Origin of the sequence: Lysinibacillus sp. RC79, from assembly GCF_041262405.1 — a bacterium.
Classification (GTDB): Bacteria; Bacillota; Bacilli; order Bacillales_A; family Planococcaceae; genus Lysinibacillus.
The window spans coordinates 1-57,671 of the sequence record NZ_JBGCCD010000012.1; the positions used below are offsets into that span (position 1 = coordinate 1).

38 protein-coding genes (1 of these 38 running past the window's edge) are annotated in these 57,671 nt (G+C 37.4%); 11 read left to right on the top strand and 27 right to left on the bottom strand.

The window, feature by feature from the left end; all coding sequences use genetic code 11:
- Positions 1–1,150: 1,150 nt before the first annotated feature.
- Positions 1,151–2,434, bottom strand: coding sequence for an oligosaccharide repeat unit polymerase (locus tag ABH968_RS13165; protein WP_370044547.1), 1,284 nt, complete (start codon positions 2,432–2,434; stop codon positions 1,151–1,153).
- 470 nt (positions 2,435–2,904) lie between these two features.
- On the opposite strand from ABH968_RS13165, the gene ABH968_RS13170 reads away from it, so the two are divergent.
- Entirely contained in the window at positions 2,905–4,830 is a 1,926-nt protein-coding gene (locus tag ABH968_RS13170; RefSeq protein ID WP_370044549.1) for an S-layer homology domain-containing protein, read from the top strand.
- Between the two features lie 276 nt (positions 4,831–5,106).
- Here the strand turns inward: ABH968_RS13170 and ABH968_RS13175 are convergent, their stop codons facing one another.
- The 7 genes from ABH968_RS13175 to ABH968_RS13205 all read right to left on the bottom strand — a co-directional run bounded on the left by ABH968_RS13175 (position 5,107) and on the right by ABH968_RS13205 (position 18,585).
- The gene (locus ABH968_RS13175; RefSeq protein ID WP_370044550.1) at positions 5,107–7,011 is read right to left on the bottom strand and encodes an N-acetylmuramoyl-L-alanine amidase; all 1,905 of its coding nucleotides are present in this window, start codon (positions 7,009–7,011) and stop codon (positions 5,107–5,109) included.
- Between the two features lie 201 nt (positions 7,012–7,212).
- A complete protein-coding gene (locus ABH968_RS13180; RefSeq protein ID WP_370044552.1) occupies positions 7,213–9,192 on the bottom strand; it encodes an N-acetylmuramoyl-L-alanine amidase in 1,980 nt (659 codons plus the stop codon).
- 200 nt (positions 9,193–9,392) lie between these two features.
- Positions 9,393–11,288, bottom strand: a complete 1,896-nt coding sequence (locus ABH968_RS13185; protein WP_370044554.1) for an N-acetylmuramoyl-L-alanine amidase — start codon at positions 11,286–11,288, stop codon at positions 9,393–9,395.
- Between the two features lie 244 nt (positions 11,289–11,532).
- Positions 11,533–12,462 (bottom strand): C40 family peptidase, encoded by a 930-nt coding sequence (locus ABH968_RS13190; protein ID WP_370044556.1) that lies wholly within the window; start codon positions 12,460–12,462, stop codon positions 11,533–11,535.
- Positions 12,463–12,960: 498 nt separating this feature from the next.
- Positions 12,961–14,043 (bottom strand): CAP and S-layer homology domain-containing protein, encoded by a 1,083-nt coding sequence (locus tag ABH968_RS13195; protein ID WP_370044557.1) that lies wholly within the window; start codon positions 14,041–14,043, stop codon positions 12,961–12,963.
- A gap of 343 nt (positions 14,044–14,386) precedes the next feature.
- Entirely contained in the window at positions 14,387–15,046 is a 660-nt protein-coding gene (locus ABH968_RS13200; protein ID WP_370044559.1) for an S-layer homology domain-containing protein, read from the bottom strand.
- 59 nt (positions 15,047–15,105) lie between these two features.
- Positions 15,106–18,585 (bottom strand): hypothetical protein, encoded by a 3,480-nt coding sequence (locus tag ABH968_RS13205; RefSeq protein ID WP_370044561.1) that lies wholly within the window; start codon positions 18,583–18,585, stop codon positions 15,106–15,108.
- Between the two features lie 927 nt (positions 18,586–19,512).
- On the opposite strand from ABH968_RS13205, the gene ABH968_RS13210 reads away from it, so the two are divergent.
- On the top strand, positions 19,513–20,190 hold the full coding sequence (locus ABH968_RS13210) for a hypothetical protein (RefSeq protein ID WP_370044563.1): 678 nt from the start codon (positions 19,513–19,515) through the stop codon (positions 20,188–20,190).
- Positions 20,190–21,446 carry an efflux RND transporter periplasmic adaptor subunit gene (locus ABH968_RS13215; RefSeq protein ID WP_370044565.1) on the top strand — a complete coding sequence of 419 codons (1,257 nt, stop codon included), beginning with the start codon at positions 20,190–20,192 and terminating at the stop codon, positions 21,444–21,446. The genes ABH968_RS13210 and ABH968_RS13215 overlap by 1 nt, the downstream gene beginning before the upstream one ends.
- Positions 21,447–21,667: 221 nt before the next feature.
- Here ABH968_RS13215 and ABH968_RS13220 read toward each other — a convergent pair whose 3' ends face one another.
- Both ABH968_RS13220 and ABH968_RS13225 read right to left on the bottom strand, forming a co-directional pair.
- Positions 21,668–23,167 carry an S-layer homology domain-containing protein gene (locus tag ABH968_RS13220; RefSeq protein WP_370044733.1) on the bottom strand — a complete coding sequence of 500 codons (1,500 nt, stop codon included), beginning with the start codon at positions 23,165–23,167 and terminating at the stop codon, positions 21,668–21,670.
- A gap of 309 nt (positions 23,168–23,476) precedes the next feature.
- The gene (locus tag ABH968_RS13225; protein ID WP_370044566.1) at positions 23,477–26,536 is read right to left on the bottom strand and encodes an S-layer homology domain-containing protein; all 3,060 of its coding nucleotides are present in this window, start codon (positions 26,534–26,536) and stop codon (positions 23,477–23,479) included.
- A 506-nt stretch (positions 26,537–27,042) separates the two neighbouring features.
- On the opposite strand from ABH968_RS13225, the gene ABH968_RS13230 reads away from it, so the two are divergent.
- Genes ABH968_RS13230 through ABH968_RS13240 form a run of 3 tightly spaced genes read left to right on the top strand, consistent with a single transcriptional unit; the run spans position 27,043 to position 29,960 of the window.
- Positions 27,043–27,306, top strand: coding sequence for a hypothetical protein (locus tag ABH968_RS13230; RefSeq protein ID WP_370044568.1), 264 nt, complete (start codon positions 27,043–27,045; stop codon positions 27,304–27,306).
- Positions 27,307–27,343: 37 nt separating this feature from the next.
- On the top strand, positions 27,344–28,768 hold the full coding sequence (locus ABH968_RS13235) for an MBOAT family O-acyltransferase (protein ID WP_370044570.1): 1,425 nt from the start codon (positions 27,344–27,346) through the stop codon (positions 28,766–28,768).
- Between the two features lie 10 nt (positions 28,769–28,778).
- Entirely contained in the window at positions 28,779–29,960 is a 1,182-nt protein-coding gene (locus ABH968_RS13240; RefSeq protein WP_370044572.1) for an alginate O-acetyltransferase AlgX-related protein, read from the top strand.
- A 204-nt stretch (positions 29,961–30,164) separates the two neighbouring features.
- Here ABH968_RS13240 and ABH968_RS13245 read toward each other — a convergent pair whose 3' ends face one another.
- On the bottom strand, positions 30,165–31,169 hold the full coding sequence (locus ABH968_RS13245; RefSeq protein ID WP_370044574.1) for an acyltransferase family protein: 1,005 nt from the start codon (positions 31,167–31,169) through the stop codon (positions 30,165–30,167).
- Between the two features lie 168 nt (positions 31,170–31,337).
- Between ABH968_RS13245 and ABH968_RS13250 the strand changes: the two genes are divergently transcribed.
- On the top strand, positions 31,338–31,625 hold the full coding sequence (locus tag ABH968_RS13250) for a hypothetical protein (protein ID WP_370044576.1): 288 nt from the start codon (positions 31,338–31,340) through the stop codon (positions 31,623–31,625).
- Positions 31,626–31,764: 139 nt separating this feature from the next.
- On the opposite strand, the gene ABH968_RS13255 is transcribed toward ABH968_RS13250, so the two are convergent.
- From ABH968_RS13255 to ABH968_RS13290, 8 genes are all read right to left on the bottom strand, one after another.
- Entirely contained in the window at positions 31,765–36,240 is a 4,476-nt protein-coding gene (locus ABH968_RS13255) for an endonuclease (RefSeq protein ID WP_370044578.1), read from the bottom strand.
- Positions 36,241–36,615: 375 nt separating this feature from the next.
- The gene (locus ABH968_RS13260; protein WP_370044580.1) at positions 36,616–37,062 is read right to left on the bottom strand and encodes a JAB domain-containing protein; all 447 of its coding nucleotides are present in this window, start codon (positions 37,060–37,062) and stop codon (positions 36,616–36,618) included.
- 304 nt (positions 37,063–37,366) lie between these two features.
- Positions 37,367–41,155: an S-layer homology domain-containing protein gene (locus ABH968_RS13265; RefSeq protein WP_370044582.1), complete on the bottom strand. Its 3,789-nt coding sequence runs from the start codon at positions 41,153–41,155 to the stop codon at positions 37,367–37,369.
- Between the two features lie 603 nt (positions 41,156–41,758).
- Positions 41,759–42,475 carry a WecB/TagA/CpsF family glycosyltransferase gene (locus ABH968_RS13270; RefSeq protein WP_370044584.1) on the bottom strand — a complete coding sequence of 239 codons (717 nt, stop codon included), beginning with the start codon at positions 42,473–42,475 and terminating at the stop codon, positions 41,759–41,761.
- The gene (locus ABH968_RS13275) at positions 42,472–43,743 is read right to left on the bottom strand and encodes a nucleotide sugar dehydrogenase (protein ID WP_370044586.1); all 1,272 of its coding nucleotides are present in this window, start codon (positions 43,741–43,743) and stop codon (positions 42,472–42,474) included. Before ABH968_RS13275 ends, ABH968_RS13270 begins: the two co-directional genes overlap by 4 nt.
- Positions 43,744–44,052: 309 nt before the next feature.
- On the bottom strand, positions 44,053–44,997 hold the full coding sequence (locus ABH968_RS13280; RefSeq protein ID WP_370044588.1) for a nuclease-related domain-containing protein: 945 nt from the start codon (positions 44,995–44,997) through the stop codon (positions 44,053–44,055).
- Between the two features lie 279 nt (positions 44,998–45,276).
- Complete coding sequence (locus tag ABH968_RS13285; RefSeq protein ID WP_370044734.1) at positions 45,277–46,125, bottom strand: flagellin N-terminal helical domain-containing protein; 849 nt, start codon at positions 46,123–46,125, stop codon at positions 45,277–45,279.
- Positions 46,126–46,327: 202 nt separating this feature from the next.
- Entirely contained in the window at positions 46,328–46,801 is a 474-nt protein-coding gene (locus tag ABH968_RS13290) for a transcriptional regulator (RefSeq protein WP_370044590.1), read from the bottom strand.
- A gap of 198 nt (positions 46,802–46,999) precedes the next feature.
- Between ABH968_RS13290 and ABH968_RS13295 the strand changes: the two genes are divergently transcribed.
- Together ABH968_RS13295 and ABH968_RS13300 are read left to right on the top strand one after the other, a co-directional pair.
- Complete coding sequence (locus tag ABH968_RS13295; RefSeq protein ID WP_370044592.1) at positions 47,000–48,574, top strand: hypothetical protein; 1,575 nt, start codon at positions 47,000–47,002, stop codon at positions 48,572–48,574.
- Positions 48,571–51,333 carry a DEAD/DEAH box helicase gene (locus ABH968_RS13300; protein ID WP_370044594.1) on the top strand — a complete coding sequence of 921 codons (2,763 nt, stop codon included), beginning with the start codon at positions 48,571–48,573 and terminating at the stop codon, positions 51,331–51,333. The genes ABH968_RS13295 and ABH968_RS13300 overlap by 4 nt, the downstream gene beginning before the upstream one ends.
- On the opposite strand, the gene ABH968_RS13305 is transcribed toward ABH968_RS13300, so the two are convergent.
- Positions 51,330–51,452, bottom strand: a complete 123-nt coding sequence (locus ABH968_RS13305; RefSeq protein WP_370044595.1) for a hypothetical protein — start codon at positions 51,450–51,452, stop codon at positions 51,330–51,332. The two genes, ABH968_RS13300 and ABH968_RS13305, sit on opposite strands and share 4 nt — an antisense overlap.
- A gap of 148 nt (positions 51,453–51,600) precedes the next feature.
- Positions 51,601–52,023 (bottom strand): single-stranded DNA-binding protein, encoded by a 423-nt coding sequence (locus ABH968_RS13310; protein ID WP_370044596.1) that lies wholly within the window; start codon positions 52,021–52,023, stop codon positions 51,601–51,603.
- A gap of 310 nt (positions 52,024–52,333) precedes the next feature.
- Between ABH968_RS13310 and ABH968_RS13315 the strand changes: the two genes are divergently transcribed.
- A complete protein-coding gene (locus ABH968_RS13315) occupies positions 52,334–52,759 on the top strand; it encodes a YwpF family protein (RefSeq protein ID WP_370044597.1) in 426 nt (141 codons plus the stop codon).
- Positions 52,760–52,859: 100 nt separating this feature from the next.
- Positions 52,860–53,840 (top strand): nuclease-related domain-containing protein, encoded by a 981-nt coding sequence (locus ABH968_RS13320; RefSeq protein WP_370044599.1) that lies wholly within the window; start codon positions 52,860–52,862, stop codon positions 53,838–53,840.
- Positions 53,841–54,040: 200 nt separating this feature from the next.
- Here the strand turns inward: ABH968_RS13320 and ABH968_RS13325 are convergent, their stop codons facing one another.
- The 6 genes from ABH968_RS13325 to ABH968_RS13350 form a co-directional block, all read right to left on the bottom strand.
- Positions 54,041–54,430 (bottom strand): hypothetical protein, encoded by a 390-nt coding sequence (locus tag ABH968_RS13325; RefSeq protein WP_370044601.1) that lies wholly within the window; start codon positions 54,428–54,430, stop codon positions 54,041–54,043.
- Positions 54,431–54,539: 109 nt separating this feature from the next.
- The gene (locus ABH968_RS13330; RefSeq protein WP_370044603.1) at positions 54,540–54,923 is read right to left on the bottom strand and encodes a hypothetical protein; all 384 of its coding nucleotides are present in this window, start codon (positions 54,921–54,923) and stop codon (positions 54,540–54,542) included.
- 217 nt (positions 54,924–55,140) lie between these two features.
- Positions 55,141–55,584: a 3-hydroxyacyl-ACP dehydratase FabZ gene (gene fabZ / locus ABH968_RS13335; RefSeq protein ID WP_132360390.1), complete on the bottom strand. Its 444-nt coding sequence runs from the start codon at positions 55,582–55,584 to the stop codon at positions 55,141–55,143.
- Between the two features lie 221 nt (positions 55,585–55,805).
- On the bottom strand, positions 55,806–56,090 hold the full coding sequence (locus ABH968_RS13340; protein ID WP_370044605.1) for a DNA-directed RNA polymerase subunit beta: 285 nt from the start codon (positions 56,088–56,090) through the stop codon (positions 55,806–55,808).
- Between the two features lie 47 nt (positions 56,091–56,137).
- The gene (locus ABH968_RS13345; protein ID WP_370044607.1) at positions 56,138–56,977 is read right to left on the bottom strand and encodes a flagellar hook-basal body protein; all 840 of its coding nucleotides are present in this window, start codon (positions 56,975–56,977) and stop codon (positions 56,138–56,140) included.
- Positions 56,978–57,001: 24 nt separating this feature from the next.
- Positions 57,002–57,671, bottom strand: partial view of a flagellar hook-basal body protein gene (locus ABH968_RS13350; protein WP_370044609.1) — the 3' portion only. 164 nt of this gene lie beyond the right edge of the window; the window shows 670 of its 834 coding nt (coding positions 165–834); the start codon falls outside the window, past its right edge; the stop codon is at positions 57,002–57,004.

A 57,671-nucleotide genomic window follows, 5' to 3' on the forward strand; every position in this document is an offset into this window, starting at 1 on the left:
GGAGCGACAGCAACTAGTGGTTTCTGTGCGAAAGCGGAGCGACAGCAACTAGTGGTTTCTGTGCGAAAGCGGAGCGACAGCAACTAGTGGTTTCTGTGCGAAAGCGGAGCGACAGCAACTAGTGGTTTCTATGCGAAAGCGTAGTGCTAACGTAGCGGCAGGATGTTGGTCACGAAGGAGTCACCCAGTCTCCACTCCAATCAACTTATCCACATGACATATGTTTTAACAAAATGACATCCAACTTTTAAATTTTATCGGAACACTTTCATGTTTTATCGCCCAACTTTTAAGTTTTATCGATAAACTTTATGTTTTATCGCCCAACTTCTGAATTTTATCGACATCCACCTGCCAAAGATCAAAAAAAGATTCATACACAAAACTGTGTGTGAATCCGTTTACTTTATTTTGTCGCCCAGTCGGAACGAAAATCAACCACTCTACTTAAGGTATATTTTCTAGCATGTCACTCTTATTTGTAGTAATAAAACGTAACCTCAGCAATGTTTTTATGTGCAAAAGCGGGTGGCTACAACACAATGTTTTCTGTGCGGAAGCGGAGTGACAGTAACAACAGCGGAAGCGGCTCAACGCTCGCTCACAAGAAATCGGTAGCCTGGAACGGAAATCACCTCATGTAAGGAGCTCAACATTCACAGATATTTCCTCGATTATTTTGTAATCGCCACTATGAGAAGTCATCCTATAATGTTAGGATGACTCAGACTGTAGATCAACGTTATAGTAATTTAATCGGCAGACCCCGCCATGTTCCAAGAAGCATCGAAACTGTCTCTTTTTACTCAGAAGTCCATGTGCTGAGGCTACCTTTATATAGTATTTTAATCATAACCATTTCCGCTTGCCAATTCATCCCGTGATGAGGAACCGTTGATTTTTCACGGAGAATGGCGACTCCTGCGGGATGAGCTTGCGCTGAAAGCCCCGCAGGAACGTAGTGACGAGGAGATTGAAGCCAAGCCCGCGGAAAGCGCCAACTCGGAGTGAAAATCAACCTTTGTCTATTGATACACATTAATTTATATTTATTCTCTTGCCGACAAGCTGAGTCGTCCTTTTGCCCATAACAGCGACGGATAGCAAAAAAGAGATGCCTCAAATAATATTTGAGACATCTCTATTATTATTAATATGAAAGCTTTTTATTATCTGTTTTAATAATCGCTGACGCAAGTATGACAAAGCCAAGCATTAAAACAAAGATTAAATCAAGTAAGCCAGTATGCATAGACACTGTAAATAAGGTAATGACAAATGCATAAGCTACTGAGTGGAAGCTACGAATACCGCCTTGCTTCACTTTATTATATATTAATGAGATTAATACACCATATAATAAGAAGCCAATCGCTACAAGTAAATAACCGCCATCTAAGAATAATTGACCGATAAACGTAGGTGTTGTTGTTCTGTTAGGGCGTGTAATATATTTACCTTCAGCTTCGCTTAGAGAGTTTACAACTTCTGTTACTTTCATACGTGGTGACACTTGTTCACCCGGTAAAACTGTACTTAAGATACCAGCATGGATTTCCCCATTTAGATAGCCTTCCTGCTGCGTATATTCGATAATTTTACTTAAAACAATATGGCCAGTTACACTCTCACCATTTATTGAACGGATCCATTTTGGAGTTAAGTTAACTTTCTGCTCTACTGTTAACAGTTTTTCCTTTTCTGTTTCAGTCAATTCTACATCTGGTTGTTCACGGCTATTAAATTCTTTCGTTGTATCCTCTGATATAACACGAAGGAAGCCAAACATTGAGAATGCTACCCCGATAACAAACAGAGCTGTAAGGAACCATGTTAATTTCACACGTTTTACAACGTAATGGAAAATGATAATACCAGTAAATAACATAATGATTAATGGTGTACGGTAACCCATTAATAGGAATAAGAACATTACAGCAGCATAGATGGAGCCGTAGATCAATGTTTTTTTCCATGTAATGTTTTTTTCTAAAATCATTTTATATGATATTAGCAGTAAAATTCCATACCATAATAATTGGGCAAAGAAGTTTAATTTTGGGTTGAGGTTACGTCGATTGGATTCATCAGCAATCCCTAATCCACCACCGGTAATCATCATTAATACATATGCAACTAAACCAAGTACTGTTAAAAATAAAATAAAATGAACAACATATTTCCCAAAGAAGGATAAACCAAATGATGGGATTGTCCATTGTAACTTATCAATAATGTACACACCGATGTAGTAGCATATTACTGCTAAAAATACCGCTGGCCAAATTGATACACGTAAGTTAAATAATTCAAATCGATGGAAATCAAATAGACTTGTAAAGAAATAGAGCATTAATATAAAAGGTAAAAAGAAATACGGCGAAAACGTATCAATTTTGTTGACCTTTGCAAAAGTTTGTTTCAGTTTATTCATAAATGTCATACATCTCAGAAGATGTGATTGCCCTCCTCTATCGCGAATCATAATTGTTTATTCTTTTATTTACTAAGCAAAACAAGAGTTATTATATCATAAATACAGGTAGACTTATAGAAAGGAATGAGTTGATTTTATATAAAATTATGCAACGATTTCCCTTTTTCCCTAAATTGCGAGTTTATACCCATAATCTTCTGTATTGCTCTCCCTAATGCTTGTCCCTCCTAGCTTGGTAACACAATTTTAGCCTCACATCAATTAACAATAAACCCCAAAAACTCTGTACTAAAATCTCGGTTAAAAACAAAACCAAATTTTAATGATTCATCCATTATTTAGATGTAAGATAAGTAAGTAGTGCAAATTTCTCAGAAATTGAAAGGGGTCAATTGTTCAAGCACTATTCAAAATCAGGATGCAATCGCGTAATTGAAGACAAATACAAAAATAAGGATGTGGATTTAATGAAGAAATTATTCATTTCACTACTCATAGCGTGCTCTTTTATGCTTGTAGTTTTTTTAGCACCAACACAAGCTAATGCTGCACAGAAAATCGGTGTCGTTTTCTCTGAAAGTAGTGAAAAATATGCCAATACTACACACCCTGGTGGAACATTTAATGGCCAACTTGTTTCTGAAAAGGTTGACTATAGCTCCACATATAATAAGGAACTTAAAGCTTTTCTTCTCTATCAGCAACAAGGTTTCCAAGTAGAGAAAATTTATGAGAGAGACTTAAATAATTTAGAAAATTTAAGTCAATATGATGCAATCGTCTTTGCCTATACAGTCATGATGAATCATCAGCAACGCGAAAATGTCAAAATGTACGTTCGAAATGGCGGTGGTGCAATTTTTGCCTTCCAGACAGCCCGTAATGAATCAACAAAATTCCCTAAACCTGGTCAAATGGATCTCTCTCCATTAATCTATGATGTCGATTCTTGGGTAATGGAATGGGATAATTTAACTGAAGTCTTTAATTCACGTTTTATTGACGATATTGTGTTAGAAAACTCTACAATAAGCAATATAAATACTGTTCATCCAATTATTCAAAATACAACAAAAGAGCTTGGCAAAAGCAAGCTTACTCTAACAAAAACAGATCGTGATTGGGTAGAAGTTGTGAAGCCTTGGCAAGGTGGATCTGCCACACCTATTTTATATTTCTCAGATTACAATTACACAAACAAGCCTAAAACAATGAAAAAAAATGAATTTGGCGCAGCCCATGCGATCGAATACGGAAAAGGCAGAGTTGTTCAAATTGGATTCAAAATCTATGATTATATTAATATTGATGCTAAAGCAGATTGGCAGGATAATGAAAATGGTGCTGCCTATTCAACAACTAATGGTGACAAAGATGCACAAGTATTTATGAAGCATGCTTTAAAATGGGTAGCCGAAAAACACAATGGCTATATGCCCCGCCGTTATAATCTTTCGCTTTACTCTGACGGGGTGCAAAGTTATGTAGCACCGTCTGGTAAATTTGTTTTCTACTCCACTGTAACGGTTAAGAACAATGGTAATGTGCCTGTACGTGGTACATTGAAAGTAGAAATTTTAGACGCAAACGATAAAGTTGTTGGTGATGGACATGAACGTTACATTCCAGGACTTGCTGCTGATTCCACAACAACCAATGCTGATCAAAAAGATATTAGTACCCATGCGGAAAAATATCAGATTTCTATACCTGGCAATTTAGCTGCCGGAACATATACGATACGTACATCCTTTATAGAGGGGCGCGATGATCGCAAAAATGCTGATGAAAAATTTGCAACGATTGCAGAAATTAAAACGCTCACACGCGCAAAAGGTTCCAATAAAGCAACAATTGCTTCCGCTCCATTCTTCCCAGATGTATCTTCATCGAATGGTGCCTATTATGATATAAAAAACTTATATGCGTTAGGCATTGTGAAAGGAACTAATGGGAAATTTAATCCACAAGGTACATTGACTCGCCTGCAGGCAACAGAAATGATTTTGCGAGCATTAGGGATTCCAGCATCAAGCTCAGCTACCTTAAATGCGAGTGACATCAAAGCAGGTGACTATGGCTATGCCGTTTTAGCAACAGGCTTACGCTACGGCATCATTACATTAGAGAATGGCAAAATCAATGCCCATCAGCCAATGACCCGCGCTGCCATGGCACGAGCACTTGTCAACGGCTTCAAGCTTCAGGGCTACACGAATAATACTTTCTCAGATGTGCCGACATCTCATGCATATTATAAAGATGTCCAAGCCTTATATGCACTTGGCATTACTACAGGCTATGCCGATAATACATTTAAACCAAATGGCACAGTGACACGTCAAAACTTTGCCCAATTCGTAAATAGAACACTTTATGCAAATTCAAAATAACTAAGGTGAAAGTTGATTTTTTAGTGCGCTGATTGGGATGTTTTTTATCGTTGGTAAACCCGTGTATTTCGCCGGTAAAAGTGCCGTATCGCCGCTAAATCTGTGTATTCCGCTGCTAAAAGTGCTCGTTTCGCCGCTAAACCTGTGTATTCCGCCGCTAAAAGTGCTCGTTTCGCCGGTAAACCTGTGAATTTGGCTGATAAAATTCCTTTGAATACTACTAATCAAACAAAAAGAGCTACATCGTCTACTATTGAACGATGTAGCTCTTCATTATTATTGTTTTGAGTAATATTCTAAAATCCCTTTGTAGATGGATTCCGCAAATAACTCAATATATTTATCATCCGTCAACTTAGCACGGTCTTCACTATTCGTTAGGAAGCCTAGCTCAACTAGAATGGCTGGAATATTCGTATTTGCAACTACAATGTATTTAAATTCTTGGACCTTACGATTTTTCATATTTACGTTTTTAACGATTTGATTGTTTACAAATGTCGCAAGATCAATATCTTCTTGATACATATCACCCGGCGTTTGAGCGTAATACGTTTCGGTACCTTGTGCATCAGTATTCTTTGCTGAGTTCACATGGATACTTACGAAGATTTCACCGTAGTTAGCATGTGTAAAGTCAACACGATCTTGTGGAGTAGGGAACGTATCCCCGGTACGAGGCATTAATACCTTTGCACCTGCAGCCTCTAGTTTATCCTTGACTAGAGTACCAACCTTTAATGTTATGTTTTTTTCGAGAATAGTAGTACCGAAATGAGTTCCAGGGTCCTTCCCGCCATGACCTGGATCAATAATGATAATTCGATCTTTTAACGGATTACCGCTTTGATTTAATAGCTTTAAGTAAGATTTATGGACATACCCTTTTTGATCTTGATAAGTCACTTGTGCCCAATAACCGTTAATACTGTTGACTTGAACATATTCGCCTTTTTTCAGCTTACTTACTACCGCAGAAGTAGAGTTAGCTTCTTTGCGGATATTTAAATTGTCAACTGTCACTCGACCTAATAAATCACCTGAAACTGTTGGAGGAGTTGGATCTGGATCTGGAGTAGAAGGTTTTTCTACTTCAACGTCCGCTGTACTATTAGCCACGATATAGCCTGGTATACCATTCACTACAGTTAGATGGTAACCACTTACCGTCTTATAAACAGGTAAATTCACTTTACTATTCACAGTTGAAATTACCTTTGATGAAGAGGTTGCTTTTACGTAAAGATTAATATTTTGTGTTGTCGCAACTTGCTTTTGGACATTCCCTAATGCGTTACCATCTGCATCTAAAAACTGCGCATACGTTTTATAAATATAAGCAAAAGCATCTTTATAGGAAACTTTTAACCAGTCTCCCTCAACTGCATAGACTGATAGTTGTCCACCTTTGTTTACTGTACCTACTATATTAGCAGTAGATGAAGAATCTTTTGATTTACGAATATTTAACCCGTCAGTTGTTGCAGAAACTAAACCAATGACCTGTGATGAATCAGGTACTACTACACCTTTAACAGGTATATCTAAGCGATATTTTTCATCTTTGGCACGCGCCACAAATAACGCAAACTGTTTACGTGTTACTTGTTCATTTGGATTATAATTTTGATTACTTCCCTTTGTAATACCATTATAGTAAATCGTATTCACGTATGAAACGTACGGATGAGTTATGCCTACGTCTACAAAAGGAGAATCGCTATTTTCATGCTCACTTGTATCGAGCTTAAACGCGTTTGTTAACACATAACTCATTTCATCACGAGTTAAAGGTTTGTTTGGTAAAAATTGTCCCTTTGTATTTGTTTTAAAGAGACCAAGCTGTATAGCGCGTTCTACATAGCCTGAAAGCTCTGTGCCGGCTGTTACATCCGTGAAGCTTGATTTATTAACAACTAGTGGCTTTTTGCCTGATGCAACAACAACCATCTTGGCAACTTGTCCACGCGTTACTGTGTTGTTAGGTTTATAATACGTTTTGCCCTTTTCTGTATACCCTTTAATAACACCTAAATTAACTAAATAATTGATTTCTTCATATGCGTCATCCTTGTTCGTAACATCTATAAAACCGCCATTTGCTTGTGCAGTATGTATTGTAAACATTGAAGCAAAAACGAATAGGACGCATAAAATAAGACTAATTTTTTTGAGATACAATGTCTTATTTCCTCCCTTCTTGTTCTAACATCAATATTAACAAAATTTCACATGTAAAACCATTATATAGATGAAAGTATTATACTTAAATTCTAAATTATAGAATTTCTAAAGCCCAAAGTGCTAAATCAATTGGACTGATAAACTTATCAAACAAAAAGAGCTACATCATTCACTTTTGAACGATGTAGCTCTTCATTATTATTGTTTTGAGTAATATTCTGAAATTCCTTTGTAGATAGATTCAGCGAATAACTCAACATATTGATCATCTGTCATTTTAGCGCGGTCTTCATTATTTGATAGGAAGCCCAGTTCGACTAGGATAGATGGAATAAGCATGTTGCGAATTACATAGTATTGCTGTTCTTTGACACCACGATTTTTCATATTTAAGTTATTTACGATTTGATTGTTTACAAATGTCGCTAAATCAATATCTTCCTTAAACATATCACCTGTTGTCACTGCATAATATGTCTCAGTACCTTGTGCAGAAGTATTTGCTGCTGAGTTTACATGGACACTTACGAAGATTTCACCGTAATTAGCATTTGTAAAGTCAACGCGGTCTTGAAGTGAAGGATACGTATCCCCTGTACGAGTCATATATACCTTCGCACCTGCAGCCTCTAGCTTTTGCTTCACAAGTGTGCTGACCTTTAATGTAATAGCTTTTTCGGAATTAGAACCTACAACAGTTCCAGGGTCCTTACCGCCATGTCCTGGATCAAGAATGATACTTCGATCTTTCAACGAATTACCATTTTGATTTAGTAGCTTTATATAAGATTTATGGACATACCCTTTTTGACCTTGATAAGTCACATGTGCCCAATAACCGTTAATACTGTTAACTTGAACATATTCGCCTTTTTTCAGCTTACTTACTACCGCAGAAGTAGAGTTAGCTTCTTTGCGGATATTTAAATTATCAACTGTCACTCGACCTAATAGATCCCCAGAAACTGTTGGTGGATTTGGATCTGGATTTGGATCTGGTTTTGGATTCGGATCTGGATTTGGTTTTGGATCTGGTTTTGGATTCGGATCTGGATTTGGTTTTGGATCTGGAGTAGAAGGTTTTTCTACTTCAACGTCCGCTGTACTATTAGCCACGATATAGCCTGGTACACCATTCACTACAGTTAGATGGTAACCACTTACCGTCTTATAAACAGGTAAATTCACTTTACTATTCACAGTTGAAATTACCTTTGATGAAGAGGTTGCTTTTACGTAAAGATTAATATTTTGTGTTGTCGTAACTTGCTTTTGGACATTTCCTAATGCCTTACCATCTGCATCTAAAAACTGTGCATACGTTTTATAAATATAAGCAAAGGCATCTTTATAGGAAACTTTTAACCAGTCTCCCTCAACTGCATAGACTGATAGTTTTCCACCTTTGTTGACAGTGCCTACAATATTAGCAGAAGATGAAGAATCTTTTGATTTACGAATGTTTAATCCGTCAGTTGTTGCAGAAACTAAGCCAATGACCTGTGATGAATCAGGTACAGCTACACCTTTAACAGGTATATCTAAGCGATATTTTTCTTCTTTGGCACGCGCTACAAATAACGCAAACTGTTTACGTGTCACTTGTTCATTTGGATTATAATTTTGATTGCTTCCCTTTGTAATACCATTATAGTAGATCGTATTCACATATGATACGTAAGGATGAGTTATACCTACGTCCAAAAAAGGAGAATCGATATTTTCATATTCACTTGTATCGAGCTTAAACGCTTTTGTTAATACATAACTCATTTCATCACGAGTTAAAGGTTTGTTTGGTAAGAATTGTCCTTTGATATTTGTTTTAAAGAAGCCAAGCTGTACAGCACGTTCTACATAGCCTGAAAGCTCTGTGCCGACTGCTACATCTGAGAAGTTTGATTTATTGCCAACTAGTGGCTTGTTACCTGAAGCAACAACAACCATTTTGGCAACTTGCCCACGCGTTACTGTGTTGTTAGGTTTATAATACGTTTTGCCCTTTTCTGTATACCCTTTAATAACACCTAAATTAACTAAATAATTGATTTCTTCATATGCGTCATCCTTGTTCGTAACATCTACAAAACCGCCACTTGCTTGTGCACTATTTATTGTAAACATTGAAGCAGAAACGAATAGGACGCATAAAATAAGACTAATTTTTTTGAGATACAATGTCTTATTTCCTCCCTTCTTGTTCTAACATTAATATTAACAAAATTTCACAGGCAAAACTATGATATAGAGGAAACTATTATACCTGAATTCTAAATAATAGAATTTACATCTACAATGATCATACTATTTAAAGCGCAAAGTGCTAAATCAAACAAAAGAGCTACATCGTTCATATAGAACAATGTAGCCCGTTTTTATTATTTTTTTGCGTAGTATTGTGAAATCCCTTTGTAGATAGAATCAGCGAATAATTCAACATATTGATCATCCGTCATTTTACCGCGGTCTTCGCTATTTGTTAGGAAGCCTAGCTCAACTAAGATAGCTGGAATAATCGTGTTGCGAATAACATAGAATTGTTCTTCTTTAACACCACGATTTTTCATATTTAAGTTATTAACGATTTGATTATTTACAAATGTCGCAAGATCAATGTCTTCTTGATACATATCACCTGTTGAAATTGCATAATATGTTTCAGTACCTTGTGCAGAAGTATTTGCTGCTGAGTTCACATGGATACTTACGAAGATTTCACCGTAATTAGCATTTGTAAAGTCAACGCGGTCTTGAAGTGAAGGATACGTATCCCCTGTACGAGTCATATATACCTTCGCACCTGCAGCCTCTAGCTTTCGCTTCACAAGTGTGCCGACCTTTAATGTAATAGCTTTTTCGGAATTAGAACCTACAACAGTTCCAGGGTCTTTACCACCATGACCAGGATCAAGAATGATAATTCGATCTTTCAACGGATTACCACTTTGATTTAGTAGCTTTATATAAGATTTATGGACATACCCTTTTTGACCTTGATAGGTAACTTGTGCCCAATAACCGTTAATACTGTTTACTTGAACATATTCGCCCTTTTTCAGCTTACTTAGTACCGTAGAAGTAGAGTTAGCTTCTTTGCGAATATTTAAACTGTCAACCGTCACTCGACCTAATACATCACCAGAAACTGTTGGTGGAGTTGGATCTGGAGTAGAAGGTTCTTCTACTTCAACGTCCTCTGTACTATTAGCCACGATATAGCCTGGTATACCGTTAACTACAGTTAGATGGTAGCCACTTACAGTCTTATAAACTGGTAATTTTGTTTTGCTATTCACACTGGAAATAACCTTTGATGAAGAGGTTGGTTTTACGTAAAGATTTAGATTTTGTGTTGCAGTAACTTGCTTTTGGACATTCCCTAATGCGTTACCATCTGCATCTAAAAACTGTGCATACGTTTTATAAATATAAGCAAATGCACCTTTATAAGTAACCTTTAACCAGTCTCCTTCAACTGCATAGACTGATAGTTTACCACCTTTATTGACAGTACCTACAATATTAGTAGTAGATGAAGAATCTTTTGATTTACGAATATTTAATCCGTCAGTTGTTACAGAAATTAATGCAATAACCTGTGATGTATCAGGTACATGCTCACCTTTAACTGGCAGCTCTAAACGGTACTTTTCACTTTTCGCACGTGCTACAAATAATGCAAACTGCGCACGTGTCACTTGGTTATTCGGGTTATAATTTTGACCCGTTCCCTGTGTAATACCATTATAGTAAATCGTATTCACGTATGTAACGTACGGATGAGTAATACCTACGTCCACAAAAGGAGAATCGATATTTTCATATTCACTTGTATCAAGTTTAAATGCTTTTGTTAATACATAACTCATTTCATCACGAGTTAAAGGCTTGTTCGGTAAGAATTGCCCCTGAGTATTTGTTTTAAAGAGGCCAAGCTGTATAGCTCGTTCTACATAGCCTGAAAGCTCTGTGCCGACTGTTACATCGGAGAAGCTTGATTTATTGACAACTAGTGGCTTGTTACCTGAAGCAATTACAGCCATTTTGGCAACTTGTCCACGCGTTACTGTGTTGTAAGGTTTATAATACGTTTTGCCGTTTTCCGTATATCCTTTAATAACACCTAAACTAACTAAATAATTGATCTCTTCATAAGCTTCATGATCTTTAGGAACATCTACAAACCCACCACTTGCTTGGGCGCTATGTATTGTAAACATAGAAGCTGAAATGAATAAGACGCATAATATAAGACTGACTTTTTTGAGGTACATTGTCTTATTTCCTCCCTTCCTGTTCTCGTGTACATTTTAGCAAACTTGCACAGACAAAACTATCATACGAATGTAACCATTCTCCTATTTTTTAGTCATCACCCCGATTTTTGGTATATTTCATAAAAAGAAGAGAGCCTGCAAGTGCAAGCTCTCCTCAACTTATACATTATTTAAAAGAACTTCCTTGCAATGTATTACTTTAAACGTAGCCCTTGTCTAAGAGTAATACGGAATTTAATTATTATTGTAATTTGTGTGCACGTTCAATAAATGTTTGAAGCTGAGAAATTTTTAACATTTCATCGTAACCGAAGTTACCATTTCCTTTACCTTCTGTAATACCATTTGAAGCTAAAATTGAAACAAATTCATTTGCCCAATGATTTGCAGGAGCATCAGTAAATGTTACAACATCGCCTTGTTGCTTTAATCCGAAGGCATGTACTAATACTTTCGAGATTTGAGCACGTGTTATCGGTGAAGATGGATTAAATTTTCCACTACCATCACCATCAAAGATACCTAACTTCGATACAGCAGCAATCGCACCAGCATGTTCATATGTTGGTTTTACGTCTGTAAATTTCGTATTTTTATCGGATGTATCCAAGTTAAGTGCTTTAGCAATTTGCTCTGCCACTTCAGCACGAGAAGCGTAAACTGTGAAGTCAATCGCAGCTTCCTTTACTTCTTCTTTAACAGCTTCTGCTTGTTCGCTATCAAATGTTGCTACACGTTTAGCACCGATGTAACGAGAACCCCAATAATAAGGATCATTTACATTTGAGTAACTAACACCTTGACCTGTTTGTGAGTGGATCATTTTCCCGTCACCCATGTAAATAGCTACATGTGAGACACCTTTACCACTAGTATTGAAGAATAGTAAATCTCCAACTTCAAGATCCTTCTTTGCTACCGCAGTACCTTCTTGATATTGTGAGCCTGAAGTACGGCTTAATTCAATACCTAAATCTGCAAAGACTTTAGATGTATATCCTGAGCAATCGAGCCCTTTAGTAGTTGTACCTCCATAAAGATATGGGATACCTAAATATTTTGACGCTGTATCAGTTACATCAGATGTTGTGGCTGCTTCAGCTTTATCTATTTGAGTTGTTGTAAATAACATGAAAGATGCAAAAATCGGTAATAACCATTTCTTTTTCATATATTCGGTATTCCCCTCTCAGAACTTTTTTGCCTATAAATAGACTATCACAAAAGATGCTATTTTAATTTTTCAATTGTGTAACGGTTTTGAGAGCACAAAAAAACACTGATATACCAACGTTTCGTGGTTTATCAGCGCTAAAATATGGGTATTAAATAATGGATATTCGGGATTTTTGTAACATTCCTGTAATATTAGCTACGCTTTGTCACAATAGATTACGAGATTTAGTGCCATTTCAATTTTAAATTGAACATTTCCGATACAATTTTCCATTAAAGGTTGTAAGGAGTTCGCGTGGTATTTGATCACCTTGCGCGGGTATTTGCCTCTGCTTCGCGGGTATTTCTTTGCTCCGCGCGAGTATCTGACTCTGCTTCGCGGGTATTCCTTCGCCTCGCGCGGGTATTCGCCTCTGCTCCGCGGGTATTCCTTTGCCTCGCGCGAGTATTTGACTCTGCTTCGCGGGTATTTCCCCATCCCGCTCCGCACAAGCTATTGACTAGAAAATAACTGCACCCAATAGTAATATCCATTGCTATCAACAGCAATCGCTACCCCGGTATTTGTGTAATTTTCTCGCAAAATATTTTCACGATGTGCTGGTGAAGCCATCCATGCTTTGACGGCCGCATCGGGTGTTGGAATTTTTCTTCCTATATTCTCTCCTAAGCTCGTATATGGATAATCGAATAATGTTGCCAAATCCCAGGGCATCCCGTAGTAAGGTGATTCGTGCTCAAAATAATGTCGATTCACCATATCCTGTGCCTTAATAACGGCAATTTGTGTTAAAGCTGCATCATCGTTAAGGGGTTGTAGCTTTCTTTTTTGTCGTTCGACGTTGACTAAACGTATTACATCATTAGACATGGTTGGTGAATAATTTTTTGTTGGAATATAAGATTTGGATAAATAGTCATAGGCTACCTCGAGATTTGTTACCTTCGTTGAAAAGTCGAGACTTCTTTCAACCAAAGAAGCAAATTGCGCACGTGTTACCAATCGATTTGGTGCAAATTGCTGTGCGTTGATCCCTTTAATAACACCAACATCTGCAAGTGATTCAATATAGTCTTTTGCCCAATATCCATCCTTAACATCGCTAAACTTACTATTATTTTTGGAATCGACTTCAATTTGATAAGCGAGTGTTAACATCTTGGCTATTTGCGCGCGCTGTAAAGGTGCGTCAGGGTTGAAACAATCACCATTTTGTAAAATCCCTAATTCCACTAAGGCACAAATTTCTTTATAGTACGGATGATTGGCTGATAAGTCTGTAAAATTTGGCGAATAATCGGTATCCAGTTTTAGTTGCATAGAACGAGCAATTGCAGCTGCAGCCTCTGCCCTAGTAATCGGTTGTTCTGGTCTGAAGAAGCCATCCTGATAATTTGTCATATAATGCTTTTCTAGCATACGTTCTATTGAGCTTCTTGCCCAATGTGATTGTGAAACATCCTTTGCAATATTAGCTGCCAATACTTCTTCAGATGCGTTTGTCAGAGGCACAGCATATGATGTAGTCAGCAAAATAAGAGACATGCCAACAACACTCGATACTTTTTTAAACATAGCTACCTCCTCCTTCATTTAATTATGTATAGTACTCTAATGGAACAAACTTGCCACCACATGTTTTCCTGACAGTTACCGTTTCCATGGAGACCTTCAAAGTCACTATCTTTCACAGAGTTCGTATTCATATGAAGTCCTTTAAATGTTAGACAAACATCCCCCCACGACGGGATAATGGAAGCGTTGCCAAAGAATTCATTCGCTGTTTCGAGGTCGACCGGTCTTCGCACCCAACTTTGGTTGATGTGATACGCACATTCCATTATTACCTAATTTTACCTCTTCTATTTCAAAAAAACCACTCTAAGATTGAAGATAACCTAAGAGTGAGTATTCGCATTTATTCAACGCTAATAATATAGAAATCGTCTTCAGCTTTTTGTAAGGTGCGGTAAAGGAATAAAACCATTTGACCACGTCGAACATCTGTATAAGGTGAAAATGTGGTCGCGCTAGTACCTTGTGTAATCCCATAATTTAATAACGTTTGAATATACATATTAGTTTCATTATCTTTTGTAAAATCTGAAAATGGAGCAGATAATTTTGTAGCCTGTTGTAAATCAAAGCCAAGTGTCAGCATCTTTGCCATTTGACTTCGCTTAATAAAATGATCTGGATTATAATTTGTACCTTTTTGGATAATACCCTTTTCAGCAAGTGCGGCAATATAACCGTAATATTTATGAGAGGCTTGTACATCACTGAAGCCAGGATTTACAACATTTTTTGTCTCCAATTTTAGAGCTTTAGCTAAAAAGTATGCCGCTTCCCCTCGCGTTAAGTTTTGATAAGGACTAAACGCCGTCGAAGTTGTCCCAAATACAATTCCTTGGCTATATAATTCATTAACTGCCTTGTATAGTTCTGCTTCGTTTCCGCTATTTTTTATATCTGTAAATGGCATTGTAGCTGCTTCTGCAGGCATAGCCGCAACACAGGGAATAACTACTGCAGCGGTTGCAAAAGCCCATGCTTTATGTACCTTCTTAGTTGACAAATTAACGCTTCCTTTCCTTATTATAAAGAAAGAAAAGAGGGACTTGCCCTCTCTCCTTATTATAAACCTAATGTTTTTATATGATCCTGTAAAATACGGTAATTATATACTAAGTCCTGCTGCTCAAGAGTAAGTGCGTCGTATAGCTTTTGTGCAGCTATCACTTTCTTTTCAAACGTTTTAGCGTCTGGGTCTAGCTCGCCAATCGCATTCACTACTTTTAACACTGCCGCTACATCTTTTTCAGCTTTCTTTAAAGTATCGTAGTTAAGGACTTGCCCTTTTACTTTAGAGTCTAATGCTTTATATGCGGCAGAAGCATTCGCTACATCTTGAATATATGTGCTAGAAGTCGGATTAAGACCAGCAATAATCTCAACAACTTTCTTTACGTCACTCATATTTTTTTCAGCTTCAAGCAAAATATTGTAATTAGATACTCTTTGCTTATCTGTTGTACTTAAGCTATCGTAATCTTTTCGCACAGATTCTATCATGCCGAAATACAGTTTGTCGCTTGGTTTTAAAGCTGCAATACTCTGATACACTTTAATAACGTTATCTAATGATAGAAGCAGCTGCTCGTTATAAACATATTTACGCTGAGTAGCAGAAAGATTGTCGTATGCTTTTAAAATCTTTTGATATTGGCTATCCATATTTTTCGATGTCATAAGTTTATCAATCTCATTGACAACACTAATGACAGGCTTAATAATTTTTTCTTGCTCTTGCAATGTTTTATAGTTTTCAACCGCATATTGCTGATCTTTTGGTAAGGCATTATAAGCTGCACGTATCTCTTCAATACGTTTAATATATTGATCTGGCGAGATAGATGGAAGCTCATCAATCATGCGCTGTACATTACCTGCACCTAAGATGCTTGCTTCAGCAGCTTGTAATAAATTGTAGTTTGTAACATATTGCTGCATGTCCTTACCTAGAGCATCGTATAATGCTCGAGCTTGTACTGTATCCGCATTGAACGTTTTACTTGACGGCTTTAGCTTGCCAATTAATTCAATTACTTTGGCAGTTGGCTCATAGCTTTGTAAAATAGCAATATTTTTGACATATAGCTTTTGGTCCTTTGTCAGCTTATCGTACGCTTTTCGCGCTGAGTTTACTTGACTGACAAATTTACTTGTGCCCGGCTCTATACCATCGATTTGCACCATAGTATTTAAAATTGCTTTTACTTCTTTTTCACGATCTGTTAACACCTTCACATTAGAGACAAGCTTTTTCTGTCCTGATGTTAGTTTATCGTAAGCAACGCGAGCATTCATAAGCTTCGTTAAATAATCAGGGTCATCAGGCACTGCCGCATCTATCAATGCAATAACTATACCCGCAGATTTTAGTTCAGTCTCAGCTGTGACAAGCTTTTCATAGTTTGTGACAGCATTTTGCTTTTCTAGTGGTAATGCATCATAATTTTTGCGCGCAGAATCTAAATCATTTAAAAATGTTTTACTGGTCGGTTTCAATGTTTCAATCAAGCCTATTAATGTAGCAACATCCTCGACTGCTGTTAGTTGATTGTAGTTTGTTACGCGTTTTTGTGAGGCAGGGTCTAATGCATTGTATGCCTTACGTGCTGTCAAAACCTTTTTTGTATAATCCTTACTTGCTGGATTTAAAGCGTCAATTGCCTTAATAACCTTCACAACATTGGCATTATTTTTCTCATAAGTTGTTAATGTCTTGGATTGTGTGACTAATTTTTTTGCATTTTTATCCATCGCTTTATATTCAGCAGACATCGCCGCTACTTTCGATACAAAGGTTGCATCTGGCTCATTACCTAAAGCGGTAACACGATCATCGAAATTTTTAGCTGTTGTAATATAGCCATTCGCGATTTCAAGATCAGGATAATTCGTTACAAGCTTTTGCCCGTCAGGTGATAGTTTCCCATAATCAGCAAATAACTCCTTGACTGCTTCCGTATATGTTTTTTGTGATGGGTTTAAGGCCATGATGCGTGACACGATATCCATCGCCTCTACTTGATCCTTCAACGATTTATAGCTTTTCACATATTCGCGTTTTGTCGGATCTAGCTTTTGGTAAGCAGTGTTCGCAGCCTTTGCTTTTTTAGTATAATCCTTCGCAGTTGGGTCTAGCTTTTCCACTAGCGCAATTACATTTAAAACTGCTTTTTGTGATGTTTCCGAACTTGTTAGCTCTGACAAATTATTGACGATTTTTTTGACAGTAGCTGCATCTATTTGCTTCCCGTCAGGTGATACTGGTGTATTGTAAGCTGCACGCGCTTGCTCTATTTGTGTAATTTTATCCGTAGCATTGGCAATTCCAGCAATGAGTTTCTCAATTTCTTGCGCTGCCGCTATATTTGCTTCAGCTAATTCTAAGTCAGCGCTATTTTTTACAAAATCTTTTTTGTCTAATGTTGATAAGGTATCTTTAATAGCCTTTACAGAAGTTCGATAATCTGCATTATTTGACGGTTTTAGTGCTGTAATTTGCTTGGAAATATTAGCAGCATCCTGATATGACTTAAACGCATCAAAATTTGTAACTAAACGCTTTGAGCCCGCATCAAGTTTATTGTAGGCAGTTTCAATTGCTGTTACTGCACTAATAAAGCTTGTAGCAGATGCGAAATCTTCTGGTTTCTTTTGTGTCAGCGTTGTAATACTCGCAATTACTTGATCAGCTGAGGATAAGTTTGCTAACACTTCTGTATATTTTTTGTATGGTGTTACTGCTGCATTGTTAGGATTATAGGCTGTAATAATTTTCTTTTGATCAGCAGTGAGTTTGTTTAGTTCAGTTGTTACTTCAGTAGCAGCTGTGGCAATTTGAGTAGAAGTGGATGACTGGCTATCTAGAACAGTAATAAAAGAATCTAAATTTTTAATTGCTTGGTCTACAGCCTCTGCATCCTTGTACATGTTCAAAAGTTTCTCAATATCTGCACCGTTCTTTTTGAAATAATTAATAAGTTCTGGCCCTTCATAGCCATATTGTAGTGATGTACCTCGAATTGTTGAAGCAATGCCATTTGCTTCCTGTGACGCAAGGGCTGCATTTACAGCATTCTCGAAAGTCTTTTGAACTTTTGCATAAGGGTCTGCTTTAGTGTTTGAAACTAAAAAAGTGTTGTACTCTTCATTAACTTCTGTAACTTCATCCACAAATGTTTTACTTGTATAAGACAGCTTACTTATTTTTGCCCCAATAGTCTTTAATTTGGCCAATAAATCTCGTTGGGCTACAACATATTCGTATTTCGCTTTAATAAAAGTGATTTCATCGGGTTTGAAGTCTGTAGTACTTAAAACTGCTACATCTCCTTTTGCTATCACCATTTCATCATTAGTTGACGTAACAGATAATTTGGCAAATTGTGCAATTGTTTGAGATCTAGTGTCTACTGCCGCTACATTCACATTAGCTACTTGATTCGCCTGAGAGATTGTTTGAGGTTGCCCTTCTTGAGCATTGGCAATCGCTGTCGGAGTTAGTAATAGACTTGTTATTACACCAACCTGTAGTGGTTTCTTCAAAATGCCCACCCTTTCTTTTTATAGGTAAATAGATATGTATCATTTATTTCTAATTTGCTACCTTTTGTATCGGTGCATTTTATCCTATTTCAAGCTAATCTATATAAGTAGCTCATCCTCTTCACTAACAGAAAGAGATTTTTTAGATTGATAGTCTTTTTATAGGAAGTTATTGTTAGGATACTATATAATTGAATTATGTGCATGGATCTGGCAGAAATTTTGGCAAAAGATGACTAATTGCGAGTAAAAATGCTAATAGACTATATATGAACAAATTTACCACCTAAAAGATAGGTGCAGTTGACGGCCACCGCAATTGATAGTTTTCTGTGTGAAAACGAAGCGTAGAATGACCAGCGCTCGTCTGTGGAAAGGGCTACTCTATACGTACTTGCGCCTTATATTTTCCAGGAAATAATTTGTCGAAACATTACTGAGATTGGTGAATACAAGCTGTGTATTATTGTCTAAAACAACGAATCAATTATGCCTCGGCATAATTGCGTCCGGAATCGGCTTTGTGCTCGCACAAAGAACTCCTTTCCGATTCTGTGACATCCGCCGGAGGCTTTAGGCCAACAGATGTTTATTGCGCGAAAGCGAAGCGTCAGCGGCATGAAGTTGGTCACTCAGTCATTGCCACAAGACGTGGCGTTCTTAGACTGAGTTCCTCTATTTCAGCGGATGTTTGGACACCCGCTGAAAAGTGACTTAAAACCACATTCATCTCACCACCTATAGAGGTGGGAGACATCTGTACCTGTCGCTACGCTTTCGGTACAAAAGACATTTGCTGAAAGAAGTTAAATTTTCTCTTTTTCGAGGGAAATTAATGAAAAACTCAGCATTTCTACTATATTATTTACCAGTAATTAGGTGTATACTACAACTTTACTATTTAATTTACGAGAAAGGGAGCTATATATGTTTTATCACTATAAATTTTGGCACAGCTTAATGCATCCCACTAACTTTACCCAAGCTGTTGAGCAAGGAGAAATAAGAGGCTATAAAAAGCGATCTTTCACAGTTTTCATGCTCTTTATGCTACTATTTGTCATTCGTGAGTTTTGGGGCATGGGTACTGAAAGCTTAACAACATTATTTGCATCGAATCATCCAAATGAATACTATACAGCCCGTTTATTATCAATGGTTGGGGTTATTGCCTGGGGAGTTATCTATTATTGCTTCCATTATTATGGCGTTACATACTTGTTACATCTATTAACAGACATTCCATACAAATGGATTCAGAAGGTACAACTTTATGTAATGGTATTTTTACTTATTGAAAAGACAATTTTATTTGCCGTGTTTTATGCAGTTGGTTACACTACAAACTTCTCCTTCTTCTCACTTGCACCTATAGCTCAGCAAGTAATTGATACGGATTTTGTGCTATTTGCTATCAATCAACTAACCGTAGCAACTGTATTAACAGTTATTGTGCAATACACGTTCCTTTCAAAATGGGAGGAATGGTCAGATCGTAAGGCATTATTAGCAAAAATTATTGGGCTATATGTGGTAATGGCTATTTTTATCGGAATGGTTAGTGCGTTACCACTACAAGAATGGATTACAAGGGGGTTAGGATGATGCGCTTTATTAAATCCAGACCTTGGACAAGTTTAAGTATTATTGTGATAGCGATATTAATTGGTGTAAATGCTTATTTTGTATTTAAGGATGATAGTAAGGTAGCAAGATCCTACTTTATCGGTGAATTTCAAAGAGCTACTACTGGTGATCGTGTAGAGACGGTGGAAAAGGATGCGATTGTTGCTCCAACACAAACCTATACAATTTCAGCAGATGCGAAAAGTCTTTCTGCAATAGATGTAACACGTGGACAGGAAGTACATGCCAATGATTTACTAGCTACCTATAAAACAGAGGAAGTTGACGGTGAATTAACAAAGCTTGAGGCTGAACGCACTGCTTACGAAACTGAATTAAGTGATTTAGAGTCTGCTTTAGCGGAGATAGAATCTGAATACGGTGGAGGCAAGGACCCGAAAAGCTCTATTAATACCGACCAAATTAGTGAGAAGTTAAATGTCTCTGTTAAATTTGAATTAGGTCAGCAAACTTCTCCATCAACTGCAGTGGCGATATTAAACCGTCACATTGCCGAGACCAATCGTCAAGTAGCATTAATGGATGCACAAATAGGCCAAATTAAAGCACGCCAAGGTGTTATTTGCCCAGTAGATGGTGTAATCTCAAAAATCACGGAAGAAGCTGGCGCGGTAACATTTGAAATTTATTCATCTGAAAAGTCTATGCTTGCCTACTTATCCGAGGATGAATGGCAAAAGGTTGAAGATGGCCAAACCGTTAGTTTTAAACTGCCACATAACGACAATGATCTATCAGGTACCGTAGTTCAAAAACAAATGATCCCAGCAAATAATGAATCACTTTGGGCAAATGAACTAGCTAAGTCTGCAAAACTACCAAAGCCTACAAGCTATGAGGTAATATTGCATCAAGATGACATGCTTGAAAAGATTCCATTTTCAACTGTTGGTAAGGCTTCTATTACCGTAAATGAGGCATCCAACGCGCTTAAAGTGAATTCCGCATGGGTGAAGTCTGGAAAGAATAATAAACATAGCGTTTATACTTTAGATGAAAATGGTAAAATACGCCTTGAGAATATTGAGGTTGCCTTTAAAACGGCAGATTCTACTATCTTTACAGGCTATATGGATGCTGGAACACCTATTATTGTAAATGAACAACGCAATATTTTAGCACGCTCCTTCCGTTCAATACCTCTTAAAAAAATCGAGTGGCGAAATTTTAAAGAGATCGGTTGGAAAGACTATGTGAAATATATCGCCTTTTAGCATACAAAAACCTCCCCGAAAAAAAATTGGGGAGGTTTTCTGTTGTTGGCGATTTTTTTATGTTTATCAGCGATTTACCTGGTTTTATCAGCGATTCTTCGATGTTTATCAGCGATTCACCTGGTTTTATCAGCGATTCTTCGATGTTTATCAGCGATTTACCTGGTTTTATCAGCGATTCTTCGATGTTGACCGGCGATGTTCTCTGTTCTACCGGTTTCTTAATTAAATGATGAATTCTCCATTTGTTCTTGTGTCACTAGTTCATAGTTCATTGCTGTTATACCACTTACTCCATAGACCATGCCATGTACATATAGTTTCTCGCCATTTTCACCATTCAGACGGACAGAAAACATAGAATCACCTTTTCCGACTCTTTTTACAGTTACGCCATCTGCTGAAAGCTCGACATCAACTATTTTATGATCATACATTGCACCTGTATATTGCTCAATTTTGAAATCTTTCACCTTAAAGCCAATTTCACTTTTTGGAATGAGCACACTGTTTTTTTCAACCGCTGACGTTGTATACAATTCATAGCCATCAGATTCTGCATGGATGCCTACACGTACCGAATGTCCTTTATTATCAGATAGAGTCGCAATATAGTCACCCGCTTGCGATAACATCAGCACATAGTTACCGCCTTTAGGAATCGCTTCTTCCTCCCAGCCATCAAATTTAAATGGCTTATAGCTGAAAACTTTATCACTTACAGCATGACCAGCAGCTGTAGTTAGCTGAATATTTTTCGGATTAAAGCCTAAATCTTGCTCTAAAAACAGCGCTGAGCCTGGTGTAACTTCATCTGTTGGCTGACAGTTAATTTGTAATTTTCCATCTACTTTTGTTACAACAATTTTATATTTTTGCATTTCGACTATTTCATAATTTTCTTCATTATCGATATTGTAGGCAATAAGCATGAAATAGCCCGATCCCTCTCTTAGCGCCTCAATCTTCACATCATTATTTGTTCGAAGAATGTGGAAGAATTCATTCTCTCCATCTGCCGCTAGATTGTCAGTAGAATAAGCATCAATATTAGTTGAATTAAGCTCTCGTGCAGTAAATGTTTGGATAACTCGTTTAGCCTGCATAGCTTCAATTCGATGAATAAATAACGCAAGCTGCGAACGATTGACAGTCTCTTTTAAACCAAAAGTAGTTGGTGTAATACCCTTCGTTATATTATTTTCAAACAATGGAGCAACTGCGTAATAAGCATCCGAATATTTTTCAATATCCTTAAATGGTAATGTCTGACCAACTTCAATAGATTCTAAATGATATGCCATTGTTAGCATTCGCGCTAATTGTTCACGTGTAATCGCTTGATTGACACCGAAGCTTCCATCTGCAAACCCTGAAATAATCCCTTCGCTTTCCAAGGCAGCGATTGCCCCATAATATTCGTCGCTCGGCTTTACATCAGTAAATTGTGGATCCGTTACATTTTTAGTATCCAACCCTAAAAGACCTGCCAAAATCTTCGATGCCTGTCCACGCGTCACATCAGCGAATGGCTTAAACGTACCATCTGCAAAACCTTTAATAATTCCGCGTTCAGCTAAATCCTTTACCGCCCCACCGTATTCCTTCGTGTAATCAACATCAGAAAATTTATCTGTTGCCTGCGCAGTTGGTACTACTACAATAGCACTCGTCGCTAGAGCAGCAACTAATGCTCCCTGAAATAAAGTATGCTTGTTCATCACCAGCTCAACCCCTTAACATATTTTGTCTATCATACTATTATAATACGTTTAAGGAAATCTAAATATTTCATAATCTACTATTGTTATGTATTCTTGAATATGTTGTTGAGCCTTTCTCCATGTTTTACTACAAATAGAAATAGCCCTAACATCTGTATTAAATGTTAGGGCTATAACTTCATTACATATACAAAAAATTACGGAGATTTCTCTCCATCAAAAAGCCTTGTGACCATAATGAAACAAAAAGTTTCATCTAATCACAAGGCTAAGTTACTAGTAAACTCGTTTATAGCGCAACGCTATTTATTGAGCAACAATAGTTACTTTTAATTCTTTAGTTGCGTTACCTACTTTAATTTTTAATGTTACTTTAGCTTCTGTAACACCTGTATTTAATGTAGCTGTTGCAGCAGCAGTACCGTTACCAGTAATTTTAACATCTGTTACTTTTTCAGGAACGATTGTAACTGTGTCTGCAGCAATTGTTTGGATTTCTTTGTTACCGTATTGGTCAACAGTTGCAACGTTTACTACTGCAGGTGCATCACCTGTAGATTTTAAGTCTGCTACAGTTGAACCAGATACTAATGTAGCTTCTGTAATAGCTTTAGCTAGCTTGTAATCAGCTGTTGTTTCTGATGCTGTAAAGAAGAAATCTTGCGTTTTTTCAGCGTCAGCTGAAACAACGAATTTTTGTTCTAAGATTTCACCAGTAGCATTAATTGTTACTTTTAATGTGAATTCTGTATCTACTTTGTTAGCTGGTGTAGCTGAATCTGTGTTTAAAGCTGTGTCAGCAATATTTACTTTACCTGCAGTTACAGCTTGTGGTGCAGGTAATTTACCGCCAGTTACTGTCGCAGTATATTCGTTAGCTTCAAGTGCAACTTTACCACCGTTTAGTAAACCGTTAATTGTAACATTTTTATCTGTTGCTACTTTAGTTTTACCAATTTCAGCAATTTCATAACCGTTGTATTCAGTACCATCAGTTACTTGTACTTTTACTTCTACAGTAGAATCAATTGTGCCATTTGGAGTTACAAGTGCCACATTTAATGTTGCAGTACCGTTTTTAAGAGCAGTTACTTGATTTGCATTTACTGATACTACATCTGAAGTTCCAACTAATGTTACTGTTACAGGAGCTACAGAGTTTTTCATTTCACGACCATATTGGTCTTCAATGATTAAGTGGTCTTTCGCTGTAATTGTAACAGGAGTTTGAGATGTTGAAATTACTAAAGGATTTTTAAGTCCACGAACAACAGTTGGTACTGCTTTTGCTTTTACATCTACAGTAATAGTAGCAACTTTGTAAGTTGCAGTTTGGAATACTAATGCTTGTGTTCCAGCAGTGTTAAATGTTGTTTTGTAGTATACTTGGCCGTCTTTTACTTCAAGAGCTGATTCAGCAACTGGAGTACCACCAACTTTAATACCTTTGTTAGCATCAGCTAACACTTTTTTGTTAGTGATTACATTGCCTTCTTTATCAGTAACTGTTAATGGGATTAATGTAGATTCTTCAGCAACAGCGATTTCTGGTTGAGAAACAGAGATAGCGTTAGTTGTAGCAGTTTCTGCAACTTTAACAGTATATTTAGCTGATTGACCGTTAGTTGTTGAAATTAATAATACATCAGTATCACCAGCTTTTAAGATAGATGATAATGCAACTACTAATTTATCTTTATCGCCAATTTTAACTTTTGAAACAGTGTCAGCGATTGTTAAGTTTGTAGTGTTTGTGTTTGTAATTACTAAACCTTTTGCTTTAGCAGCGTCTGTAATTTCTTTACCATATTGATCTTTAAGATTTAATACGATGTATGCATCAGAAGCTTTAGAAGAATCATTTAAAGCTACTTCTTCACCTTTAGCGTTATAAACACCAGCTACTTCAATAGAAGAAACTGTAGATTCAGCAGATAATTTTACAGTTTTTGAAACTGATGTACCTGTAGCAGAATCAAATAATACTACTGGTACTAAATCGCCGATTTTTTTGCCTTCAACAACAGCACCTGATAATTTAACTACACCTTTAGCTGAATCAGCAACTACAGTTGTGTTAGCATTATCATTTGTTTTTAAAGAAGTTGATTTTGTAATATCTGTACCATATTGATCTTTAACTACATAACCAACAGTTGCAGTAGTACCAGTCTCGAAAGTACCGTCAGTTTTAACGGCTTTGTCAACTACAGCTACTTCGTCTAAGATTTCAATTGAAGTTACTTTTTGAGCTTCAATTTTAACATCGCTAGTTAATACTTTTTCAGTTAAACCAGATACGTTTACAGTGTAGTCAGCTGCTTGGAAGTTTGTAGCACCTACTAATTGAACTGATTTTTTGTCTTCAGACCAAGTAAGAGTTACGTTTTGTTTGAAAGTACCGCGTAATAATTCAACTGCAGCTTTAGAAGTATCTTCTATAACTTTATTGAATTTAACTTCGATTGTTTTAGCGTTAATAGCTTTTACTGATTCTAATTTAGCTTCAGCTACTTCATATGTAACTACAGCTGAATAAGATTTACCTTCAATTTCGAACTCTACTTTAGTTTCTTTGTTTTCTGGAAGAGCAGTTTCTAATTTTACAGTATGTTTTGTATCATCAGAAAGTGTTACGTCTAATGTTGTTGCATCTACAACTTTAACTTCTTTAACAGTTAAAGGTGCTTCTTCACCAATGTTAGTAATTGCACGGTTTAAGAATGATGCAAATTGACCGCGTGTTAATGAGTTTTTAGGATTGAACTGTTGTACATTTTTAACGTTTGTAATACCAGCATATTCTAATGCGATGATTGCTTCACGATTTTCTGTAGCTGTAGCTTTGTCTAAATCAGTGATAACAGATTCGAAGTCTTCATCCGCTTTGTATTCAGCTACTAAATCTACGTTATAAACAGTTTTGATAGCACGTACTAAAACAACAGCCATTTGCTCACGGCTCATGTTATTAGCTTGCATTAATTGGTTGTTTGAGCCTTTAAATACGCCAGCATCTTTAACAAGTGCTGCATATTGTAATAACTCTTTGTCAGGTGTTGTTGTTGGTAAATCAGAGAAACGAGCTTCTGTTGCATAGTCTGCAGGAATTTCGTAATTTTCTGACACTAACCATTTTCCTAAGAATTTAGTTACATTACCACGAGTAACTACAGCATTCGGTTTGAATGTACCATCTGGGTAACCAGTTACGATTTTAGCGTCTGCTAATGCTAAAATAGCGTCCTTGTGGTCAGTGTTTTCAATATCAGAAAAGCTTGCTGCGCTTGCTGCTGGTACGATTGCTGATGCTACTAGGGCTGCTGAAGCTGCGCCTACAACCCATTTACTATATTTTTGTTTCATATGAAATTACCTCCTAGATAAATTAGCCAATATATATGGCTACGACTTAATTATAAGAGTACGAGATAATAAATTTCAAAATGAAATACCTGGAATGAAAAATGTGGTAACACCTTAATTTTAAAGGGTTTTAAACCATATTTTATACAAATGTTGTTGTTGCTACCATCCTGAAAATTAACATACAAACCTTACTGCCACAAGGAAAATATACCATATTACCCATGTCGTTTTTACCATCCAAGTTTCAACAAAATTCGACTTTTAAGCAATAATTGATTAAAAACCATTAGTGAACAATTCGTGAATTTACGTTACAATAAGGTAGGTAATTTATTCTTGTATTTCCTTGATTATTATATAATTTCCCAGAAGTTTCATAGATTATAAGTTACTAGGAGGATTTCATAAGAAATTTTTCGTTCATAAATTGACTTGTAGATTGGCACTTTTTAATCAGTATTTTGGAATTTTATCAGCGATTTTCTTGGGGTTATCGACGATTATTGGCTTTTATCAGCGATCTTCTCGAGGTTATCAGCGATTATTGGCTTTTTATCAGCGATCTTCTTGATGTTATCAGCGATTATTGGCTTTTTATCAGCGATCTTCTTGATGTTATCAGCGGTTTTTGCGATGTTATCAGCGATTCTGGCTTTTTATCAGCGATTTTCTTGATGTTATCGGGGATTCTCAGCTTTTTATCAGTGATTTTCTTGATTTATCAGCGATTCTTAGCTTTTTATCAGCGATCTTTCGCAATACAATAATGGATAAAACAATTATTAGAGATGAGGATTTGAAGGAATGGTTTTTAGTAGCCTTATATTTTTATATGTCTTTTTACCATTAGTGCTCATTGTGTACTTCATCTCTCCGAAGATGTTACGCAACACAATTCTACTTTTGGCTAGTCTGTTTTTTTATGCATGGGGTGAACCGAAGTATGTACTATTAATGATGATTTCCATTTTGCTCAACTATATTTTGGGGATTGTCATTGAAAATACAGTTTCGCAGTCCAAACGAAAAGCGCTACTTTGGCTCGTTATTGCGAGTAACTTAGCCATCCTAGGCTATTACAAATATGCCGGCTTTTTTGTGGACATTATTAACAACTACTTGGATAAGCCAATGGAATGGGAGGCTGTACCGCTTCCAATCGGTATTTCATTCTACACGTTCCAGGCACTTAGCTATGTTATCGATGTTTATCGAAAGGACGTAAAGGCACAGCGCAATTTTTTAGATTTATCACTTTTCATTACATTGTTTCCACAGCTTGTGGCCGGACCGATCGTTCGTTATCAAACGGTAGCTGAACAAATTAAAAAGCGTCTTTCTACAGCTGAGGATTGGATGATCGGTACACGTCGTTTTGTACAGGGCTTAGCTAAAAAAGTACTGATTGCGAATCCGATGGGCGAAGTCGCCGACCAGGTTTTCAGCATATCAGGTGGTGATTTAACAACAGGTACTGCTTGGATAGGAATCCTAGCTTACGCGTTACAAATCTATTTTGACTTCTCTGGCTATAGTGATATGGCCATTGGTCTAGCACGAATTTTCGGCTTCCATTTTGAAGAGAACTTTAACTATCCGTACATTGCTCAGTCCGTAACAGACTTCTGGCGTCGCTGGCATATTTCGCTTAGCAGTTGGTTTAGAGATTATGTTTACTTCCCACTTGGAGGTAGCCATGTTAGCCATGAATGGAAACTATATCGAAACTTATTAATTGTTTGGACGTTAACGGGCTTTTGGCACGGAGCGAGCTGGACATTTATGGCATGGGGTTTTTATTACGGAATATTAATTTGCCTTGAAAAATGGGTGCTTTTAAAATGGTTGGAACGCATACCTCGTTTCTTACGCCATATTTATATTCTTATTATTGTTATGATCGGTTGGGTATTCTTTAGAGCGAATGACTTTACATATGCCTTTGGATTTATCAAGACGCTGTTTGGACTATCCGATGCGGCGCTGTATAATTATGAAACGATTTTGCTTGCAAAGGACTATGCCGTGTATTTTGTAGTCGCAATCATATTCGCTATGCCAATTTATAAACTTTATCAAACGTGGAGTGAGCAAAAAGCGACGACTTCCCTATCATTTGATTGGAGTCTACGCCTTGTACAAACAATTTACTATGGAGCATTGTTGCTCTTTATCACGATGTTTTTAGTGAACGCAACACATAATCCATTCATTTACTTTAGATTCTAGGTGGGACAACATGCGAAAAATACAAATGTATCTATTACCAATAACCTTTTTTTGCATCATTTTCGGTGGCTTCGTCGTGCATGTATTAACGGTAGATCGTCCACAATCTGAAATGGAAAACCGTGCGTTAGAATCTGCAAACCTTTCACCAAGCCTACACGAGATTTTTTCAGGGGCATGGTCGAAGCAAGTAGAAACATATATTTCCGATCAATTTCCTGCACGTGATACTTGGATGCGCAACTATGTTTACTTCCAACGTGCAATGGGGAAAACCTACTTAAACGATAAGTACGCAGTTGATGATAAAAGCGGCTGGATTATTTCCAAGCCCGCTGAAACAAAATCTGATAAAGAGCTTGCTTCCTTCGCCTCTGATTTACAAAAGCTAAGCGAAGGGCTAGCTGAAAAAAATATTCCGTTTACGTTTTACTCACTACCAGCAAAGGCGACTTACTCACGTGAGCCAAGCCCAGGCTATATGCCTGATGACGCTGGAATTGCCAATAATGTGCGCCTCCATGAGCTTGTTACTGCTGCAGGCGTAGACAATATTCGTCTCTACGATGAAATGAAGAACGACTTTTCTGCTGAACGTAACTTCTTCAAAACCGATCATCACTGGACAATACACGGTGCATACTCAGGCTATCAGGCGCTAATGAAAACAATGAGCGAACGACTCGGTGAATCCATTAAGCCAATTCCATACGAGGAAGCCAATACTTATTGCTTAACGAATAAGTTTGCTGGCTCCTGGAATAAAATTTTGTACATGACCGTCAATAACCACGATCAAATTTGCTACAACGAGCCTGCTTCATTCGCTACGCAATTTACAATTTACGACGGTACAATTGAGGGTGGAGTCACGGCTCCGTACGACGCAGTATACGGCCGTGCAAAAAAAATGAGTCCTGATGCAGTCGTCAACTATGCTGATGCCTATAGCCGAGACTTTGCAGAACTCACAATCGTCAACAATCATTATGACAGCGATAAACATATCGTCGTTATTAAAGATTCATACTTTAACAGCATTCAATTTCATATGGCAAGTCACTTTAAAGAGCTGACGATTTTAGACTTACGTTACTTGGATAAAGATGCTATCTCTTATCTACAAAGCATGCATCCAGACTACGTCGTACTTGCTTACAATGATCGTAATTTAAAATTAATGCCAGAGTAGCGATGATGCATATATCGATTTCTAACGGTGGGATCGTTGATGTTAGCGGCGGAGTTTGCTTTGCTAGCGGCGATACTTCAATCCTTAGCGGCGCAATTCACTATATTACCGGCGATACTTCAATCTTTAGCGGCGCAATTCACTATATTACCGGCGACAAAAAAAAAGCAGTGATTTCTTTCATGAAAGAAATCACTGCTTTTCCTATGTGGCACGCTTTTTTATTTTCCCAACTACCCACTGACTAAATGGAAGCATAGAAATCAACTTCGTCACCGTAATACAAACAACTATCGTCCACAGCATGAGCAATGGCACTCGGATTAGCGTACTATTAAAATGGTCCACAAACCATCCTGTTGATAGACGCAGAACCTCCCAATGAATGAGATAAATCATAAACGCATATCGACTCAGCACCTGAACCGTTTTCGTATAAGGTAGCGACTGTCCCCAAGCGATTACCAACAAGGTAATACTTATGACAAGCGGTACTAAATCCAGTCGTCTTGAATGCGTCTCCGTATAACCGAGTAGCATACGGATGTATAAAAAAGCACCAGATAACACGAACAACACAATCGTCGCGTAACGATACTTTTTCGCAAGCGCAGCAATCTGCGTATAATACACACCTAACGCATAAGCTATCGCAAAATAACCAAGCCAGCCCGTAAAGAGTATACGAAACATGATTGCATTCTCTTCAAAAAATGGATATGGCAATGCAATCACTGAATGATGAATAAGCGTAATCATCACACATAGCGGTAAAAACCAAGCCATAGACCACTTAAAACGTTTCATCAACGCAAAGACTATGTATAGCTGCATAATAACTACAACAAACCAGCCTACAAACTCACTATAAATGACATTGCGGACAAACTTTTCCCATAATAAGCCCTTGCGGAAAATTACCTCCACAAGTATTGAATCAAGCATTGCCCATATTAAATAAGGTAGAAAAATATATTGAATTCTATTCGACCAAAAGTTACTCGGTATTTTATCCTGATAACGATTCGCCAAAATTAAAATAGACAGCAAAATAAACGTTGGCGTCGCATAACATAGTACAATCCGTAAAAACAAATAAAACGTCTGCTCCGGTATTGCCCCAACCTCCATAATAATCCACGAAGAAGTGTGCAATAGTAAAATAGACAAACACGCTATCACACGTAGTAAATCCCACTCTTTAATCACTAAACATTCTCCTAAAACTTTTATATCTCATTTAAGTCTGTCATAGTTTGTCGATGAATGCAATGGTGATACTTGTAATCTAGTTTTCTATGCTATAATGATAAGAATTATTTTAAAGAGAGATAGATTAACAAAATAGATACATTTAATAGAAGAGAGGTGAAATCGATGGAGGAAGTTTTAAGCGAATTAAAGCAAATCAATCAACGTCTTGATTCAATCGAGAATCGTCTTGAGTCGGTTGAAAATCGTCTTGAGTCTGTAGAGAATCGTCTTGAAGTAGTAGAGTTTGAGCAGCAGCAAATCAAACAAACTGTTTTAGAAACGAACGAAAAAGTAAACCGACTAGCAGCCATTCAAGAAAGTCAGCACCGCATTATTGAACTATTATCAGCTCGCTCGATCCAGCATGAGGCTGAGTTGAAACGAATGAGTGATCTACAAGTTGTTGTTTGAAAAGTTCCTTCATAAGAATTCGCATAAACAAACGCCACTTCAAATTAAACTTTGAAGTGGCGTTTTGAGTACTCTTCTATATTAATAAGGGGGAAAGTAATATCACAAGTTTAGGTCACCATGTTAATAGAACATTCCATCACCAAATCTGCTCTACCCATTCAGGATGGTCTATAAACGGATTTCGATTGCCTTGGATTTCGTAAATTCTTTCATTTCTTTGTTTTTCATATTCATCTACAGGATCTTGCTTGTGCCATTGTAAAAGAACAGAAAGTTTACCGTGATACGGGGCTGTTCCATTATTGACTTTGTCATTTAATTCAAGATCAACTTTGTCTCCAGGCTCATAACGAGTTGCCATATATAATAGAATACGTGCTACATCACCTTTTACGCGATTAGGTGGTTCGAATGAATCTGAATCTTTAAAGCAACCATTACAACCAGCTACTGGACTGCCACCATTGTCAAAGTCTAAATTTCCTCTTGAACTATTAACTTGTACATCGGCGGGGCGTAAGTGATGGATATCTGTTCCTGGTCCTTTACTTGTCCCAAAGTTACCATGTGATTTTGCCCACGTATGCTCTCGGTTCCAGTTTCCCACATTGCCACCATTGTTTGTTTTTGAACTAGATTTCCCAGAGTAAAATAAAATTACATTATTCGAATTATTAGGATCTTCATCCGTATACTTTAATGCATCCCAAACATCATCATAAGAAAGTACCTTTTGTTCAGATATGATATCATGAAGAGCCTTTTTTAGTGCTTGACCTTCCTTGTTATATGCACCTGTATAATAATCATTAGCAATCACTGTAACGCTGAAACTTGTAGTGACACTTTTCTTTCCATCAGATGCTGTAACGCCAACAATATGACTACCTTCTGCTAAATTGAGTGTTAATAACTTTCCATTTATAGTGCCTTTTGTAGCCGTAAATGAAAGTTCATCACCATCAGGATCGGAAAAATGATCAGTTAAATCAATGTTAATTTCCTCTCCTACAGCTACAGTTTTGTTGGAAATCGGATTTTTAATTATTGGTTGATTGTTTTCAGAAGGCAAAGAAGGATCCACAATGGGATCCCCTTTCGAATTTGTAAATTTAATTTGCTCAGGTGCTGCACCCTTTATATATATTATCGATTTTATATCTAGATTTTCAGCGCCTCTTATCTCACTGACATTTGGACCTTCAATTGTGAGTGTCTTTACTCTAGTACCTTTAAGATCGATAATCATCCCTGCTTTAGCTGGACTAAGGATAACATCAGTCGTCTTAAAGCCTTCTCCATGTAGTTCTGCATAGGCACCTTTAAGGAATACACCTTTTGGAATAACAGATTGAGCATCTAAATGCACTGCCACACTAGGTTTATTTATTGTCAATTTGTTCTTCTTGTAGTTCTTATAGTCATATACTATTTCAGGCTGAATCGGTTCAACAGTTGAACCTTTATTCACATCGATTTGAACCATTACAGGATCATGGTCACTTGCACGACCAGCCATGTCCGTAAAATCGGCATTAATATGAAGAATATCGACATCTGTTTTATCTGCCAGATTGTTTGAAACTACAATATGGTCTAATACTTGTGAGTTCCCTTGAAATACATATGTGTAACGATCAGAAGCATCCACTTTATTAATCATATTAGTCATCAATTGACCTTCATGGATTTTAAGAGCATCAGCAAATTGATAATCATTGAAATCACCTAAAGAAACAATATTTGCATCTGGATTTTTTGATTTAATGTCCCCAACAAAATTATAAACAATGTTGGCGATTTTTTTACGTTGCACTTCACTTCCATACTGCGGAGGCTGAATCGCACCAAATAAAGGAGTATCTCCTGTTTTTGAATTCCAATGATTTGCGATAACAATTACATCTTCACCTTGGAATTCAAATTGTGCTGCTAAAGGTTTGCGACTACTTTTAAACGCTTCATTTGCCGGATCAATTCGACCAGGGTTCAGTGTTAATTTTCCATCTTTATAACCAACAGCTGTTGTCGCATCTCCTGCTGGGATACCTTCCTTCAGCTTAACTCGCTCTGGGTTATAAAGGAAGCCAACCCGAATATTCGCATCTGGTGCTCCGCCGTCTTGATTGTTAATAGGATCGATATTAACATACTGATACTCGACACCACCTACACCTTTAATAGCGTCAATTAATCTTTTATAACTTTGATCCGCATTTGAATCACCTGGAGATGGCCCGTTATTATCTTGCACCTCTGTTACACCAACAATATCAGGGCTTCCCATATCAATCCCAATTGCTCTTGCTAGTTTTTTCGCTTTATCATCAGTAGTAGATGTTTTGTTATTAGAGAAGTTCTCTAAATTATACGAGGCAATTGTTAACTTATCTTCTGCCTTTACTATTTTTGTTGTCTCTGGTGATGTATCTCCTTTTTCATAAGCTGCCTTCATCTCATCTAAAGAAGCATAGATTTTAAAGTTTTGATAGGAATAGCCTACGATCCCCGTAATTGGCCCTATAAATTTATCACCTGTAGCAACCTCAAAATCACGTGCAGCTCGATTCGGTTCTAATCGGAATTGAATTCTGCTTGGATTTGCATTTTCTTTCTCATACAATACCCCACCGTGAAGTGTGTTTGTTAGTTCATCCTCAAGTACTGTTACTAAATCTCCATGCTCCTGAGGTGCTACCGCTTTCACGTTGCCAACTTCTACTCTCATACCTTCGATACTTTCCCAAAAATCAATAGCATCGATTGTTGGATTAAAAATTTCAAGCTGATCACTGTCGATTTTACTAAAAGACATTTTTAACTTATCAATTTCAATTGCTTTTGGTAAAGCTACACTACTTTTAATGACTTCTACTTTTCCATCTTGATCGTCACGTACATTAATTTGTGTTGTTTTTAAATCCGTTTGCTGCCTATCATCATAGCCATCGTAAGCATATTCGCTTACTTTACCTTTAACAGATACTAAATCTCCTACCTTTATTGGCCATGCTTTCTTTCCACTGTACAGAAATATTCCTTCAGAAGTATTCGGATCATTATCAGCCAATTCATCTGGCGTTTGAATCGTATAATACCAATTATTATTTAACGAAAATGAATAAGTGACGATCCCTTCAATTCCTTCAACTGTCTGACCATCAAATGGAGAAGTATGCCCTGCACCTTGAATATCATGAATTTGTAATTGATCTGTAATGCTATAATCAAATGTAGTTATATCACTAAATGTGCCATCTTTAGCTTTAACTATTGTTTTTAAAGTAGTATTTTTGCTAATCTCAATTGGTGTCTCATATTTAAAACTTTTATCAGTTGGCTGTGTGCCATCTAATGTGTAATAAATTTCTGCATCAGCTGTCGGTGTTGTTAAAGTAACTGTTGTTTTCCCAACGAACGTCCCACTTCCAGGAGATGCGCTAGCAGGCTTTAATGCAGAACTGTCCACTACAATATCTGCTTTTGATCGCGGAATCACTTGATAGTCGTTATCGAACTGTTGAACAATACCAGTGATAGATTCATAGTTTGTACCTACAGTTAATCCCAGCGAACTTGTTTCATCTCGTACGAGGAAGTTCGTTCCGTCATTAGCAGTATAGTTTGCCCACCCTGCCCCTTGTTGAACATCTGTAAGAGTAACATTTTTCACTGTTACTAGCTGTGATTCGCTATCTTCATTTACTTGAGCACCTGTTACAACCTTTGGAGATGGTGCACCGGCATTTTCAACTTTTTCAACGATTGTAGCTCCATCTAATTGTAGTAACCCACGATAGTCAGCTAACTTACCTTTTAAAGTAACTTCATCACCGATAGACATCGCTAGATTAGGAGGTCTTACGGCAATACCACCTGTATCATCTTGAACAGAGAACGTATTTTTCAAGCCTGCTGCAACTCTACCTTTAATAGTTACCGTTTCACCTATCCCTTTATTCCGAGCATCTCCAATTGAGAGAACTGTCGGTGCTTCAGGATCAACAGGTTCACCTGAATTTGTATCCATTACGTGCTGGCCTAAATTGGATGAATCGTCTACCGGATATGAATTCCATTCCAATGCTGCGTTAAAAGAATCATCAATAATTGTATCACCCGACAAGACTGAACTCTTTCTTACTAAAGTTACATCTTTAGCAAAATCTGCTGAAGAACCAACTTGTCCAATGGAATCGACTATTTCACCAGATTTCTTCAATACGATTGGATCATTTCCATTAAAATTAATAACGTTTATGTTTTCTAGATTTCCTTTTGCTTTAATGGTAGGAGCTGCATCTTTATGATATAAAACATAAGTAGCTCCGTTTTCTAGAGTACCTGTCAGACTCACTTTATTTTTCGCGGTAACTTCTCCATTCGTATGAAGCTCTAAAGTATAATTACTTAAATCAACCGCGGCGCCTGTACCATTATATATTTCAATTGCTTTATTGAAGGAACTTCCCTCAATATACTCTGAAATGATTAAATCCTTTGCAACTGTTTCAGCTTTTACAGAAAGAGGTGCTATTGGCGCGGCAACACTTGCGACTAGAGTTGTTGCTAAAAAGGTATTTAGCGGCTTCTTCCAATTCTTCTTTGACATCAATGAATTCTCCTTTCAATTTTAAGAATGATAGCTTTTTTAAAATGCAAAAGATAAGATCATTTTCGTATGAGGGTTGTCATCATACTCGATATGCGTTAAAACATATTTCCCCACTACATATATATGTAAACATATTATTGTTAATACCTTATTAATTATTTATCTATTTATTGTTAGTAATAGTATAAAGTGTGTAAATTATTATTATTTTCATATCAAAAGATAATGTTTATTTTACATATAAAGATTTTCATAAAAAATGCATGAGTTCGTTTATATTGAACTCATGCATCTATTAAACAATTCATTTCTTCTATAAAGCGTTTTAATACTTTCATCATCTCAACCCCCTTTTACTTACATAAATCCAAATTATTTTAGTGTATGGAACCCATTTGATGTGCACATCAAATGATCCAATACATTAGTTCCAATAATTCCCCCTGCTTCTACAAGTCTTTCCGTTATAGCAATATCTTCAGGTGAAGGTGTACTGTCATCTGATGGATGATTGTGAAAAGCTAAAATACTTGCGCTGTTCGAAAGGATTGCTGCTTTCATGACGTCACTAGGTTGGACAATGCTGATATTGATATAACCAATGTGAACAATTTGAAAACAGTTGATTTCGTTACAAGTACTTAAACAAGCGATAGCGAACACTTCTCGGTCACTATCCCCGACTATCTCTTGAAATATTTTGTAGGCATCATGAGATGAACGAATACGCCTTTCTTTGTAGGATATTGTTTTCTCCCGAACTAACTTCACCTGCACAATGTCTACAAGCTTTACAGGCACTTGGGCTTCCTCTTTCATATGAATACCTCCTTCAAATGTAAAAAGCTTTTACATTTGAAGGAGGTATAAAGGCTAATAAATTCTGTATCAATAATATATCTGTTTGAAGTGTGAGTTATTACGGATATGACTTACCAAGTCCAACAGGATTAGACACGCGAGCTACGGAACAGTTTTCTATGTCCCAGAGTTTCCCTTATGAATACAAGATAAATAGAAAAGACCCCATAGAGTATAACTATTTAAAGTTATAACCATGGGGCCATAATCTACTTATTTCACTAGCGAGCTAGCTTTTAAAGTAACGTTTCATTTAGTTTTATTAAGGAGTAGTTACTACTTTAACAAAATTAGCTGGATCTTGTTTTGTAACAGTCCAATCAGTTCCATCAAAAGTTACAGTAAATTTAACTACTTGACCATTTACAGTTACAGGAACAACGATAACATTCCCTGAAACTGGTGCAGTAACATTAATTGTTAAAATATCATCTGCACCTACGCTAGTAGAAGCAACTGTAGCTGTTGTATTAGCAGCATCTACAGTAACAGTAGCACCAGAAGTTAATACAACTCCTGTATTTGATGTAAATGTTAATGATAATGCTACATCAGTACCACCAACTTTAATAGTGTGTGCAATTACTGTACCAGCAAATATTGTTTTTGCAGAGTCTAAATCTGTTTTTGCTGTTGTTAATTGAGCAGTAGTTTTAGCTGCATCATTGTATACTGCTTGAGCAGCATCGATAGCTACTTTTAATACAGCTTTATCATTTGAAGAATATTGACCACTAGCTGCACCTGTAACTGCGTCTTTATGTGCAGTGTTAGCATCTGTGATAGATTTATTTAACGCAGTTTTTGCAGTTTCATACGCTGTTACTTGAGCTTTTGCATTATCAAGAGCAGTTTTTAATGCAGATTTTGCTGCTGTGTAGTTAGCTTCAGTTGAAGCAGTGTCAGCTAAAACTGCTTTTGCAAGAGTAATTTGATCAGATAAAGCTTTATATTCAGCAGCTTTGATTTGTCCTGCAGCTGGTGAATCTGTATCTGGAATTGATTTAACAGTTTTCAGGAAGTCTTCAGCATCTTTCACATCTTTAGCTAATAATACTGAACCACTTTCAATTTTTGAATCTTGGTAAGCTTTAACAGCATCTGCTAAAGTTTTTTCTGCATTTGCGATTTCAGTAGCTGTAGCTAATGCATCATTGTAAACTTTTGATGCATTATCAATAGCAGTGTTTAAAGCTGCTTTAGATGGATACTGACCAGGATTAGTACCTTCAGTAGTTGTAGCTACTAAATTTTTAGCGTCTTTAATAGCAGTACCTAATGTTGCGTTACTATTTGCTGGAACTACGTTAAATGTTAATTTACCATCTTTATCTTTAGAAACAGTTACAGTAGCACCATCTTTTAAGTAATCTGCTTTGAAAGCTTGTAATGTTGGAACTACAGTACCATTGTTTAGGTAAGTTGCGTCAAGTAAGCTATATGGAACACCGTCAATGTATACAACTTCTTTTTCAACTTTAGTAACTTTACCAGTTTTTACAACATTAGATGTAGCATTAAATGTAACTGTTAGAGAATCAGTTGATGGAAGTACTCCTGCACCTACACGTGAAGCTGTTGCATACGCAGTTACTGAACCAGCTTTATCTGCAGTTACTTTAATTGATTTAGATAATTCACCAGCAGCAATTGTAGTTGTTACTGTACGTGGGTTACCTGGAGCAACTTTTACAGTACCTTCAGTAGCGCCAGTTACTGTTAATTCACTTGTACCAGCTGTTACATTAAATGATACGTTAGTAGCAGTTTTATAAGCACGTGGTTTACCATTTTGGTCAACTAAGTTGTACTTATATTCTACAAACTCAGAGCCACCAGCTAATACTGATTTAGTGTCATCACCTTTAGCATCAAGTGCTTCTAATTCAGCTTTGTATTGAATTTCTTTAGTGAAGTAAGTTGCTGCACCTTTAGCTTGTAAATCAGATGCATCTAAGATTGATTTATTCTTATCTGGACCAGTACCATTGTTGATAAATACGATTGGCTCAGCAAATGCTTGCTCATCTTTTGAAGTAACTGTGAACTCAACTTTACCTTCTTTTCCTTTAACAGGTACTGAGTAATAAGTGTTCCCATCTTGACGAGGAAGGTAATGATCTAACTCTTTACCATCTTCATCTACTAAATAAGTTGGATGTTTTGCATCATATGCAAGTGCAACAAGTACTTGGTCACCAGCTTTAGCAGGTTTTCCATCTTTATCTACATAAGTAGCAACGTAATCACGACCACCTGTTTCTTTTCCAGTAAGAGCAACCGCAGCATTAGCTACACCTTTAGCTTCAATAGTTAAACCTAAAGTATGTTTAATATCAAATGATACTTCTGCAGCTTTTGCTTGTAATGCTGTTGGGTTGTATAGAACGTTTGCGAAATCAGTAATTTTAGAACCTGGGTTATTGTTGTTATAGAAGTTATAGTTAGTTTTTAATTCACCAGCATAAACTACAGGTTTAACTTTACCGTTTGTACCGCTTAATACTAAGTTTGCTTTACCTTTTGAATCAAGTAAAACAGGAACTACACGATTAGCACCGTTTGTAATTTCATATGGGTATTGATCAGTTGTTGCAGGAGTTTCTGTGATATTATTTGTTGTATTTTGTGTCCATAAACCAGTACCTTCAACGAATACTGAACGAGTTAATTTATCAGTCGTTACACCAAGGTTATTTTCGAATGCAACAAATACATATTGACCAGCTTTTTGAGGTGCGCTGATTTCATAAACTTTTTTAGCACCGTTTGATAATACGTTGTCAGCAGTTTTTTCTGTGATAGCTAATTGAGTTTCGTTAGCCCAGTAAACTTTTGCACTTGAGAATACAGTAGATTTATCTGTTGCATAAGCAGTTACAGAATCAACTGATGCATAGTAACGAGTGTAAGAATAAGTAGCAACGCCTTCAGCATTTGTGTAAGCTACTTTTTCAATTTTTTCGTTTGTGTTTTTATCGTTAACGATGTTGAAAGTCACAGGAACATTTTCTTTAGATTGACCTTCTGGAACTGTTACTGTTGCTTTAAGAGTTACTTCTTTACCGATTACACCTTGTTCAGATGCAGTTGTAAGTTTAACAGTTGTTGGAATTACAGCAGCAATACCTTTGAATTTACCGATTTCTTCACCTTTGTAAGAAACAGTGTATTCTTTATCAGCAGTTTGAGCTGCAGTAGTTAAAACAACAACTTTTTTGTTAGTTTGTTTAACAGAAGCGTTTTTAACTTCTAATCCTTCGATTTTGAAGTTTTCAGCTTTTACGTTATCAGTATCAACTTCTTCGTCGAAAGTTACTTCAACAGTTGTGCTGTTGATAGCTTTAACAGAAGCGTCTACACCTACTTCAACATCAATGTTGATTGTACGGTTTAAGAATGAAGCAAATTGACCACGTGTAATAGAGTTAGCTGGGTTGAATGCTTTGTTTGCTTGTTTAGCTGCATCTGTAAGTTCAGCATAGTCTAAAGCAGTGATTGCTTCACGTTGTTCAGCAGAGAAAGCTTTGTCTAAGTCAGAGATTTCGCTCTTGAATTTTTCAGCTTTGTATTCTTTTACTAGATCTAAGTCATAGATTTCGTTGATAGCACGCACTAAAACAACTGCCATTTGTTGACGTTGCATAGATTGTGTGTAGTTTAAGTTGCCGTTTGAACCAGCGAATACGCCTGCATCTTTAGTAAGTGCAGCATATTTTAATAGTTCTTTTTCAGCTGTTAATGGAAGATCGTTGAAGTATTGTTTTGTAGCCCAATCAGCTGGAGCTTCATAGCCTTCAGTTTCTAACCAACGGCCTAATAATTTAACTACTTGACCACGGTTAATAGTTTGGTTTGGTTTGAATGTGCCATCAGCATATCCATTGATGATACCTGCTTCAGAAAGAGCGATAATCGCTTCTTTATGAGTGTTGTCTGCTATATCAGTGAATCCTGCTGCAGAAGCAAATGGTGCGATTGCAGTTGCTACTAATGTAGCTGTAGCAGCTGATGCTACGAATTTTTTGTATTTCTTTGGTTGGTTAGCCATAGAAAAATTTCCTCCTCTAAGTTCATAAAATATGTCTCTACTACAAATCCATAGAAATGCAGTAAATAAACAACTACACATAAAAGTATAGTTGTATACCTAAAAGTTGTCAATCATATTTTGGGAAAGTTTCTAATTCATTTCCGGAAAAACATGGGCATACAACTCTCTTTTACCATTGTCATCTATTTTAGACGATTTTTCAAGTGATATTACACATCTTTTCCAACAATAATATGGTAGACAAACCTTAAATGTTCAATGTATTTACAGTAATAAACAATTATATATTTCTCTTCCATTTTAGTCGATATGAAAATTGGTAATTTTTTTTGGTTCTATGGAAATTGTAAGGGGCGTACTATTTGAAGATATTCCGGTGAATGTACTGTGGGATCTTTGTACAGTGCATCTATGTTTTAAGTGTAGAATCATATTTTAATAAACGAAAAAAGCTCAAGCATATAAATGCTTGAGCTTTTTTCGCTTGGGCTACCAACCGTTTTTTCCTTGCAGGGAATTCTATTTATTTCATAGAGGAAATTCCTATACACCTACAGTCTAACACTTTCAATTTAAAACGACAATACCAATTTTTAAAAATTATTGACGTTTCTTCCTTGCCACTTCCAATAAAAATAACGGAAGTGCGATTTGACGCTTGATACGCTTAGGTTCTTTCATTAATCGATAAAACCATTCAAGACCAAATTTTTGGAAAATCTCTGGTGCACGTTTAACTGTACCTGCAAGCACATCGAATGATCCGCCCACGCCTTGATAAATAGTTGGATGCAATTGATCGCGATTTGCATTAATCCAGTTTTCTTGCTTTGGACTGCCCATCGCTACAAAAAGTAAATCGGGCTGCGCTTCATTAATGCGGTCAAGTACCTTCTGTTCGTCCTTTTCGTAGCCGTCCTGTGTGCCGACTACTTTAATAGAAGGAAATAATGATTCTAGCTTTGCTTTTGCGGCATCTGCAATACCCGGTTTCCCTCCGTAAAGGAAAATAGGCTTGCCACGTTTTGCTGCTTCCTCGCAAAGCTTCATCATCATATCGACGCCTGTAACACGTTCACGAATTTGCCCTTTTTGAATTTTGGAAGCAAGAATAACACCAATGCCATCCGGAATTTGAAATTCCGCTTCGTTAAGCAGCTTCTTTAGAGCAGGGTCTTCTTTTGCCTTGATAATCTTTTCTGGATTGATGGCAACAACGAGCGCCTTTTGTTTTGTTTCAATACGCTCGAATGCCATCTCCATTAATTCATCGTAGCCTTCCGTATTGACATTGATGCCAAGTACTGTTTCTTTCATCGGTTTTTCGCATCTCCTAAAAGGTGGAACTGGAAGCCTGCTTCTTCCCAATTATCACGTTTTAAGCAGTTTTTCGTATCGAAGACAATTTTTGACTTCACTGTAATTTCTGCAGCTTCTAATGCTTTGAATTCATTATGATCCGTTAGAACTAGAATGATATCTGCATCTTTTGTAGCTTCTTCTAAGCTTTGTGTTTGTGTAGCGTGTTTGTTTTCTTTAATATGTGGATCGTATGAAATAACTTCTAATCCAAGATTTTGTAACTCGTCAATAACGATTGTAGATGGACTTTCGCGCATGTCATCTACGTTTCCTTTGAAGGCTAGTCCAAGAACAGCTACTTTGCCACCAGCAATTTTGTTTTGATTTAAGATGGCTTGTGTTTTTTGTGCTGTGAAGCTCGGCATACTATCATTTGTATTACGAGATAAGTGAATAATTTGTGCTGTCTCGCCACCTAACTCAACTAAGAACCAAGGGTCAACCGCGATACAGTGACCACCTACCCCAGGACCTGGGAAGTGAACATTTACACGTGGGTGATAGTTCGCAAATTTAATGGCTTCCCAAATGTTTACGTCTAGCTTCTCTGCTAATTTTGCAAGCTCATTGGCAAACGCAATGTTTACATCACGGTAAGTGTTTTCCATTACTTTTACTAACTCAGCTGTAGTTGCATCTGTTATGTGGATTGTACCATTCACAAATGTTTGATAAAGCTCTTTTGTCATTTGTGCAGACTTGTCATCAATCCCACCTACGATACGGTCGTTGTTCACTAATTCTTCAAAAATACGACCAGGAATAACACGCTCTGGTGAATGTGCTACAAATAAATCGATACCAAATTCAAGATTTGCCTTAATTAACTCTGGTAGCATAATGTGCTCTACAGTTTTCGGTGGTACTGTCGATTCCAGAATGACAAGGTCACCTTTTTTCAAGAATGGCACGATAGAAGCCGTAGCTTGACGTACATATTCTAAATTCGCTGTATTATCAGGATTAATTGGCGACGGAACAGCAACGATGAACACGTCCGCTTCCTGTGGTGTCGTTGACGCCGTTAAGAAACCTTCATCTACTGCTTTATTCAGGCGCTCCTGCAATCCATTTTCTTCAATATGAAGCTTTTTCTCTTGAATACTTTTTACTGCCGCTGGGTTTACGTCCACCCCATGTACTTTTATGCCGTGGTTGGCAAACATTACAGCCGTTGGTAAACCGATGTAGCCAAGTCCAACGACACAAATTGATTTAGTCATTATCTATTCTTCCTTCCGTTTTCAAAAACGAGTAGTTATATTATATGTTTTATGAAATGCGTGGTGCATTTTGTTCTGCATTATAGTATACATCTTTCAAGTGAAAGTGTGAATCAATTTGTTATTTTGAAGCTGTTTTCTGTGTCCGATTAGCAAAAGTTTTGTTGGTTAGCGGCGGTTTGGGCGCTTTTATCAGCGGTTTTTTGAGTTTTATCAGCGATTATGTTAGTTTTATCAGCGATTGTCAGGGGTTTATCAGCGATTATTCTGGTTCTATCAGCGATGTTCAGGAGTTTATCAGCGATTCATCTATAAACCAGACAATTTGTAACTTGAGTATTTGTTAGATCCGCTTCGTGATAATTGTAATTTTTGTAATATACGTTTTGTTACATGCTCGCTATCAATCATCAAAAAATCGCGACATTCACGATTCGTTATCGTTTCGCCAACAAGCATATAATAATCTTTTAGCGCCTGAATATGAGCATCGCGACACCGATGTTGACACTTCTGACAATGCCAACCTATTTTCAATTTCTCCATCCCAAACTGACCACAGTTCTCACAATAAACACCCCGCCGCAAAGCCGAGGCGTCAATTTTATAGTATTGGCAAAGCGGAAATGGCGTTCTGTGCCGCAAATGTGACAAAATAATGCTTTTGATTTCTGCCATTGTTGCCGTCTCTTTGCTATTCTCTAAATGTTGATGCAGAAATATCGGCAGCTCTTTTGCCATTAAAATCGGCAATTGTCCGTCCTCTCTATGAATGTTTACATTATTAAAAGGAAAAACAACCGCTCCATAAATCGGTATAGATACACGTTGGGCTTCTAAGAAATGCTTCATCCCCTGAATATACTGTTCAAGCTGAATTTCAGGATGCGTAAAAACGTGAACCTCTCCAGATTCCGATGTGCGAATCAGTTGACGTGGGTTATTTTTAAAATGTACATTTCCTCGAATATTTTTAATTTCTAATAGAATAATAGCGTTGGGGACAATGAGTAAAATATCAATTTGCATGGGAAGAACAGAGGGAAGTATTACATTGTGGAAAATGTAGCAATCATTGAGCAGTGCTAATTGCTGTAGTTCCTTCATAACATATTGCTCACCAAAATCGCCTGCTTCTTTATTTTTAAGTTCCTGCTGAAGATTTTGATATTGTGGGTACGTGGGGTGTATCCGAGTCACAAGCGCTTGGAGTCCTTTTGTCAATGGAGATGGTGCGAAGGGTTTTATGATCAATCAATTCTCTCCTTTTCTATTTAAATTTTAATAGGTTTATCAGCTATTGTCGGATCCTTCCAGCGATTATAGCATGTTTAACAGCGGTTTTGGTATTCAATCAGCGGTTTTTAGTTTTTTATTATCGGTTCACTTTTTTATTAGCGGTGTTCACTTTCTTATCAGCGATTGTTTCACTTTTATCAGCGATGTTCACTTTCTTATCAGCGATTGTTTCACTTTTATCAGCGATGTTCACTTTCTACCATCAATTTAACTCAACTAAAAAAGGAATCACCTTTAGTATCGGGGATTCCTCGTTGTTCCACTTTCGAGTAATTGTAGAATTGATTGTGCCTGTTGCATGTGCATTGCTAGTACGTATTGACTTGCTTGCATTAGAATTTGGGCTTTTACCATATTCATCATTTCTTTTGCGATATCTGCATCGCGAATGCGGGATTCGGCCTCTTGTAGGTTTTCTGCTGTGTTTACGTTCGCATTGTAAGCGTGCTCTAGGCGATTTTGGTAGGCACCTAGTCTTGAGCGCTCGTTTGATACGCGCTTTAAAGCATCGTCCATTGTGGAAATTGCTTTATTGGCACCATCACGAGTTGCAATGGATGTTGTATCGTCCAAGCCAAGTGCTCCAGCACCCATATCGTTAATAAATAGCTCGATGCTTTGACCTGAGTTGGCACCTGCCTGAATTTTAATACCGTTTGTAGTATAATCCCCATTTAGTAAAGTCTTTGTATTAAATTCAGTATCTTTCGAGATGCGCTGAATTTCTTTTTTTAATTCCTGAAATTCCATATCGAGATTCTCCCGATCACTATCTGTTAAAGTATCATTGCTCGCCTGGACTGCGAGCTCGCGCATGCGCTGAATCATATCATGTACTTCATTTAGCGCACCCTCAGCTGTTTGAACGAGTGAAATACCGTCTTGGATATTTTTTGCTGCCATGTTCAAACCGCGAATTTGTGAACGCATTTTTTCGGAAATTGCAAGTCCTGCTGGATCATCCGCAGCACTATTGATGCGATAGCCTGAAGAAATTCGAAGCATTGCCTTGCTCATAGCACCATAATGTCTATTCATATTATTTAAAATTGACAACCCCGTTGCTGACCATTTTCCAAGCATCATTTCACCACCCCTATTGTTATTTATATCGGTCTATGTAAAATTCTTTTAAGTTTATTTTGGTAATGTATTCTAATTTAGTAGGTTCTATATAGTAATAACTTTTAATTCATTTTCATAATTTAAACTTTAGACCCAGTAATATATAAAAGCACCCCTTTTCACATATGAAAAGTAGGTGCTTAATTGCAATACCGTGTATTCAATTTTCGAATCCTCCGAGTTGATGGTTCTTTTGTTGTAGCAGTTCAAAAAAGAGAGCTTTATTATTATCTAGTAATGCCTGGTCGATTAAATAATCAATGTTTTGCTGCTCCAATTCTGCAATGAGCTGATCTACTTCGCCAAGAGTCACTGAAGAAACAAGAGGTAACTGAGGTTTTGGAGTAGCGCTTTCAAGAATCGGTGTTAGATGCTCATGAACATTTGTAATTAATAATAATTGATATAATGGCAGTCGGATAAATCGATTCCCTTTCTGGAAAACAAATACCTCGGATATATTTTCGATTTGCTGTGTATTCAAGTTGATAATCATCTCTTTACCTTCTATGGGAATGAAATGGAAAATCTCATTTTCTTTTAAAATAGAGAAATATTGATAAGCAAACACGAGACGTAGTTTGTCTCCAGTGATTTTTGTGTAAAATGGCTTCATATATTGAACTTGCATCATCCTTCATCCCTCCATATTTATCTGATTATTCAGATTTTAACACATATCAATTATCTTGTTAACTATCTTCTCCTTGATTTTTTTCTTTTAAATCATTCAGCTTATCATGTACGCATTTTAATCGTATAATGGAAGGACAGTCTTTTTTCCTTCATACTTAAATGCTCACTAGCTATACATTTTGAAAGGAGTGAGGTTATGGCATTGTCTATTGCCCAATTAGCTAAGGAACATCAAGAATTTATCCTTGCCAAAGTAAATGAAGCTGAACAGGCGTTACATCCTTCCTCTATTGAAGACGAAGAGCTAGTGCGTCGTGCTGTTTTTTCAGTGCGGAACAAATCAGTTGTCTTTGAACGTTTTAATGGAGCGAGTTCTACATTATATGCAAGCGTACAGGATGTCAGACCTGCTTCTGTCGAAATTGATTTTGCCAAAGAGGAGTTGAGCTGTAATTGTCCTCAGCTGAAATGGTGTAGACATCAGGTTGGCGCATTGCTTGCCCTCTATCAGTATTTTGATTCGGTGCAAAATTGGTCAAGTGCTTGGCGTGCTCAAAAATCAGTGCAATTAAAATCATTAGCAGATGAACGAAGTCCAGAAAGCTGGAAATTGATGGTCGATGAAGTAATGAAACGTTTATTGCCACCTGGGCGTATTCTGGAAGGGTATGGCCTTTCTGCTATACGGACAGATGCGTTGGAGCGACTTCAACGGCATGTGCCATTCGAGCGCGAGTGGCAGCCTCTTTATAAGCTTTTCATGGAGCTATCTATCTTTAATACAATATGGCTTCATTTAAATGCAACAAAAGGACATTCATTGGATTCTCCTTATATGAAATATTTTATTGATCAAAGTGTTCAATCATTCGAGAGTATATTGACGGAACTAACGGGTCGATCACGTCTTTTTGCTACTGATCCATTTTATGATGCGATTCAGGAATTAGTCAGAAAATTTTTATTGGAACGACAAGGATTATTTGCTGATCGACTACAAATTTATATGTTGCTTTGGGCAGTGCTTTTTTATGAAAAGCCGCGTCGTGAACAAGAATTGGCACTGATAAATAAGCTTGAGAATCCTTCACCTGAGATTTCCTTGCAGTCATTAAAACTGCTATTTTATGTACTGCTACAAAAAGAAAGTTTATTACAGGAAAGTATTGCACATATTGATGTACAACATATGCAGGATCTATTTGAACTGGCTACATTTGCAAAACGTGCTGGCGAATCACATGCGCTGTCAATTATTTTACGTGCGATGCTACCATTTACCGAAGTCTTTTTACAGCAAACTGTGCCAGTTGTAAAACGTGCTCAATACGTAAGGCAATTTCAGCTTTTATACGAAGACATACAGCTTACGGAGGAACAGGAAGCTACATTATATAGTGCATTTGGTGTTTATGGGCTTCAACCGTTTTCGTTCTTTCTTATTAAAAAAGGACGTTATCGTGAATGGGCAGCCCTCCATCAGTTAAATCTCTCCTCCCTTTCTTATTTAGAAATGTGTGGATTGAAAGATGTGCTTCAGGTTGCGCCTGCAACAGTATTGCCCTTGTATCATCTATATGCCATGGCTGAAATTACACAAAAATCACGTATGAACTATAAGCAGGCTGTACGAATCTGGAAAAGTATGCGCAGTGCGGCAAAGCGTGCTGGCAAAACTGCTTATTTTGAAACATACATGCAAACAATCCGTGCAGAGTATAAACGACTTCGTGCATTACAGGAAGAAATTGAGAAAGGAAACTTAGTATGATGACTATAAATGCTCCTTCCCCGTTTTCAAAAAAACTACAGCTTCGTATTAATGCAGGACAGGAAGGATATTTTACGTTACAGGGATTTACTGCTGATGGTGCAGCAATGGATGCAGACTCACTCATTTCTTCATTATTTTTTAACTATGAAGTGAATGTCTATGGTTTATTAACCAATCGTTCAGAACTTACGATTGACGTTTCAACCTCTGAGCTCCTTGATATTTTTTCACAGCGCTATTCGCATCCTTTTATTGCATGGCAAGGTGCGAACGCAGAAAGTCAGGTATGGCTAGAAAAAGCGTCTGCTTTACAAACGTATTGGCAGGAATCCTCGCTCTGGTCATACGCAAATATTGCAGATGATTTTTCCGCGCTAACATTCCCTATAGACGGTGAAGATACAGGTTTATTAGAAACGGCAGTGCAGCAAAAACTAGCTCAAGCAGGTCTTGTATTATCTGATTTACCAAAGCTAATTCCATTTTTCTTGCGTGGTGGCTGGCCATTAGAGCAGGAACGACAGGCAGGTGCAGTTACTGTCTCCCTACGCTTAAGTGAGCCTGAGGAAGATTCAGATGTTTGGCTTTTAGAAACAGTACTTAGCACGGCTACAACCAAAAACCACTGGACGCCTGCTATGCGAAAGCAGTCACTACCAATTGCTGATGCTCTTCCGGCAAAGTGGCAAATGTATGCTGATGCTATTGAACAACAACAAGGACAAATTGTAGATCTTCTTGCTGTTGAAGATTTACGTAGCGATATTTTCATCCGTATTATGCTCGAGGATTTACAAGTTCGAACATTTTTACGTGAGGATTTAGCAAGATTACAGGCACTCGGCTTTGACGTTGTATTACCGGCTTGGCTAAAGGATTTAAAACAATCAAAAATGCGTGTTCGCGTAAGTACTGGCAATGTAGCGACAAAGAAGGTTGCTGGACTAGACGATATTTTAACGTTCAAATGGCAGTTTTCTATGAATGGACAGTCCATTTCACCTGAGCAATTTAAAAAGCTTGTGGATGAGAAACGCGAATTCATTCGTATTGGTACTGAATGGTTTCGAGTCGATGCAAACTGGATGCAAGAAATGCGTGCATTGATGCAGCAAGCAGATGATGAAAGCTGGACTGTTCGTGAATTGCTATTTCGTGAGCTTCCAGAGGATTTATCCTTACCTCTTGAAGAAGAGGATGCCGATGATGCAATGCGAGATGATCCGATTTTTGCATTTGAATTGCAAAAATCGCTTAAATCCTTTATGGAGCAGCTTCAGGAGAAAAAAGGACTTCCAACAGTACCAGTCCCTACATCTTTGCAGGCTGAATTACGTCCTTATCAGCATGAGGGCTTTGAATGGCTTGTCTTCATGCGCGAACAAGGCTTTGGTGCATGTCTAGCCGATGATATGGGTCTTGGTAAAACGGTTCAGCTTATTTCATATTTGCTACATCTTAATGAAACAACTAGGGATACAAAGCCATCTATCATTATTTGCCCTACGTCCGTGCTAGGCAATTGGCAAAAGGAACTAGCTCGTTTTGCTCCTTCCTTGACTGTGCATACGCATTATCAGGCGAATCGAGCAAAAGAGGATGCTTTTAAACAGCTAGTAGAAAGAGAAAAACCACATGTGATTTTATCTACCTATGGCACGGTATCACAGGATGCTGAGTTTTTACAGGAAGTAGAATGGGCAGCAGTTGTACTAGATGAAGCCCAAAATATTAAAAATATGCAAACGCTACAATCAAGGGCTATTCGTAAATTACAGGGTGCTCATCATATTGCTTTGACAGGTACACCTGTGGAAAACCGTTTATCGGAGCTATGGGCAATTTTTGATTTTATCCATAAAGGCTATTTAGGTAGCTTCGGTCGCTTTAATGAAGAATTTATTTTACCGATAGAACGCGATGAGTCTGAGTCACATAAACAGAAGCTACGTGCAAAAATACAACCGTTTTTACTTCGCCGTACAAAACGTGACCCACACTTACAGCTTAACTTACCGGATAAACAAGAGTCTCATGAGTATTGCCCATTAACAACTGAGCAAGCATCTCTATATGAAGGATATATATTAGAGACGCTCGATCAGCTGGAGCAATTAACAGGCTTTCAAAAAAAGGGACGCGTCTTAAAGATGCTCAATAAGTTAAAGCAATTATGTAATCATCCTGCCTTGTATTTAAAAGAACCTTTCGAGGATGCCGAATCAATGCTAACTCGTTCTACGAAATTAGAAAGTATCGTGCAAATGGCTACAGAAATCGTGGACAACGGCGAGCAGTGCCTCATTTTCACACAATATATCGGAATGGGACAATTACTACAGCATTGTTTTAGTGAACTATATAATATTGATGCACCGTTCTTAACAGGTGCAATGCCTAAGCAGCAGCGTGACCGCTTAGTAGAGGCTTTTCAGGCAGGAGATTTCCCAATATTTATCCTTTCCTTAAAAGCAGGTGGAACAGGGCTCAATTTAACAGCTGCAAATCATGTATTACACGCAGATCGCTGGTGGAATCCTGCCGTTGAAAATCAAGCGACAGACCGTGCATATCGAATTGGTCAAACACAATTTGTACAAGTGCATAAGTTTGTTACAATTGGTACTATCGAAGAAAAAATCGATAAAATGCTAGCCCAGAAATCTGCATTATCAGAAGAACTAATCCAATCAAGCAAGTGGTTAACTGAGTTAGAAGATGACGAACTTCGTGATTTAATGAAACTCGATTTTTAAAACTGAGTAGATGCGCCAAGAGCACAACGTTCTTGGCGCTCTTTTATTTCAGTGGATATTGCAGTTACTTCTTCCCTACTTACTTCATATTTATATTTAGTTGTGTGTAAAATGCTCATTGCTGTGCGGTCTTCAGCAATGAACTACGTTATAAAAGGTATACATCATTCCTTTCTAAATTGATTACGGTGCAAGTAATAGAAGGAGAATGGCGGATCAGACAACTTGGTACTTGTCACTTGCCCCGTATGTACCATTTAGGAACTGCTATACTACTGGTAATTGCACTTCTGGCTCAGGTAGCACAAAATCCTTTAAGCCGTCTTGTTCATCAGGTGGCTTTGGCAACACAATTGCCCCTTCGCTATCCCTTGGCTTAAGCTGATAAAATCGGACATCTTCTACGACTACTTCTGTTATATAAACCTTTGTGCTTTCTTCATTTAAAAATGATCTTGATTGAATACGACCATTTGCCCCAATTAATGAGCCTTTTCCGCAATATTTGACGATATGCTCTGCAAGTCTTCCCCAAACTGAACAAAGAATAAAGTCAGCATCCACTTCCCCACGACTGTTTTTGTAATTGCGATTAATGGCTAGAGTAAAATGTGTTTGCACGCGATTTTCAGATAAGTGTCGTAACACTGGATCTTTTGTTAATCTTCCGACCAGTCCGACTTGATTCATTGATTCACCTCCTTTGCTTTTGATTGCTCTCATCTTACAAAAATTAATCCAGCATTGGCAAAAGTCGATTTTTATCATTTCCCTTAGTTTTTAATCATAAATTAGGTATATTGAGGCTTTTACTTTTCAATTATTGAATGATTTTTTGAGCTGAATGCTTTTCGCTGTAATAGCAAATGCTAATTGTTGAAATATGCAATTTCGCTGTTTTTGCAGATTGTGCGAAAACACAGCAGTGACCCTATCGTAAACAGGGCTAGTTGAATATGTTATACTAAAATAGATGACCGACTTAGGAGGATATTACATATTGAAAACATTTAAGATGCTTTCCTTTGACCTTGTCACAAAAGACGGCATGCAACCTTTCCCTTTAGTCGATGGTATTATTATTAACCAGGAAAACAGCCATCAATCTTGGGTTCTTGAACTATTTATGGACCGGCAATATCGTTCAACTTTCGAAGAACTTTTAGCGAATGCTACTGTCTTTAATGTACGTGCAGTTATTTCATTTCCAGATAATGAGCCTGCTCCTTTTCAGGTTGTCGTACATACAGTTCAAGAAATTGGCGAGCACATCTCTGTCCTTTTAAAAGGAACGCTAAAAACAAAACGCTCGAAATATGCCGAGCAATTACTTGCCGAGTTACTAGCTGAGGGAGTTACTTTAGATAAGTTATTGGACCGCTTCACACACGATATGAAAGAACGACCAAAACTCAAAAATGATTGAACTTGATTGAACGATGCAAAAATTTGCATCGTTTTTTTTATTGGACAGGTAGAGATTTTAAGGTAGAATACGATGTAAAAATTATAGGAGGTAACTACACTTGAATATTGCTGTTAGGGAAAAGCCATTAAAATTATTGTGGCTTGAGGCTTTAAAGAGGCGGTTGTTCGAAGAGGACCCTGATTTCAGCTATTATCATGAGCAATTTCGAAGATTCGATGCTGGCTTTGCTGGTGAAAAAAAAGTTGACCGTGAATGGCTTGAATTAGTATGTCCCTATACTTTTTTAGTGTTACATAATTTAATTCTGATGAATTCTGCACAGCATTCACATCAACTCGATACACTTTTCATTTGCAGTAATTTTATGCTAGTTGTTGAAATAAAAAATATTAACGGACGTCTTGATTTTGACGATATTACTCATCAATGTATTCGAACAAAGCCAGATGGAACTGTTGAAGGATTTCCAAATGCAATTACTCAGACTCAACGACATATGCAATTTCTTAAAGTTATTTTCCAAAACTATTCTCTCCCCATTGAGGGTGCGGTTATCATCGCTAATCCCTCTGCTATCATTGCAAGTCATCCAAAAACAATTCCGATTTTCCATGTTTCAGGACTTCAAAAACATCTTCATTCCCTCTTTAGAAAATATACACAAGCCATTTTAAGCGATGAACAGCTAACTCAAATAGCTCAACAATTCCCTTGTAGACATCAGTCATCGAAAATTCCGGCTCCTATTGATTCATCAAGATATCGCCAAGGTGTGCTTTGTCCGAAATGCCGATATAAGTCTCAAATGCATTATGCTCGCGGGATTTGGAGATGTTCATACTGTCAATTTGCAAGCGAAGAAATTTTTGCTGAAGCTTTACAAGATTATCGATACTTAGTTGGATCAACAATTACCAATAAACAGTTACGTGAATTCTTCGATATTCATTCCAGTGATGCTGCAAATCGCTTACTTAGAAAATTTCAATTTCCCTATACAGGTTCTTATAAAAATCGCGTTTACCAATTACTCGAAAATTTAGTGGACTATATGAAGCCATTTTTCCGCTCTTCCTGATGATTTTTGCGCGGGTTTTTTACCTTCGCGCTGGGCTTACCGCGCGGGTATTTTCACTCTCTTCGCGGGTATTCACTTCTCTTCCGCGGGTATTTCCCTCTCTTCCGCGGGTTTTCACTTCTCTTCCGGGTATTTCCCCTTTCGCGAATTCGAAATGAAAAAAAGAGTGTTCCATATAATTGGAAACACTCTTTTTTATATTATCGCGTTACTTTCTCTTCGACGATCTTTTCTTTAACAACGCCGTTTGCATTTGGTACGTTGTTATAGCCATTTGTACCATTTAAATCAGCATTTGTTCCTGGTGTTGTTGTTCCTGGTACTGTTGTCGTACCTGGTGTTGTTGTTCTTGGTGTAGTAGTAGTGCCTGGAGTTGTAGCTTCAGGAAGAACAGTGTTACGGTTAACACCATTTACGTCACGATTGTAAACGTCATTTCTTCGAGTCGGTTCTACAACGTTTTCAACACCTCGACGAACGTCGTGTTTAACATTCTCCACTGGTCTTGTTTCAACTGCTTTGTTTCCCCAGTTACAACCTCCAAGAAATACAGTAGCAAGAATGATGGCCAAAAATGACATTCTCCACATAAGAAAAAACCTCCTTTCTTCGGTGCTATGTCATCAAATACAACGTGTGCATTTGTGATCTTACATAGATTGCCCGGGAAAGGAGGGAACTATCCGATTTTTGTACAAACTATTTTTGTTTTTCTTTTAACAATTGTTCAATGTAGGCTGCTTCAGCTTTACAATTGTAGCCATAGTTTGTACCTAGCTCTTTTTGCAATGCCTCGATTGTTTCAATTTGCTTAGCTGTTGGTTCTTCATTTAAAATTTTTGCAATTACTTCATCGATTTTCTGTGCCATCTCTTCATGGAATTCAGTACTCATCAAAACATCTGCTGGGATTTTTTCGATCCATGCGGCATTTTCTTTAAAATAATTTTGCCAGCTAGCAATGAAGTCTTCCATAGAAAAACGCTCTTCTTTCCAATCAATACTTGCTAAGTATGATTCAAAAGATGTTGAAATCGAACGCGTAATGCTAATTTTAATACCTGAAGACAATTCCTTATACATCTATTTAATCCTCCTACGTTTTAAAAACAAAACTAAAATTACATGTATTTCAATACACAATCACATATACGCCATTGCATTTTTCTAAATCCGTAATATCTTTAACTACACTACCTATAGAGGCGAGAGTGAAGAATAAAGATAAACTATTAAAAGATTAACAGTAAAGACATTATTCGACATCATTATTTTATATCTTTTAGCCTATAATTGCAAATTAAGCCTGCTTTGGCTGCTCAGGCCCAATAGCAAATAAAATATCCGCTTCACATACTAGTTCTCCATCGACTGTCGCCACACCGTGACCTTTGCCCATTGCTCCACGTAGTTTCACGAACTCTACCTCTAATCGAAGTTGATCTCCCGGTACTACTTGGCGCTTGAAACGACAATTATCAATACCCGTCAAGAAAGCTAGACGACCTTTGAATTCATCTGCGTTTAATAATGCTACACCACCAACTTGTGCTAGCGCCTCTACAATTAAAACCCCAGGCATTACTGGATAGCCCGGGAAATGCCCATTAAAAAAGTCCTCGTTCATAGAGACATTTTTTAAACCGACTGCACGCTTACCTTCTTCTAATTCGACGATACGATCAACGAATAAAAAAGGATAACGATGTGGTAAAATTGCTTGAATTTGCTCTGCTGTTAACATTTCTTTTCCCCCTTATATCAATTTCGCCTTGGCGTAATTGTAACTGTCGCTTCGCTTTCGCGCAGATAAACAATGCGTCCGGATTTTGAATTGTGCACGCACAATTCATTCCTTTCAAAATCCGTGACATCCGCCGGAGGCTATATCTTCATTTAGTAGGTGTTGGACATCTACTAAATGAAGATATTCTATGTAAACACAAAGTATGGTAAAGAATAATTTTATTCTTTACCATTCATAATATCAAATATATGCTGCCATGTTTCTGGTTTGAAAACGTCCATAGCTTTACCTTGTCCAATTACACTATAGCCAAACATTGCACCTACAAATGCTGCAACAACAACTAAGATGATAATAAGTACAACGCGGAGCCAAATCGGAATCAGCCGTATTTGCACCCATCGAACCTCTCGTTGCTCTCCATTTGAGCCATGTTTCTTCTCTTCTGGTGGCGTATCGGTTTCTTTTGTTTGCATAGAACCTCGACTTGAATCGTCTGTCATAGATTGTACTCCTCTTCATTACTTACTAAACAGTAATAACGGATTTACTATCGAATACCATTAATGAGCCCAAGCATTTGGTCTGCTAAAGTTACAGCTCTTGCATTGAATTGATAAGAACGCTGCGTCTGAATTAAATCCGTCATTTCCTTTGAAAGATCTACATTCGACATTTCTAGCGAACCGCTCTGCATGCCAATTTGCTGACGATTTGCTCCTTGTAATTCAGTGACTACTTCAGCTTGTGTATATCCAAGCTGAGCTAAATTATTCGGCAATCCAACATAGGAGCCAGAAATTTTCTCCATTAGCTGTGGCTTTTGGAACTCTGTCACTGCTAAATCAGTACGAATAATATCTCCATTTGGATAGGATGCCTCTAATACGCCCCCATTACTAATAGCAAAACTTTTTACATTATCCGGTAATGTAATAGCTTGTCCTGCTGAGTTTGCCAATGGATATCCATCTGCAGTTACAACCATTACTGTTCCATTATTTAATGGTGATAAATAAAAGTCACCTTGACGAGTATACACTGTTTTTGTGCCATTTTCACCTTCTGGCATCAAAATATTGAAATATTGCTTTGGTTTTGTAAAAGCTAAGTCAAGGTCGCGATTTGTTGTTTGTAGAGAGCCTTGCTTTTGATTTGATTGGATTTGTCCAAGCATTGCACCTGAACCATATCGGATGCCAACAGGTGATTGTCGGTCAGCACGGTCTTGCTTATCATTATTAAATTGCTGATAAAGCAATTCATTAAATGTAGCTTCTTGTGTTTTATAGCCGACTGTATTGCTATTGGCAATGTTATTACTAATAGTATCTAGTTTATTTTGTAATTGCCCCATTGTGTTTGTTGCAGTCATCATTGTACGTAGCATGTTCAAACGCCTCCAGTTCGCCTATTATACTTTTCCGATTTCGTTGGCAGCCTTTTCCATGCTGCGATCATAAGCCTGTAACACTTTTTGGTTAGCTTCGAAAGCGCGATATGCTGTCATTAAATCAGTCATTGTGCGACTAGAATCTACGTTTGAGCCCTCTAGATAATTTTGACGCAGTGTAAAGGATACGCCATTAGCACCATAAGCTGTCGGTAAGTTCTGACCATTTTCTGTTCGCATTAAGCCATTATCCTGTTTACTTAGCATGTTCGGATTCGCTGAAAATGATACTCCAACACGAGCTACTTGCTGATTATTAACATAAATTGCCCCGTTCTCATCTAGGCGGAAATCATCATTCGGTAGCTGGATACGCTGACCTCTGTCTGATAGCACATACAGTCCCTGTGGATTAACTAAATAGCCTTGACCATCTAATGTAAAATTCCCGTTGCGTGTATATGATTCTCCACCATCTGGATGTGCTAAACGGAAGAAAATAGATCCATTAGTGCCATCTTCATTTTGCGGTAAGTTTCCATCGATCAAAGCCATATCTGTCGGGAAATCAGTGCTATAGATTTGGCCTTGTATGTAATTTGGTAATGTTTCTTGCATATAAATCCCTGTATTTAATGCGCCAACTTGGCTCATATATTGAGAGCCTGCTTGCTCCTTAGCAGATGCATTT

Coding starts and splice junctions, on each gene's coding strand:
- ABH968_RS13165 (WP_370044547.1), bottom strand. CDS start 2,434: ATGAATAAACTGAAACAAACTTTTGCAAAGGTCAACAAAATTGATACG.
- ABH968_RS13170 (WP_370044549.1), top strand. CDS start 2,905: ATGAAGAAATTATTCATTTCACTACTCATAGCGTGCTCTTTTATGCTT.
- ABH968_RS13185 (WP_370044554.1), bottom strand. CDS start 11,288: ATGTACCTCAAAAAAGTCAGTCTTATATTATGCGTCTTATTCATTTCA.
- ABH968_RS13190 (WP_370044556.1), bottom strand. CDS start 12,462: ATGAAAAAGAAATGGTTATTACCGATTTTTGCATCTTTCATGTTATTT.
- ABH968_RS13195 (WP_370044557.1), bottom strand. CDS start 14,043: ATGTTTAAAAAAGTATCGAGTGTTGTTGGCATGTCTCTTATTTTGCTG.
- ABH968_RS13210 (WP_370044563.1), top strand. CDS start 19,513: ATGTTTTATCACTATAAATTTTGGCACAGCTTAATGCATCCCACTAAC.
- ABH968_RS13215 (WP_370044565.1), top strand. CDS start 20,190: ATGCGCTTTATTAAATCCAGACCTTGGACAAGTTTAAGTATTATTGTG.
- ABH968_RS13220 (WP_370044733.1), bottom strand. CDS start 23,167: ATGAACAAGCATACTTTATTTCAGGGAGCATTAGTTGCTGCTCTAGCG.
- ABH968_RS13225 (WP_370044566.1), bottom strand. CDS start 26,536: ATGAAACAAAAATATAGTAAATGGGTTGTAGGCGCAGCTTCAGCAGCC.
- ABH968_RS13235 (WP_370044570.1), top strand. CDS start 27,344: ATGGTTTTTAGTAGCCTTATATTTTTATATGTCTTTTTACCATTAGTG.
- ABH968_RS13240 (WP_370044572.1), top strand. CDS start 28,779: ATGCGAAAAATACAAATGTATCTATTACCAATAACCTTTTTTTGCATC.
- ABH968_RS13250 (WP_370044576.1), top strand. CDS start 31,338: ATGGAGGAAGTTTTAAGCGAATTAAAGCAAATCAATCAACGTCTTGAT.
- ABH968_RS13255 (WP_370044578.1), bottom strand. CDS start 36,240: ATGTCAAAGAAGAATTGGAAGAAGCCGCTAAATACCTTTTTAGCAACA.
- ABH968_RS13260 (WP_370044580.1), bottom strand. CDS start 37,062: ATGAAAGAGGAAGCCCAAGTGCCTGTAAAGCTTGTAGACATTGTGCAG.
- ABH968_RS13265 (WP_370044582.1), bottom strand. CDS start 41,155: ATGGCTAACCAACCAAAGAAATACAAAAAATTCGTAGCATCAGCTGCT.
- ABH968_RS13270 (WP_370044584.1), bottom strand. CDS start 42,475: ATGAAAGAAACAGTACTTGGCATCAATGTCAATACGGAAGGCTACGAT.
- ABH968_RS13275 (WP_370044586.1), bottom strand. CDS start 43,743: ATGACTAAATCAATTTGTGTCGTTGGACTTGGCTACATCGGTTTACCA.
- ABH968_RS13285 (WP_370044734.1), bottom strand. CDS start 46,125: ATGCTTGGAAAATGGTCAGCAACGGGGTTGTCAATTTTAAATAATATG.
- ABH968_RS13290 (WP_370044590.1), bottom strand. CDS start 46,801: ATGATGCAAGTTCAATATATGAAGCCATTTTACACAAAAATCACTGGA.
- ABH968_RS13295 (WP_370044592.1), top strand. CDS start 47,000: ATGGCATTGTCTATTGCCCAATTAGCTAAGGAACATCAAGAATTTATC.
- ABH968_RS13300 (WP_370044594.1), top strand. CDS start 48,571: ATGATGACTATAAATGCTCCTTCCCCGTTTTCAAAAAAACTACAGCTT.
- ABH968_RS13305 (WP_370044595.1), bottom strand. CDS start 51,452: ATGAGCATTTTACACACAACTAAATATAAATATGAAGTAAGTAGGGAA.
- ABH968_RS13310 (WP_370044596.1), bottom strand. CDS start 52,023: ATGAATCAAGTCGGACTGGTCGGAAGATTAACAAAAGATCCAGTGTTA.
- ABH968_RS13325 (WP_370044601.1), bottom strand. CDS start 54,430: ATGTGGAGAATGTCATTTTTGGCCATCATTCTTGCTACTGTATTTCTT.
- ABH968_RS13330 (WP_370044603.1), bottom strand. CDS start 54,923: ATGTATAAGGAATTGTCTTCAGGTATTAAAATTAGCATTACGCGTTCG.
- fabZ (WP_132360390.1), bottom strand. CDS start 55,584: ATGTTAACAGCAGAGCAAATTCAAGCAATTTTACCACATCGTTATCCT.
- ABH968_RS13340 (WP_370044605.1), bottom strand. CDS start 56,090: ATGACAGACGATTCAAGTCGAGGTTCTATGCAAACAAAAGAAACCGAT.
- ABH968_RS13345 (WP_370044607.1), bottom strand. CDS start 56,977: ATGCTACGTACAATGATGACTGCAACAAACACAATGGGGCAATTACAA.